Here is a 57671-nt window from a genome sequence, read left to right on the forward strand (position 1 = left end):
GTTTTCTTTTTACATATGTTGCTGTCAGGTAGGACTTCCATTTTTAGTGTGAAAAAATTCACTTTATGTAAGCGGTGTCGTGACTTATGTTACTTATTGGACGCCAAGGCTCAAGTTACAATAACAGGGGAACAGGGGAGTTTACAAACAAGTCCTAAAGGAGAATGAATGATGGCTTACAATAAACCCGATCAAATTGCCAAAGTGACGGTTGAAATGGGTATCAAAAAAGCTCACAATCCATTGTTGACGGTTTTGATTCTTGGATTTCTGGGCGGTGCTTTTATCGCCCTCGGATTCTTGCTTGATATACGCGTTATTGCAGGAGCTCCGAAAGAATGGGGAAGCATCGCGACCTTTATCGGCGCGGCGGTGTTTCCGATCGGACTGATCCTGGTGCTGCTTGCCGGCGGGGAATTGCTGACGGGGAATATGATGGCGGTGCCGTTATCCCGGATGGCCAAAAAAATAACGACAGGCGAAATGTGCAAAAACCTGGTGCTGATTACAATTAGCAATTTTGTAGGTGCTCTGTTCGTCGCTTACTTTTTCGGGCATGTCGTCGGATTGACCTCCAGCGGCGTTTATTTGGAGAAACTCGTGGATATGGCGGGACATAAGCTGGATGACAGCTTCCTTCAGGCATTCGTGTCGGGGATCGGCTGTAACTGGCTCGTCGCGCTTGCCGTATGGCTCTCCTACGGAGCGGATAATATGAGCGGTAAAATTCTCGGGATCTGGTTTCCTACAATGGCGTTCGTCGCGATTGGATTCCAGCACGTTGTAGCCAATATGTTCCTGATTCCGGCGGCAATATTCGAAGGTTATTTCTCTTGGGGAGAATACTTCAAAAATTTCGTGCCGGTATGGCTGGGCAATCTGACGGGCGGCGCCTTGTTTGTAGCTGCGGCTTACTGGATGGCCTATTTGAAAGACAAGGGTGCACCGGCGGCTTCTCCGGGCGAACATGCGGCGGGAAATGTAGCTGCAACCACCAACAAATCGGCTTAACCGGAATATCTGAATAAGATCAATTAGTCTGCCGCCTCTCAATGAGGCGGCTTTTTTATGTTTGTATGCTAGTTGTCGCTGCTGTCTCCACCGTTACCACGCCTCCTCAGCATTTCGTTCGTTGGAAATATCCAGTCAAGTGTTAGATGTAACTGACAAGAGACTGTCCTCGTTGGATATTTCCATGCTGGCTGGCGTAACGCTTTCCCCTGCTCCCGCCGTGCTCCGCAAGCCCCGCCGTATTCCCCAAGCTCCGCCGAGCTCCTCTGTTTTCCAAGGAGTTGCTATGCGCATTTTTCCACCCTCCTTCCAGTAGACAGGGGCGAGGCTTTTTTCTACAATAAATGAATCAGGAGGGGATGGTTGCATGATCCGAGAGGAGAACGGAATATTTCCCGCGGTGTGTCCGCTTGATTGCCCGGATACCTGTGGTTTGCTATTGCATAAAGAGAACGGAAAAATCGTGAAAGTAACGGGGAACCCCGATCATCCGATTACGCAGGGTGCGATCTGCAACAAAGTGCGGAACATGGCCGAGCGGGTTTATCATCCGGAGCGTGTGCTGCATCCGATGAGACGCATTGGCGCAAAAGGTGAGGGGAAATTTGAAGCCATCAGCTGGGATGAAGCGATTGCGGAAATTGCCGGACGGTATCGGGAGCTGATTTCGGAGCACGGACCGGAAAGCATTTTGCCATATAACTTTTACGGCAATATGGGAATTCTTAGCGTGGAAGGGATGGACAAGCGGTTTTTTAACCGGCTGGGGTCTTCCAAGCTGCATCGGGCGATTTGCACGGCGGCGGGAAATACCGGCTGGAACTATACAATGGGGTTTGGCGGAGGCGTTAGTCCGGAGGATACGGTAAAAGCGAAGCTGATCATAGTATGGGGAGGCAATCTCGTAAGTACGAATATGCATCAGATTGCTCTGATCGAGAAGGCCCGGAAGCAGGGCGCGAAGCTGGTGGTGATCGATGTTCACCGCAACCGTACCGGCCAGAGAGCAGACTGGTTCATCCCGCTTTATCCGGGGACGGACAGCGCGCTTGCGCTCGGCATGATGCATGTACTGTTTGCACGGAACCTGGTGAACGAAGGGTTTCTTGAACAATATACCATTGGCCATGATGAGCTTCGCGAACATGTGAAAACCTATACGCCGGAGCGCGTGTCGGCGATTACCGGGGTACCCGCCGGAGATATTGAAGCCCTGGCGGTGATGTATGCGGAGACTTCGCCCGCTTACATTCATATGGGCAACGGGCTTCAGCATCATGACAACGGCGGGATGGCGATTCGCACGATCAGCTGCCTGCCGGCGCTGACCGGCCAGTGGCTTGTTTCGGGCGGCGGTGCGTTCAAGTCGAACGGCGCTTACGCCAATATGAATTCCGATGCGTTGGAACTCCCGGATTTAAGGCGAGATGACAATGTACGGACGATCAACATGAACCGGATCGGCGAAGCGCTGCTTACCCTGGATCCGCCCATCCGGGCCATGTTCGTTTACTGCTCGAATCCGGCCGTGGTGGCGCCGGACACGGGCAAGGTCGAGCGGGGCTTAAGCCGGGAAGACCTGTTTACGGTAGTCCATGATTTATTTCTGACCGATACGGCCAAGTATGCGGACATCGTACTGCCGGCGACGTCGACCTTTGAGAACACGGATCTGTACAGCTCGTACTGGCATCATTATGTTCAGCTTCAGGAGCCGGTCATTCCGGCACAGGGCGAGAGCAAAAGCAATGTGGAGGTGTTCCGCCTGCTGGCCGAGGCCATGGGCTTTGAAGAAGAAGCCTTCCGGGATACGGAAGAAGATATGATCCGGCAGGCGCTGGATTTTTCGGAGAATCCTTATTTGGACGGGATTACGCTGGAAGGCTTAAAGGAACATCGATTTGTGAAGCTGGACATGCGGCATCGGGAGCGCTATCTTGATATGCTCACGACGCCTTCGGGCAAAATCGAATTATATTCGGCAAAAATGGCGGAAGCGGGGCTTCCTCCGTTGCCGACGTACATCCCGCTTCAAGAAGGATACGACGGAGAGAACCGGCCCGGGGATAAGGCGACTTATCCGCTCATGTTCGTTTCGCCGCCGAATCACAGCTTTTTGAACTCGACCTTCGGCAATGTGGAGAAGCTGAAAACGCTGGAGAAAAGTCCGGTGCTGCAAATTCATCCGGAGGATGCGGCGGCGCGCGGCATTGAGGATGGCGACGAGGTCGTTGTCTGGAACGACAGGGGCAGCTACCAAGTCAAGGCAGCTGTCGAAAGCAAAATGCTGCCGGGCACGGTAGTGAGCCAGGGCTTATGGTGGGAGCAGGGCGGCCGGCGCCGACGCGTTAACACCCTTACGCCCGACCGGCTCGCCGATATGGGCGGCGGGGCTGTCTTTTTCTCAACCGTTGTCGATGTAAAGCGTCAATAAATGTACTTGCGAAATTCGGCCCATTTAAGCGATACTATGATAATCTGGGCTGCATATACTTACATTCACTGATAAAAATGGCGGTGACAAGGGAGCCTGAATGAGGCTCCTTTGTCATTTTTTTATAATCTGCAGAAATTACGGGTGTTAAGGGCTTAGCAAGGGGGGAGAGATAGAGAATGAAATGGTTACAGTCTTATCCGCGGGAAGTAAAGATTTTTCTTGTCGCCAGTCTGATCAGCTCGGCCGGAGGATCTTTGATGTGGCCGCTGATCACGATGTTCGTGTTCAAGGTGCTGGGGCGGACGGTCACGGATGCCGGTCTGGTGATCCTGGTCATGTCGCTGGGCGGTATCGCCGGACAAGTTCTCGGGGGCTCGTTATATCATAAACTGGGCGTGAAAAAGCTGATCGTCGGCGGCGTGGGGTTAAACGCTCTATTCCTGCTTCTGCTTCCGCTCGGCAGCGGGAATTGGTCTCTGTTTATGCTGCTCATGGGGCTGATCGGCTTCTTTAACGCTTTGTCCATGCCGGCTATTCAAGCTTTTATCGGCTTCCGCTTTGCGGAGCGGCGGGGAGAATTATTTAATGTCATCTATGTTGCGAACAATATAGGGGTGGCCCTGGGGACCGCGCTTAGCGGCTTTTTGGCCCGTATTTCCTATGATATGAGCTTTATTTTGAATGGGGCGACTTCGGCGGCTTTTGCTCTTTTCTTCTGGATTTATTTGAACAAGGTTCAAAAAAACGAGGGCAAGATGCACCTCGAAAAACGCAAAGCAACCCCCGAGGGACAAAATACCTGGCATTTGTTGAGCAGGTACAATGTTTATTTGTTCATGGGGATCGGTTCCTTCTTTCTTTGGCTCGGTAACTGCGTTTGGAACAACGGGGTATCTCCGTTTACGATCTCGAACGGCATGCCGGAGTGGAATTACAGCATTCTCTGGACGCTGAACGGGGTGCTGATCTTTATCGGACAGCCGTTTATTCTTTGGATTAAACGGACTTTTGCCGGATCGGCCGAAGCGCAATTAACGGCGAGCGCGATATTTTATTTACTGGGTTATGTAACTATCCTCGGTTTTCACACCTATCCCGGTATGGTGTTTGCCATGGTGTTGACTACCTTTGGGGAAATGCTGATTTCTCCGGCGATTCCCTCGTTTATATCGGACCGGACGGGCAAATCGGCGCCGTTCTATCTGGGCGTGGTCGGCGGGATGGGCGCCGCGGGCAAAGTGGTAGGCCCTTACGCCATGGGCGTCTTGTTCGACTGGAACGGGCTCATCCCGGTAGCCTGGCTCGCGGTCGCGATTTCTGTGCTCGCCGTGATAGCGTTTCTGGTCCATGCCTATATGAACCGTGACGCTAAGGGCGAAATCACGCATGCGGCGTAGGCCTGCATTTTTGTGTATAATCTGATTTAACTCACTTAGTTTTGTTGGAAGGAAAGGAAGTGGGAACCTGTGTCTGATTTCATCTGGATTCGTTTGTCGCAAATGGGCGATGCGGGAGCGCTTATGGAGCTTGACTCGCTGGTTTGGGACGAGCACTCGACCCCCGCGCAAATTGAATGGAAGTCCCGGGAGCATTATTTGCAGAAATGCCCGCCAGGGAGCCAGCTCATCGCCGGTATTGGCGAGGAGATTTGCGGGTATTTGGGATTTGATTTCCCGACTCCCCTGGAGAGTAATCGCCACGTATACGACATTAATATCGCCATTCATCCCGCGTACCAGAGACGCGGCGTAGGCCGCAAGCTGATGGAGGCCGTCAAGCAACATGCCGCCAATCAAGGAATCCGCAAGCTCTCTTTGCGCGTTCTCGCGAGTAATTCGGAGGCGTTCGCTTTTTATCAAAGCTGCGGATTTATGGAGCAAGGCCGGCTTGTCGAAGAATTTTACCTGGACGGGCAGTATGTCGATGACATTCTGATGTGGTGTCCCATAGAAGCGGCATTGAACATTTGACGAGATATCGGTATATTTATAAGAAGAAAAATCGGAGAATATAAATCAGAGATTCCATGAACGGAAAGGTTGATCACCGTGGAGAACAACAACTGTACCCCTCCCAATTTCATCAAAAACATTATTACCGAAGATTTGAAAAACGGCAAAGTGGAAACTGTCGTGACCCGCTTTCCGCCGGAGCCGAACGGTTACCTGCATATCGGGCATGCCAAAGCGATTTGGATTAACTTTACGCTGGCCGATGAATTCGGCGGCCGGACGAATTTGAGGTTCGATGACACGAACCCGGTCAAAGAGGACATCGAATACGTCAACTCTATCAAGGAGGACGTGAAATGGCTCGGTTTTGACTGGGAAGATCTTCGCTTCGCATCGGACTATTTTGAAGAAATGTATAATCGTGCGGTTGTGCTGATCAATAAGGGCAAAGCATACGTGGACGATCTCAGCGCCGACCAAATCCGCGAGACGCGCGGAACGCTGACCGAACCGGGGCAAAACAGCCCTTACCGGGACCGTTCGGTCGAAGAAAATCTGGACCTGTTCGCACGGATGCGTGCCGGCGAGTTCAAGGACGGGGAAAAAGTGCTTCGCGCCAAGATCGATATGGCTTCGCCGAACATCAATCTTCGGGACCCGGTTATCTATCGGATCGTACATGCTTCCCATCACAACACCGGTGACAAATGGTGCATTTATCCGATGTATACGTTCGCCCATCCGCTGGAGGACGCGATTGAAGGCGTTACGCACTCCCTCTGCTCCACCGAGTTCGAGGATCAACGCCCGTTTTATGATTGGGTGATCGCCGAGACGGAAATGCCGAGCGTACCGCGCCAATATGAGTTCGGGCGGCTCAATCTCGAGCAAACCGTAACGAGTAAGCGGAAGCTGAAAATGCTCGTCGACGAAGGGGTTGTCGACGGCTGGGACGATCCGCGCATGCCGACGATTTCGGGCCTTCGCCGCCGGGGTTATACGCCGGAAGCAATCAAGTCCTTTGTATTTGAAACAGGGATCTCCAAAGCATACGGCTCCATCGATCTGAAAATGCTGGAACATTTTATCCGGGAGGACCTGAAGCTGAAAGCACCGCGCACGATGGCGGTCGTTGACCCGTTGAAGGTGGTTATCACGAATTATCCGGAGGGACAAACGGAACTGCTTGAAGCCGAGAACAACAGTGAAAACGAAGAGATGGGCAACCGTCAAATTCCGTTTTCCCGCGAAATTTATATCGAACGCGACGACTTTATGGAGAATCCGCCGAGCAAGTACTTCCGGCTGTTCCCCGGCAACGAAGTCCGTTTGAAGCATGCTTACTTCATTAAGTGCAACGACGTGATTAAAGACGAGAACGGCAATGTGGTGGAAATCCACTGCACCTATGATCCCGAAACCAAGAGCGGCAGCGGTTTTACCGGCCGCAAGGTCAAAGGCACGATCCATTGGGTGGAAGCAAGCCAGGCGGTACCGGCCGAATTCCGGCTGTATGAGCCGCTGATTCTCGACGAAGAGGTAGACGAGGAAGGCGGGGAAGAGAAGCCGTTCTTGGAACGGATCAACCCTAACTCGCTGACTATCATGCACGGCTTTGTGGAGCCGGGAATGAAGGACGCGCAGCCGCAGGACAAATTCCAATTTTTCCGTCATGGCTATTTCAACGTTGATTTCAAATACTCGACCCCGGGACATCCGGTGTTTAACCTGATTGTTTCGCTAAAAAGCTCGTTTCAACTGCCGAAATAATCCTGCAGCATGAAACCGCAGATAAGTAAAAAGAACCCTCATATCGCTTTAATAGCGGTATTGAGGGTTCTTTGTTTTGTCGATCTCTTCATACCGTATCCCGCTCAATCAAGCGAAAGCGGAACTCCTCCGTGACGGAAGGCAGGTTCGGATCGAGAATTTGGCTGTGGAGTATCCCGAATGCCCGGGCTCCGATTTCGGCCAGCCGGTTATCGATCGTGGATATCCCGAACACTTCGGAAATCGGCTGATTGTCAAAACCGACGATGGCGATATCGCCAGGCACTTGGATTCCCCGTTCCCTTAGGGAAACAAGCAGACCGGCAGCGATTTCGTCTCCGTTGACCAAGAGCGCCGAGGGACGTTTCTCCATCTGGAGCAGCCAATCCGCGATGACCCGACCGTCCCTGATTTCACTGCAGCCGTCCAGTATCCATTCTTGGCGTGCCCGGCCACCGAGTTCCTTAAGAGTATCGGCATATGCGTTCCTGCGGCGCCTGCTGTTTTGGCTGTCCCTTCGGTTTAGCGTGAATCCGATGTCACGGTGGCCTTTGTCCCACAAATAGCGTATGGCATTCCGGAAGCTGCCGTAATGGTCGAAATAAATCGAAGATAGCTTCCGGTCCCGAACCTCTTCGCAGAGAGCGATCGGTCCGTACGCGGCAAAGGGCTCCACCTGATCCAAAGTTAGCGAGCGTGAACGTGAGCAGATAATGACGCCGTCCATTTGTTTGTTTCTAAGCAGGTTCAGCGCGTTCAGCTCCTCCTTTGGAGAATAATTGGTCTGACAGAGAATGAGCTGATAATTATGCAGCAGCGCTTCACCGGCGATGCCTTCCACCAGCTTGGAGAAATAGGGAATATTAATCTGGGGTAAAATGACGCCGATCGATTGTACGTTTCCTTTAACTAAATGCACGGCATTCATATTTCGGGTGTACTGGAGGCGTTCGATCGCTTCTTCGACCGCCATTCGCTTGATTTCGCTGACATACGGATGATGGTTCAGTACGCGGGAAACCGTAGTCACGGACACGCCGGCAGCTTCGGCGATTTGCTTGATATTGGCCAACGGCGGGGCCTCCTTATCGATGATCAAGTTCTGCTTATGCAATTACTAAATTTATATGAGATTTTTTTTATAATTCTTGATCTGAAATGCATTTCATAGTGTACACTTGAGACGAGAGCTTGACAAATATTTGTCAGGCAGCCTCTCAGCAGGAAAACAGAGCTCTGGCAGCGGCGGCGTAACCACCCGGTTTCGGGGAGGGCGTGACGCCGTCCGGAGCTTGTTTTCTTATTTGTCCGTAAACTCTATAATATGTAACAAATCCGGCTCCTGCAAGGAACCGGACCGTTTTTCATTCGGATATCAAACTTCCTCTTTTTGAGGAATGGCAGGCGAATACCCGTTTTTGCGGATTTGACGCCACATGAGGCCGAATCCCAGCGCTCCGATGAGCGCCAGGGCTACTCCCATTTTGTACATGATGACCGGGCCGAAATTTTGAAAGATCCATCCCCCAAGCAGGCCTGAGATCACTCCCGACATTCCGCTTAGGGCAAAGGCGTAAACGGCTTGTCCGGCAGATCGCAGCGGCCGTGGCAAGAACAAGGCGGTCAGCCTGGTTCCTACATAGAAGAAACCGCCGAAGGTTACGGCGTGCAAGATCTGGATGAGAATAATTTGAATCGGCGCGGTTGCCTCCGCCATCAAATTCCAGCGCAGCGCGAACAATAAGCTGACAAGCGTCAGGCAGCCCATTAGGTAAGTGATTTTACGTTTTAGGAAGCGACTTAGCAGAACGAAAGCGAGCACCTCAAAGATGGTCGACAGAAATACCGCACCGCCAACCTGAAATCGCGACCCGCCTAGATCAGTGATAAACAGCGGCATAAAGATACCGTTGATCGAGTTGGGAATCGAAACCAGCATACCGAAAATAACGAAGGCAAGAAAATATTTATTTTGTAATGTGTGCCGGATTTCCGCGGATGAAATCCAAGGCGTATTTGTCGATTGGTTCATTGACGGTAACAGCAAAGCGGATCCGATCCCCAGCATTAAGGTGATGCTGAAGAGCAATGAAATTCCGTTTTGACCTACGCTATCGATAATCGGTCCGGCCGTCAGTGCCACGAAGGTCCAGCCTAAAGAGCCCCAAAGCCGATAAGCGCCGAATTTGCGTCCATTGTTTCCGAGATAGCCCAGGGTCAGGCTGTTGGTTTGCGCCAGCAGCGGACTTTGGAAAAAGAAGAGCAAGATCATGGATAGATATAGCAGATGGTAAGTATTCGCCTTGAAAACAAGATGGCCCATAACCAATAGTCCTGTCATCATCAGCAACAGAACCACGCGGATATTTTGGCCACGGTCGCTTAAATGCCGCCAAAATGGATGGGCCAGCAGCGAGATAAACGGGCCGATGGCCATCAGGCTGCCGATCTCCATCTTGTCCATGCCGATGTCTTGCAAATATAATTGAAAGAAGGCGGCAAAAATAACCATGGTTCCGTAAATGAAAAAGTTGAGCAGCCCCAAGGGCAATTTAGATGAAGACGAGAATTGGGTATTGTCCCGCAAGCGCGCCATTCCTTTCTGTCCGACTCCAGTTCGTTCTTTGCATCTATTCATTTCGAAAAGTGACTATGTTCTCAATGTAACACACAGATGAAAGGGGATACAAACCATCTTCTTTTTGTTTTTCCAGTATTTGTTTCAGAAAGGGGAAGATTCTGATCGAGATTACGGCTATTATTCTCGCCGGTGGGAAATCGAGCCGGATGGGTCAAAATAAAGCGCTCCTTCCGGTGGGTGGTATTCCGGTCATTGAAAGACTTATTCGCGAGCTGGAGGGAGTTGCCGCAGAGATCCTTATCGCGGGAGGATCTCAGCCGGAAGCCTACCGTCACCTGGGAAAAGATGTCATTTCAGACGTCTTTCCTGGCTTGGGCCCATTAGCCGGTTTGCACGCCGGACTACAGGCTGCCTCTACTTCCTGGAGCCTCGCGGTGGCATGCGACATGCCTTTTGCCAACAGGGACGTGTTCCAATGGTTGGCGGAACAGGCTCTGCTGGCAGAAAAGAATCAGAAGGATCAGAAAGAAGGCGCTATAAGCAGTGCAGCAGGCAGCGTCATCAGCAGCAAGCATGGGGAAGGTACGGCAAACAGTGGACTAGAGGCTATTATCCCGGTGGTGCAAGGGCAGGTTCAGCCCCTGCTAGCATTATACCGCCGTAGCGTGCTGCCGGGTCTGGAGCGGGAGCTGCAAGCAGGGAACTTAAAGCTGACCCGGTGGACGGAAACGTTGCGGGCCGAATATGTGAATGGCTCGGCGTTGGCCGCGGCTGCTGGAATGCCGCAGGAGCGGATTCCCTTCAATATGAACCATCCCAGGGACTATCGGCAGGCGCTGGATTGGTTGGATGCTTCGACTGACAAAGGCATGAGTTGAGAGAACGCTGAACGGCTTCAAATTATTAAAATTACTTGTTAATATTTTGTCAAAAATATCACATAAAGCGCTTTCATTATGCAGTATAATATGAAGCGAAGATACATGACCCCCTTAATCATGTGTCGGTATATGTACCTTGGATGATTTCCGGTGAGATAAGGAAGTCATCTTTTTTTAAATGAAGAATACATTTGTTGTGTCAGGCTCAATGCATGTCAACAAAGCGCATGAAGAAGCATTGAATCAGCAATGAATGACTTAAATCAGGGAGATGACCGATATGACCACGCTGTATAAGGAGCTTGTGCAAATCCCGGAGGAGCAAGCCCGTTGGATGGGGATGAGAGGCTGGGTGTACCAGTTGCTTATGGATTTTCTAAGCCGTCCGCCGCGGATGTCGCTAATTGCCCAGTGGCGCAGAAGGGTCGAACTGAAAAATACAATTCCCATGTGCCAGGGCGGAAAGAGACTAAAGAGCTACCTGGAAAGCATTCCTGAAGAGAATTTCCGGCGTGTCTGTTATGAGGAGGCGGAAGAATTCGACCGTCTGTTTACGGGTCACAGCGCCAAAATCGCCGCTTGCGAAAGTCTGTTCCTTGCAAAAGAAAAAGGTGCCGATGCTTTTGCCTGTCTCTCGGAAATCCGGGATACTTACATGGAAAGCGGCGTGGTCTTTAATAAAATCTCCGGCGAACATGACGATCATATTTCGCTGGAACTGGAGTTTATGGCGGTATTAAGCGAAGAGATGCTGGGTAAAGTGGGCCTCCGCGAGAGCTGCCTTGAGCTGACGGATGTGCAGATTCAGTTTCTTAAATCCCATCTTCTGTACTGGGCGCCCGCCTTTTCCGCCGAACTGGCCGCTACAACCACAAGCACGCTCTATACCGGTCTGGCGGAGCTGCTCGTTGAGTTTCTTGAGATGGATTTGCAGAACCTCTGCGCATGGAGAGAACTGCAAGGATAGCGTTTGAAGATTATAACACCTGAAGATAGATAAAGTTCGATGACAATAACTTTCAAGATAAGAAGAAATAAGCTGTGAGCCACCGGGGACTTAGGTCTTTGGTGGTTTTTTGCATGCGGGAGGGAGTACGAAGATGCCGGTTATTCCGGTAGTTACACGGGTCGAAAGGATATCTGAGAAAATTAGCTGTAAAACCTACAGTTTATTATTGCGATATGCCGGATTTAGTGAAGATAACTGGAAAACCTACAGTTAAATTTCGGCTAGAGCGAGAATTCGGCGATTTTTGCTTCAAATAGCTGGAGGAATTCCAGTTAATTGAATGAGTTAGGAAAAATACGAGAAGTTAACTGGAGAAAATCCAGTTAATTTTGTTCTGCTTAATCGAAAGCGGGTACGAAGGGTCGGGTGCGGGGAACGGAGAACGGAAGAGCGGAAGAGCGGAAGAGCGGAAGAGCGGAAGAGCGGAAGATCGGAAGAACGGAAGCGCGGAGAACGGGGAACGGAGAACAGAGGACGAGGATGGAGGACAGGTCTGAAACACAGTCGGAAGCATCTTACAGGTATCTGGAAATACAAAAAAACAGGGCGGGAGATGTCCCCGCCCTGCTTTTTAGTTATAAAGATTAATTCAAATCATCTACCGCAGAATTGCGGCGGCGGAATTTCATAAGGAATTCGTATACGACCGGTACGATGACGAGAGTCAGCAATGTGGAGCTGATCAAGCCGCCGATAACGGTGATGCCGAGTCCGCGCGAGATGATTCCTGCGCTGTGTTCCCAGCCCAACACGAGCGGCAGCAATGCGCCGATGGTGGCGAGCGCCGTCATGAGGATCGGACGAAGCCGTGTAGCGCCTGCTTCGAGCAAGGCCTCACGTGTAGACAGCCCCTCGCGTTCCTTGTGAATGACGCGGTCGATGAGCACGATCGCGTTGGTGACGACGATCCCGATGAGCATCAGAACGCCCATGAGAGCCGATACGTTCAGGGTTTCGCCGCCGATCAGCAGACCGACCATGGCGCCGATAACGATGAACGGCAGCGAGAACAGGATCGTGAACGGTGCCAGACCGCCCCCGAACGTAACGACAAGGACAAAGTAAACGATCGCGACCGCGGCGGCCATAGCAAGACCTAGCTGGCCGAACGTATCGTTGATTTGTTCGGTTACCCCGCCGAAGCTGACCGTAACCCCTTCGGGTTTGTCCATGTCATCGATTTTGTCTTGCAGCGCGCTGGATGCTTTTTGGACGTCGGTAGCGACGATTTTGGCGCTGACTTCAACGACCATTTTACCGTCGATCCGCATAATGGAGTCCGGAGAGCTTCCTTTTTCAACCTTGGCGACTTCCTTGATCGGTACTTCCATGCCGAGCGGAGAAGTCAGCGTTTCGTTCTCCATGTCCTGAATGCTGGTATAAGCATTCTTTTCGGTTTCGATATAAACTTTATAATCTTTTCCGTCAAGCTTCACTTCGGTAAGTACCGGACGCTCGCGCACCGGGCTTAGCTTCATGGCGATTTGCCCCGGGGTAAGGCCCAGCGAACTCAACTTTTGCTGATCCGCTACGAGCGTATATTGGTCGTAAGCCGTGGAAAGCGAAGTTTCGCCTTTTTCAAAGTTCTCTGTATCTTCTTGGACCCATTTCAGAATCTGGTCGGAGACCGGTTTAATCTGTTCCAGATTGTCGCCGAACACGTTAACGTTGAGCGAGCTGCCGCCCATGCCGCCCATCATCAGTTCGGACATGTCGCCCCACTCGCCGTCGGAAACTTCCTTCTTCAATCCGAGCAGCAGGTTTTCCTTCACTTCGCTGAAGTTCTTCGTATCCGCATTGTACTCTATATAGAAGAGGGCGGAGTTGGACGAGCCCATGCCAAGCGGATTGGTTCCGCCGACGGAGTACTGCATTTTATCCATATCTTCTTGGGCCAGAATGTATTTTTCGGCCTTCTCCATTTTCTCCCGGACATCTTCAAGACGATCGCCAGGGGCCGGAGAATAGGTAACCATCACATATTTGTCTTCTTGCTCAGGCAGGAAGCTCACGCCGACGAGCGGATACAGGAACAAACTGCCTACCAGCAGGACGACGGCAACGCCGAAAGTGATAAGTTTATGGGACAGCGACCATTTGAGCACGCGTTGATAACCGAGCGCCATGCCCTTCGGATTGCTGTCATGGTCATGCTTCTTGTTCAGCCCTTTGCGGAACAAGGTATGAGCCAGGGCCGGCACCAGCGTAATGGCAACCAACAACGAGGCCAAAAGCGAGAACACCATAGTCAGCGCGAACGGTTTGAACAGTTCGCCGACCATTCCGCTTACGAAGGCAAGCGGCAGGAATACGGCGATCGTTACGATTGTGGAGGACATGATCGGAACGAACATCTCGCGGGTCGCTTCGATAACGAGCTTGCCGCCCTTCAGCTTCTCGCCGGTCAGGGACAAGCGGCGGTAAATGTTCTCGATGACGACGATGGAGTCGTCGACCACCCGGCCGATGGCGACCGTCATGGCGCCCAGCGTCATCATGTTCAGCGTAATATCCATTTGCTTCAGCGCGAGCACCGCGATTAGAAGCGATAACGGAATGGAGATAATGGAAATGATCGTCGAGCGGATGTTCCGCAAGAACAACAGAATGATCAGGACGGCGAACAGGGCGCCGAATAGTGCTTTGGACAGCATCGTGTTGACGGAGTCCGTGATCGGCTTGCCTTGGTCAAGCAATACGGTGAAGTCGATATGACCGTACTGTTTTCCCAACTCGTCCGCCTTGTCTTTGACGAGGTTCGCTACATCGACGGTGTTGGCATCGTTGTCTTTCACGATTTGAATCCCGATCGATTCGGCACCGTTGGTGCGAGAAATCGATTCGGCTTCGCCGATGACTTCGATCTTGGCGATGTCGCCGAGCTTCACTGTCGGGATACCGGCCGGAATGGCGGTCATGCCGCCTTGAGCCGCTGCGGAACCTGCGGCATCCGGGCTGCCTGCGCCTGCCGGTGCACCTGCACCCGCTGCAGAACCTGCACCGGCCGCGCCAGCGCCAGCAGCGCCAGCTCCCGGCATGGCCGGAATGGCGAGGTTCTTAAGATCGTCGACGGTCGTGATGTTGCCGTCAACGACAACCGCTTTTTGCGACTGTTCCAAATCGAACAGGCCGAGCGGAGCGCGCAGCGCGGAAGCTTGAACGATACCTTTGACGGTATCTTCACTAAGCCCGAGTTGCTGCATTTTCGCTTCATCGAAATTGAGGCGTACTTCTTTGACGTATTGTCCGGCAATTTGCACTGAGGCTACGCCATCCAAATCTTCAAGAGCAGGCTGGATGTCGTTTTGGATCGTCCGGGTCAGTGCTTCCAGATCGCCGGATTCGTTATCGGACAAGCTGAGCGAGATAACCGGCATCGAATTCAAGCTGAACCGGGTAATTTGCGGCTTTTGCGCATCGTCCGGCAGGGTTACGTCGTTCAGTGCTTCCCGAACCGCCGCCGTGGCATTGTCCAGATTGGTGTTGTATTCAAATTCGATAAACAGGGAAGCCGCATTCTCCATCGAAGTCGAAGTAATCGTCTTTACTCCGTCGACATTGTGGAGTTTAGTCTCTAACGGCTTGGTAATATCCTGGACGACGCCTTCCGGCGCCGCGCCCGGATAAATTGCGGTCACGCTAAGATAAGGGACGTTGATATTCGGAATGGTCTCCTGCTTCATCGTAAGGCCGCTGTACAAGCCGACAACCGTGACGATGATCGTCAGAAGCCAGACCGCAAATTTGTTGCGCAGGGAAAATTGAATAATGCTTTTCATCAGTTAGGTCTTCCGCTCCTCTCTTTATTTACGAATGATTCAAATAAGGCCGCAAAAGTCGTTCCAGTTCCTCCATCCGGTCTTCCAGTTCGGGAATAGCTTTTACATTGGCCATCATTCCCGCGAAAATGGCCCGGCGCGGCCGGAGTTCAAGGATTTCCTCCTCCATCAGCTGCAAGGATTCAAGTCCTTGCTGGCGCAACTCCGAAGACGGCACCCGTTTTTCCAACAGTTCCTTCAGTTCTCGGATAGCCAGGAGGGGGTGACGTTCCGGTTTCTTCAGGCAGGTACTATCTGCACCCCAGTGCTTCAACACTTCCTCATTGATCAGCGGCTCAGGTTGCCGGTTGATCATTCGCTCGGCAGCCCCGTCAAGGAGGTCGACCATATAAACGGCCATCCTGTGAGTCCCGATCAAAATGGCCGGATCGAACAGCAGCCTTATGTAGGCTCCGAGTATGCCGTTAACCAGCATGATCAAATCCGCGGTATAAGGCGCGATGTTCTCTCCGTAAGTCGCCTCAATCGCTTTTTTGCAGTAATGATGCAGCTTGGCGTTGTTTTCCCGGATGACTTCGGGCTCCCGGTACAGGCTGCCGTTTTTGATCCAATCCCGGAACTGCATCATCAGAAACTCGCGCAGCTCCAGCACCAGGTCAAGCAGTACCTCGAATTGCCTGATCAATCTTTCCCGGGGGTTGAGATCCGGCTGATTCTCCGCATGCAGCAGATGCTCCTGCAACAATTGGTAACAGTAGTCGAAAAGACTGAACTCCAGTTCTTCCTTGGACTTAAAGTGAAGATACAGGCTGCCTTTGGACATGCCGCAGGTTTCGGCGATTTCCTGCATTGAAGTGGCGGATGAGCCTTTGGCGGCAAAAAGCTGCATAGCGGTTCGAAGAATTAGCGTTCTTTTATCGCCTGATTTAACGGACAATACCTATTCACCTCCATTCCTGACCAGCAAGTTCTCAAATTGACTGTCGGGTCATTCTGATTATATTACATCCCTGAGCCACATTACAAATTTGGCGAATATCACGATACGCAAGGAATGTTCCGTCGGTTTCTTCTATTCATGGTAGGAAGAAACGCCAGCTTCATGTAAAATGGAAGTTAGAGCATTGGTACATGCAACGTAGGAAAAAGGAGTACGATATGAGACGCGGACTACAAATCATTTTAATCGCAGCTATCCTGTTTGCTTTTTACTTCTTCGGTTTCGGCATCTTCGGCAAATTCGGCGGGACGCTGGTCAGTATATTTCAAACCCTTACCGTTATTACGATCGGGTTGGCAATTTTTATGGAGAACCGGAATCCTTCCAGCACCATGGCCTGGATTCTGGTACTCGCGCTGCTCCCCGTCGTAGGCTTGGTGCTGTATTTCCTGTTGGGCCAAAATTATTTCAAGCGGCGGAAATTCGATAAAAAAGCGGAGTCGGACCGCAAAAGCTATGAGCGGATCGACCATAACGGCAACATGCTTCCCCGCGATCTGTCGCAGTTTACTCCCGGACAGCAGCGGTTGCTGCAGATGTCCCAGCGGATCGCCCGCACTCCGTTTTCCATGGCGAGCCGGACCCGGGTGCTGACTAATGGGGAGGAGACGTTCTCGACCCTTCTGAAGGAACTGAAAAAGGCCCAGCACCACATTCATATGGAATACTATATTTATCGGGCCGACGACATTGGCCGGGAGATTCAAAAAACGCTGATCGAACGGGCTCGGGCCGGTGTCGAGGTCCGGTTCATGTTTGACGCGGTTGGAAGCATCGGGCTTCCCAAATCGTTTATCAAAGAACTCAGGGATGCCGGAGTGAAGGTGGGAGTATACGGCGAGGTTCGCTTTTTGGCGCTGTCGAGCCGGGTGAATTACCGGAACCACCGGAAGATCGTCGTAATCGACGGGAATACCGGGTTTATCGGCGGGCTGAATGTAGGCGACGAGTATTTAAGCCGCAGCAAAACCTACGGTTTCTGGCGGGATACGCACATGTTGGTCAAAGGGGAGGCCGTACGGTCGATGCAGATTATTTTTCTGCAGGACTGGCAATATGTCACCGGCGAAAAAATCATGGATCTGGAGTACTTGTCCCCCGAGCTGGAACAGGGTTGCAGCGGCGCGGTTCAGATCGTTCCGAGCGGACCGGACAACGAGAGCAGCGCGTTGAAAAATATCTTTTTCGCCATGATTACGTCAGCTAAAAAATCGGTTTGGCTGGCGACACCCTACTTCATCCCGGATGAAGATATTTTAACCGCCTTGCGCGTCGCGGCCATGTCGGGAATCGATGTGCGGATTTTGTTCCCGGCCAAACCGGACAAGCGCCTGCCGTTTTTGGCTTCTCACTCGTATTTTCCATCCCTGCTTGAAGTGGGCGTGAAAATTTACGAGTACGAGAAGGGATTTCTGCACTCCAAATTGCTAATCGTCGACGGCGAGGTTGCGACCGTGGGTACGGCAAACATGGACATGCGCAGCTTTCACCTTAACTTCGAGGTTAACGTGCTGCTCGTCCAGAATGACAGCATTGCCAAAATCGTCAAGGACTTCGAGCGGGATCTGCTTTCCACGAAACGGATCAAAAGAAAAGCATTCATGAAGAAAAAGATCGTCATTCGGTTTATGGAGTCGGCGGCAAGATTGATGTCACCGCTACTGTAACGGAAAAAAGATTTGTGGCCTTTTATTTAAAGGAAGGCGGTCGTTGTTCAGATGAGCAGGAAAGCGTTAATTATCGGGGCGGGCTTTGGAGGTCTGTCCTGCGCCATTGAACTCTCTATCCGGGGATTCCAGGTAACCGTGCTGGAGCGCCAGCCCCATGCAGGCGGCAAACTGCAGCGGGTGGTTATCGACGGATACCGTTTCGACAGAGGGCCTACCACGATTGAGATGGCGCATATTTTTCAAAATTTGTTCCGGCGGGCCGGCCGGGATCTGAACGATTATGTGCGGCTGATTCCGCTTGAACCCAGGTCAAGAAGCGTGTTTGCCGACGGCAGCGTCGTCGATCTGACCGGGGATGTGGAGTTCATGCAGCATCAAATCGGCACCTATAGCCCGGTCGATGCCCTGCATTATCCGGCTTTTATCCGGGAATCGCGCCAAATGCTGCGTTATGCCAGTGAACACATCCTTAATCGGCTGCCGCTGAGCCATCTGGAGAAATGGTGGCCCAAGATCTACAGTTGCCTGCTGGTACCGGAGCTTCATCACTCCCTGAACCGCCAGCTTCGCCGGCATTTCAGTCATCCGAATACGCTTGCAATGTTCGGCAGATATGCCGCCCGCGTCGGTTCTTCCCCGTTCAAGGTTTCTTCCTTGTGCGGGATGTTGGTAAGCTGCGAGGCCGATCAAGGGGTTTACACCGTCCGGGGAGGCACTTATGAGCTGATCGAGGCGATGAAGAGGCTGGCCGAGGAGCTTGGCGTCAAGATCGAGACGGGGGTGGAAGTCAACCGGATCCGGGTCGCCGACCGCAAGATTCATAGCATTGAAACGACGCGAGGGGACTATGAATCACCGCTCGTTATCGTCAATGGAGATGCGCTTTCCGTTAGTAAAAAACTGCTGGAAGAAAAGGACCGTCCCTCCCTGCCCGACCGGTTGATATCCTCATTCGAACCTTCCCTGTCCGCCTTTGTCCAGCTTGCCGGCGTTCCGGTGCGGCTGGACAGGCTACATCATCATACGGTGTTTTTTTCGGAGAATTATGAGGAAGAATTCCATGATATCTTCGTCAAAAGACGACCGCCATCCCGCCCGTCCGTTTACATATGCAATTCTTCTTACTCGGAAGAAGAGGCGGCGCCTCCGGGCTGCAGCAATTTGTTTATCATGACCCATACGCCGTATTTATCGGGTGACTGGGATTGGGAGCGGGAAGGAGAAGCCTATGCCCAAACCGTGTTTTCAACCCTGCGGCAACATGGGCTGGGCGACATGATTCGAGGGCATGAATTGGCGCGGTATACGCCTGCGGATCTGGCCCGCGATACCTTCTCATACCGGGGAGGCATGTTCGGCATTTCCTCTCATAGCTTTATGCAGGAACTGCGCAGACCCGGTAACCGCAGCAGGGATGTGCGAGGTCTCTGGTATGCCGGAGGCACGACGCATCCCGGTGGAGGCGTTCCGTTTGTAACGCTGTCCGGTCAACTCGTGGCCGGTTATATTGCGAAAAGTATCGTTTGATCATGGGATATTGATGGATATAGAGCGAGTTTTAATTGAGGCTGTTGCTTGAAGGAGGCATGAACATGGGAAACACATCACGGCGCAAGTCCGAGCATATCCGGCTTTGCCTGGAAGAACAGGTAGGCGGAGAAGGGATTAGTACAGGGTTTGAAAAATACAGGTTTCGCCATAATGCTTTGCCGGAGCTTAACTTTGACGAGATCAGCCTGAAGACGACGTTCCTCGGCGCGGCTGTAAGGACGCCGTTGCTGATCAGTTCGATGACCGGCGGCAGCGAGCTCGCCGGTCAGATCAACGACCGCCTGGCGGAAGCGGCGGAACGCCGGGGCTGGGCGATGGGAGTCGGCTCGGTCCGCGCTGCCGTCGAACGGGGGGAGCTTGCTCCCACGTTTGATATCCGGCGCAAGGCGCCAAGCATTCCGGTCATCGCCAACCTGGGCGCGGTCCAGCTTAGTTACGGCTTCGGCGCGGCGGAATGCCAGCGCGCCGTAGACATCGCCGGCGCAGACATGCTGGTGCTGCATTTGAACAGCTTGCAGGAGGTGTTCCAGCCGGAGGGGAACACTGGGTTTGGCGGCCTGCTCGCCAGGATCGAGGACGTGTGCCGGTCGCTGCCGGTTCCCGTCGGCGTCAAGGAAGTCGGCTGGGGCATCGACGGAGCGACGGCCAAACGGCTGCGGGAGGCCGGAGTGGCGTTCGTCGATGTGGCCGGCGCGGGCGGAACGTCCTGGAGCCAGGTCGAGAAGTTCCGCAGCGCCGATCCGGTGCGCCGCGCGGCCGCGGAAGCATTCGCGGATTGGGGCATCCCGACCGCGGAATGCATCCGCGAAGTGCGGGCGGCGCTGCCGGACGCCGCCCTGATCGGCAGCGGGGGCCTGAACACCGGCGTGGACGCCGCCAAAGCGCTTGCGCTTGGCGCGGACCTGGCCGGGTTCGGCCGGGCGCTGCTGGAACCGGCGGTGCATTCGGAGGAGCGGCTCGATGCGCTCCTGGAGCGCGTCGAGCTGGAGCTTCGCACCGCCATGTTCGGAATCGGCGCCGGAACGTTGTCGGCGCTGCGGAACACGCCGCGTCTGGTACGGCGCGAAGGGTAATTTGATTAATCTGATAAATCCGGGAAGATTACATTGAATATTTTCATTGCGTTTCTGAAACATTCCCATTATATTGAAGTTAGGAGCCTGGCCGCCGGCACGGCAACAGGAGCAACTTCCAGCGGCGGCGCGGCAGAAACTGAGAAGCTTGGAGCATTTCAAGATGACTCTGATGACTTCTGACGAAGGGGGAAATGCAATGAAAACATCGATTTGGAAATGGAACACCCGAACGGTGGTGACGATCGGGATCGGGGCGGCGCTGTACGGGGCGACGAGCTGGATCGGCATTCCGATCGCGCCGGATACCCAGCTTCGCCCGGCCGTCGCGTTGCTTGCGATTTTTGGCGCGCTGTTCGGGCCTGTAGTTGGATTTGTCGCCGGGTTGATCGGTCATATCATCAACGATTTTCTTACCAGCGGTACCGTCTGGTGGGGCTGGGCGCTCGGATCCGGGATTACGGCGGCATTTATGGGACTGGTTTATCTGTCCAAAGATTTTAACCCGCAGGACGGAGCGATCCGGAAGAGCCATGTGATCCAGTTGTTGATTTACGGTCTGATCGGGATTTTCGTTTCCCTCGCTTTTTCGGGGTTGTTCGATATTTATGTCATGGGCGAACCGAACGATAAAATCGTCATTCAAACGGTTTCCGCCGGATTGGCGAACGCAGCGGTATTCGTGATTCTCGGCATTCCTGCGGTATGGGCGTACGCCAAGCGCAACCGGAACAATACGAATTTGACGGTGGAGAGATAGGAGCAACCAGCGATTATGCAGCCGGTGATTTCATTCCGAAATTTTAGTTTCCGCTACAAAAGTCAAACCCAGCCGACGCTGAAAAATATTGATCTGGACATTGCGCCCGGAGAAAAAATCTGGATTGCCGGACCGAGCGGGTCCGGTAAATCGACACTAGCCCATTGTATCAATGGGCTTATTCCCTTTTCCTACGGAGGCGAGGTATCCGGCGGTCTATTCATAGACGGCGAGGAAGTGTCCGAGCAAGGGATTTTTGAGCGCAGCCGCAGCGTGGGCACCATTTTGCAAAATCCCGACGCCCAGTTTGTCGGACAGACGGTCGGGGAAGATGTGGCGTTTCAAATGGAAAATGAGCAGGTTCCGCAGCCGGAGATGAAGACGCGGGTGGTCACGGCTCTTGAACTGGTCGGCATGTTGGACTACGAAGGGCAAGGCCCCCATGATTTGTCCGGGGGACAGAAGCAGAGCGTTTCCTTGGCCGGCGTGTTGTCAACCCAAGCTGATATTTTGTTGTTCGACGAGCCGCTGGCGAATCTGGATCCGGTAAGCGGCGTCCGGGCGATGCAATTAATCGAAGATATCCACCGGCGCGGGGGAAAGACGGTTATTATCATCGAGCACCGGGTGGAGGATGTGCTTGCGCAGCCGATCGACCGGATCGTCGTTATGAACGAAGGGGAAATCGCCGCAGTCGGTTCCCCGGAGACCTTGCTGAAGGAAGGGCTGCTGCCCCGTTTCGGATTACGGCAGCCGCTTTACTTGAACGCGCTGGAATACGCCGGCGTTGCGATCGGAGGGCTGACGGCTCTCGGCACGCCGGAAGGTGTGCGAATCTCTACGGAGGATGCTGCAAGTGCAGGGATCCGCGAACTTGCGGGAAACGGCGATCATCGGGTAAAAGAAGGGATCCGTAATCGGCTGGAGGCTTGGACGTCGGGCCATGAGGATCCGGGGCCGTCAGCGAGGGGGAGCGCTGCAGCGCCACTGCTAGAACTTCGGGAAGTCTCTTTCGCCTACGGCCTCGGCCGCGACGCCGTCAGCGAGGTCACGCTCTCCGTTAGCGCAGGGGAACGAGTCGCTCTCCTCGGCAGCAACGGAGCGGGCAAGTCGACGCTTTCCGGCCTGATTACCGGTATCTTGAAACCCCGGTCGGGGAAAATCATCTTCCGGGGCGAGGATTTGAGCGGGTGGTCCATTCGCCAAAGAGGCGTGGAAATCGGCTATGTCATGCAAAATCCAAATCATATGATCACCCAGCATATGATTCGCGACGAAATCGGTCTCGGTCTCATGGCAAGGGGCGTCCCGTCCCCGGAACGGGAGCGAAGGACCGATGAAGCTCTGCGAATTTGCGGGCTATACCCTTACCGCAACTGGCCGGTATCCGGCTTGAGCTTCGGCCAGAAAAAAAGGCTGACCATCGCTTCGATTTTGGCGCTGGAGCCGAAGTTGATGATTCTCGACGAACCCACGGCAGGCCAGGATTACCGTCATTATACCGAGTTCATGGATTTTATCGACGGGCTTGCCGGTCTTGGGATGGCATTTTTGTTTATCACCCACGACATGCATCTGGCGTTGGAATATGCGGACCGTGCCTTCGTCATGGCAGAGGGTCGGGTTATCGCCGCAGATCGGGTAGCGCCGATTCTCTCGGATAGCGGAGTGACGGGCAGAGCCCGCCTCCGGGAGACGAGCCTGTCGCGCTTTGCGAAAAGCTGGGGGTTGTCGTCGCCGGCTGCGTTCGTGCAAGCTTTTATCGACGCGGAAAAGAAGGTGAAACGAGCCGATGAGTAAAACCGGAAGTCTGTTCGTTGAGGGGGATTCCTTTTTCCACCGGCTGGACGGCGCCGTCAAACTGATCCTTCTCCTGGTATGGACCGTGGTCACCTTTCTGTTCCTCGACCTGCGGGTATTCGCGGTAATGCTCGCTGCGGGCATTTGCATGCTGCTTCTGGCCCGGATTCCGGTCAGGCGAATGGCGTTGTTGTTTTGGGTGTTGATGGTATTTACGCTAATCAACAGCATCTTCATTTTGATCATCACCCCCCGCTTCGGTTCAAGTCTTACCGGCAGCAATACTCCGCTGATTCCGGTCGGGTACGATACGATCAACGGGGAGACGCTCTTTTACGTCCTGACTTTATCCGCGAAGTATTTAACCCTGCTGCCGATCACGATGCTGTTCATTTTTACGACCCATCCGAGCCGGTTCGCGGCCAGCCTCAACAAATTGGGAGTTCCCTACAAAATGGCCTGTGCGGTCAGCATTGCGTTCCGGTATATTCCGGACCTGACCCAGGAGTTCAAAAACATCCTGAACGCCATGCAGATGCGGGGGCTGGGCATTTCACGCGGGGACGGCAATTTGTGGCGCCGGATGAAAAACCTTTCGCTGGTCGTCGTGCCGCTCTTGCAGTCGTCGCTCCTGCATATCGAGTCGGTATCGAACGCGATGGATCTGCGCGGTTTCGGTACCGGCGCGAAGCGCACCTGGTACATGGGCACGCGGATGTCGCGCAGCGACAAGCTTGTGCTATTGATCTGCGTGCTGCTGTTGGGGGGAGCTATCTTGATGAAGGGACTTTGGGTGAAAAAGTTCTGGTATCCATTTTTATAGGTATATTTTATAGGTATATAATGAACCGGAGAGGTGGAATTTTTCATGGTTGAACTTAGAGCGATGGATGACAGCGAGTTTAAGGAGTACCGGGCTCGCACGGTACATGATTATGCCGTCGAGAAAACTGTCGCCGGGACATGGAGCGAAGAAGAAGCGAACGCCCTGTCCGAGCAAGCGATCAGTCAGTTGCTGCCGGAAGGCCTGGCGACAAAGGACGCCTTTTTGTACACCGTGCTTGATGCTGCGGAAGGAGTCCCGATCGGCAACCTATGGGTCCAGTACAGCGAAAGCAAGAAGGGCCGGGAAGCTTTCATTTTCGATATCGTCATTCATGAGCCTTACCAGGGAAAAGGATTCGGCAAACAGACGTTGCAGGCTTTGGATGAAGAAGCCAGGAAACAAGGGACGGTCAGCATCGGCTTGCACGTGTTCGGACACAATCGGAGGGCTTACGGCCTGTACCAAAAGATGGGCTACGAAACGACCGACATGGTGATGAGAAAAAAACTGTAATTCGAAAAGGAGCGCTTTGCTTGAAAAGCCCTCCTTTTTTTGACGAATCCTTCAACTTATTTGGAGATGTCCTTGAAATCTGGGCGGGGGATAGGTACTATGGTTGAAGAAGATGAGCAATTTACAAGAATGAGGAGTTGTCATAGATATGGCTTTAAAGGCAGGAATTGTGGGCCTTCCGAATGTCGGAAAATCCACGCTGTTTAACGCGATTACCCAGGCGGGAGCGGAATCCGCCAACTATCCCTTCTGTACGATCGATCCGAACGTCGGGGTCGTTGAGGTTCCGGACGAACGCCTTGATAAACTGACAGAGCTTGTCGTACCTAACCGTACGGTCCCTACCGCATTTGAATTTGTCGATATTGCCGGGCTGGTCCGCGGGGCGAGCAAGGGCGAGGGACTGGGCAACAAGTTTTTGGCCCATATCCGTGAAGTGGACGCGATCGTGCACGTCGTCCGCTGTTTTGAAGACGAGAACATCACGCATGTCGACGGCAAAATCAATCCGATCAGCGATATTCAAACGATTAATCTGGAGTTGATTTTGGCGGATCTGGACAGCGTGGAAAAGCGGATCGAGCGTTCCCGCAAAAATATGAAGGGCGGCAACAAGCAATATGCGCAGGAAGTGGAAGTGCTGGAGCGCGTCAAAGAGGCGCTCTACAATGACCAGCCCGCGCGCAGCGTGGAGTTGTCGGACGATGAGAAGCTGATCGTTCGCGATCTGCATCTTTTGACGCTCAAGCCGGTGCTGTATGCGGCCAATGTCAGCGAAGACGGCGTTACGGAAGCGGACAGCAATCCGTTTGTGCAGCAAGTACGTGAATTTGCGGCGGCTGAAAATGCCGAAGTCGTGCCGATCAGCGCGAAGGTGGAAGCGGAAATCGCCGAGCTCGAAGGAGAAGACAAAGCGATGTTCCTGGAAGAACTCGGTTTGCAGGCTTCCGGCTTGGACCGCTTGATCCAGGCGGCTTACCGCTTGTTGGGATTGTATACTTACTTTACGGCCGGGGTGCAGGAAGTGCGTGCCTGGACGATCCGCAAAGGAACGAAAGCGCCGGGTGCGGCGGGCGTTATCCACTCCGATTTCGAACGCGGCTTTATCCGCGCGGAAGTCGTTTCCTACAATGATTTGATGGCGGCCGGCTCGATGAACGCGGCGAAAGAACGCGGACAGCTGCGCCTGGAAGGCAAGGAGTACGTCGTGCAGGACGGCGACGTGATGCATTTCCGCTTTAATGTTTAAATAATATTTAAAGATATGGGCTTGCCTTGACCGGCAAGCCCTTTTTTATTTGGGAATATTTTGTATTGCTGTAGTTCGTAGCGGTTTGTATACTTAAGTCATTGATATTCAGATTACGGAGGGAATTTTGTATGAGCATGAATTATAACATGGGCAGAAAGAGCCAGCTGGACGCGCGGGAGCTGATGCTTCTTGAATCCGAGGTCAAAAGCAGAGGGAAGAATATGGTTATAGCCTATGTCCTCTGGTACTTCCTCGGCCTTTTCGGCGGCCACCGGTTTTATATGGGCAAGACGGGCAGCGCGATTGCCCAGCTTATTTTATCCATTACGGTTATCGGAATGATCGTTACATCTATCTGGTGGATTGTTGATGCATTTCTGACCCACACTTGGGTGAAGGAAGAGAATGCGAAGCTTGAGAACCAGCTCATCGATCAAATTATGTACAACAGAGGCATTTCGCCGACTTATCCGATCTAATTCTTGAAATGCAAACAAGCCTCCGGTTCATTAGCGAACCGGGGGCTTATTTTGCTTGCGGCCCGGAATTCACTAAAAACCGCCGATAAAAGTATCTCTGTTCAAAATGATATTATCATGGTATAATAAAAAGTCGTTTACCTTATAATTTTAATAATTATGGATGGACGTTTTTTTCAGAGGAAATTGTCATAAGAGAGGTGACTTCCCTTGTTGGACCGACTACAATCCCTAGCCGACCGTTACGAGAAGCTGAGCGAGCTGCTCTGCGATCCCGACGTGGCGAACGATACCAAAAAGCTGCGGGATTATTCTAAAGAACAATCGGATTTACAGCCGGCTTTTGAGGCGTACACCGAATACAAGCAGGTCATGGAAGAGCTTGAAGCCGCCAAGGCGATGCAAGCGGAGAAGCTGGACGATGAAATGCGCGAAATGGTTAAGCTGGAAATCGAGGAGCTTTCCGGACGCCAGCAGGAACTGGAGGAGAAAATCCGAATTCTGCTGCTGCCGAAGGACCCGAATGACGATAAAAACGTGATCGTTGAAATCCGCGGCGCGGCCGGCGGTGACGAAGCGGCACTGTTTGCGGCCGACCTGTACCGGATGTACACCCGTTTTGCGGATACTCAAGGATGGAAAGTGGACGTGATGGATGTAAATGAAAGTGATCTCGGCGGCTTTAAAGAGGTTATTTTCATGATCAACGGACGCGGCGCGTACAGCAAAATGAAGTACGAAAGCGGTGCGCACCGCGTACAGCGGATTCCGTCGACGGAGTCCGGCGGACGGATTCATACGTCGACTTCGACGGTGGCGGTCATGCCGGAAGCCGAAGAAGTCGATATCGAAATTCTCGACAAGGATATCCGCGTCGATACATTCTGCTCCAGCGGTGCCGGCGGGCAGTCCGTCAACACGACGAAATCGGCGGTGCGGGTAACGCATATCCCGACGGGCATCGTGGCGACCTGTCAGGATGGCAAATCGCAAAACTCCAATAAGGAGAAAGCGCTGCAGGTGCTTCGCGCCCGGATCTCGGATATGAAGCGGCAGGAGGAAGAAGCGAAGTACGCCGGCGAGCGGAAAAGCAAAGTGGGCACAGGGGACCGCAGCGAGCGGATCCGTACCTATAACTTCCCGCAAAGCCGGGTGACCGATCATCGGATCGGACTTACTTTGCACAAGCTGGATCAGGTGATGAACGGAGAGATCGCGGAAATCGTTTCGGCGCTGACGATTGCGGAACAGGCCGATCTGATGGATAAAGGAGAATAATACTTTGAACGATAACGGATATGTATTATCTGGAGCGCTCAATATTTCGGAAGCCCGTAAAGAGGCTTCTTCTTTTTTAGCGGCTCGCGGCGTCCAAGAGCCGGACTCGAATGCGGAGCTGCTGCTCCGCCATGTTTTGGGCTTGGAAGGTGCGGCGTATTTGGCCGCGCTGCGCGATCCGTTCCCGGGCGAGCGGCAAGCCGCCTGGGAGGAAGTGATCCGCCGCAAAGCGGCGGGCGAGCCGGCGCAGTATATCATCGGGGAACAGGACTTTTACGGCCTGACCTTTAAGGTCACGCCGGATGTGCTGATTCCCCGCCCGGAAACGGAGCTGCTCGTGGAGGCGATCGTCCAGGCGGGCGATCGCCTGTGGCCCGGCGGCGTGCCTGCGGCCGCCGACATCGGTACCGGCAGCGGCGCGATCGCTGCCGCCCTGGCCCACCTGCGCCCCTTCTGGCGCATCTCGGCGAGTGACATCTCGCCGGGAGCGCTAAACGTGGCGCAGGAAAATGTCCGGCGGCTCGGCCTGGACGTGGCGTTCAAGCAGGGGAACCTGCTTGAACCGTTCGCGGGGGAGCCGCTGGACATCGTGGTCAGCAATCCGCCGTACATACCGGCGGATACCATCGCGCACCTCCAGCCCGAGGTACGCGACTACGAGCCGCGCGGCGCGCTCGACGGCGGGCCGGACGGGCTGGCGCCCTACCGCGTCATGATGGCGCAGCTGCCGCTGCTGCCCCGGCCGCCCCGCCTGATCGGCTTCGAGCTCGGCATGGGGCAGGCCGGCGACGTCGCCGAATTGCTCCGCCGTGCCGGCTGCTGGAGCGAGATCATTACGATCAAGGATCTCGCCGGCATCGATCGGCACGTGCTTGGCATCGCCTGATTCGGGCGATGCCTGTTTTTATGGACCAACGATGCATTGAAGAAAATTCTCTAAACGGAGGGTATAAAGGACTGGTGTCAACGTCCAATAGACTTAGACGGGAGAATTCCTATACAATGGAGGGGAAGGTTTTTTGCCTCAAGCATGTGGAAACGAACTTCCCTGGGCAAACAGGAAAATGAGGATGGGCGGAGGACAGGGTTATGCTGAACAAATTTAAAAAAATCGACTACACGATCGTGTTCATCCTGCTGCTCCTAATGGGTATCAGCATCGCGGTGCTTTACAGCGCCACTTCGAATACACCATATCACGGTTACCATCTACGGATGGCAGTCTATTATCTTTTAGGCTTTGTAGCGTTTTTTGCAGTCTCGCTGATTGATTTCAAACTGTTCGTCAAGTATTCCCTTTATATTTATTTATTCGGAGTCGGGTTGCTCATCGTAGTATTGTTTGTCGGGAACACGTATTACAGCGCAACAGGCTGGATAACTCTTCCGGGAGGAGTCAGCTTTCAGCCGGCGGAGTTTTTCAAACTGCTGCTTATTTTGTTCTTAGCCTTTATGCTGCTCCGCAAGCGGAAACCGCGGTTGTCGTTCTGGAGGGACGTCGTGCCGATTCTGCTGCTTACGTTTATCCCATTCCTCATCGTCATGGCGCAAAATGACCTTGGCAACGCCCTCAGTTATCTGGTCATTTTGGCGGGCATGCTGTGGATTGGCAATATTAAATATACCCACGCCCTGATCGCGCTTGCGATTTTCGCCGGGTCCGTCTTTGGCGGAATTACCGCTTACAAGGTTTATCATGATGAAGTGTACGCCTTCTTCCAGGACATTGGACGCGAACACTGGATTGAACGGATCGACCCTTGGCTGGTCCCGGAAAAAGCAACGGAAAAGGCCATCTATCATACGCGCAACGCCAAGCTCGCCATCGCCTCCGGCGGAATGACCGGGGAAGGCTACCTCAAAGGCGAGACCGTCCAGTCGGAACGCGTTCCGCTGACCTATTCCGACTCCATTTTCGTGGTGATCGCCGAAGAATTCGGCTTTCTCGGAAGCTCGGTGCTGCTCTTGCTCTATTTTGTGCTGATTCACAGACTCATTCTGATCTCGCTGGAATGTCGGGACCGAAGCGGACCGTTCTTGATCGTAGGGATCGTAGCGATGTTCCTTTATCAGATATTTGAAAATATCGGCATGTTTATCGGCCTCATGCCCCTCACGGGCATCACGCTACCGTTCATCAGTTATGGCGGCACCTCGCTCCTCATCAACATGGCCTGTGTCGGACTGGCGATGAGTATCCGGATCCACGGACACGAAACCGAGGAAGAACACCCTCAGGTGTCCGCTTCCCGTTACACCAAACTGAAGTCGCAAAACCGGTAACCTATAACAGAATCGGATAACAGAACCAGCTAAGAGAACCGGCTAACAGAAACGGCAATTCCATTCGGAATGGCCGTTTTTTGCTGGCGCTATTCGTTGCACCGTGGATTTTTTTGTCCCAATTTTTTGTCTGCGTTTTGCCGTGTTTATCATGCCATGGGATCTCAACTAGAAATGTCCTTCGGGTGTGCACAAATAGACGAAATGTCTTTCAAAAGGTGGACACTATTCTGTGAAAGAGATATATTGCTCATCAAGGAGATGTCGCTATATATAGTGGTTTAAGTTGATTTTATATACTATATATTGAATTTAATTTAAACTAGAGGAATTACCCTATGTGTCCACTTTTGAGTGGACATTTTTTAATGTTTTGTCCATTTGGAGAGTACAGATGTTGACCTTTCGTCATTTCTTTCTTGATCTTTACTCTTTTTTGATGTCCGCAATAAAATGGCGCAAGTAGGGGACAGTTATCGTTCACCATATACACCATACATATAGCCGACTACATGTGCCTTTCCACCATGTACAACGCATATATAGCCAACTACATGCCTTTTTTCACCAAGTACACCGCACATATAGCCACTACTACATACATCGTTTTCATTAGATTTACGGCGTGCATCGCATGACCACACGCATTCCTTTCACCACATTCACTGAACTTTTGTCTTTCACACATTCACTAAACTTCCGTCATTTGCCATATTTAGCACATTAACTGCATCTATCGCATTAATCGCATATTTCACGCATTTCCATGTATCGTGTATATAGTATTTTTTACTAGAATGATAGGTTTAGGACTCTCTTAACCGGACATACTGATAGACATCAGAGGATAGGAAGGGAGTAGCGATGATGCAGGGAAGCGGGAATGGAAGAGAAAAGGGAAAGGGTAGAACGTTAGCACTTATTTTTTTTAGTTTGATGATACTGTTGATGTCCTGGGAGGGGCAAAAAATAGATTCGGCAGCAGCGGAAGGCTTGATTCCGCAGGAATCGATCCGGCTGCGGATTTTGGCCAATTCGGATGGGGCGGGGGATCAGATTGTTAAGCGCCGTGTTCGTGATGCGGTGGTGGAGCAAATGAACGGTTGGGTAGCGGATTTGGAGGACCCTCAAAGTTTGGAGGCTGCCCGGCGCGTGATTCGGGATCATCTCGGGGAAATTGAGGATAAGGTAGGCGAGACGCTGGCAAGCGGCGGTAAGGAGTATAGCTACAAGGTGGAACTCGCGGTGGTGCCTTTTCCGACAAAAATGTACGGGGGCGCGGTTTATCCGGCGGGCGATTATGAAGCGCTGCGCGTCACGTTGGGGGAAGGGAAGGGGAAGAATTGGTGGTGCGTATTGTTCCCTCCCTTGTGCTTTGTGGATGCAGGCAGCGGTGATGCGTTGCAAAAGAAGGGAACCAAGGGAAAGGCGGCAGAAGAAGCGGGAGGTTCGGAAGGTTCGGGGAGTTCAGGAAGTTCAGGAAGTTCAGGAAGTTCAGGGAGTTTAAGCGGTTCTGCGGTGAAGCAAGCAGCAGATTCGAAGGCTTCCGGTGAGGGTTCGGTGAAACCGGCGGCTACCGGTCAGCAAGGGGCCGGAACGGCTGTTGCATCCGATGCGGTTCAGGTAGAGCCGGAAGAAACGGAGGTCCGCTTCTTTTTATGGGATATGTTGGTGAATTTATGGGGATGGATCGTTGGATTGTTCTCTTGAGTTTCATATTTCGTTCATGGTGATAGTTCAAAAGCGATCGTGCGGGATGGAGTTCCTGTACGGTCGCTTTAGTTTTGGGCACGCTGGACCGAAGGGGCCCAGAAATTGATCGGGTTTGCGGGAGAGGCAGTTAGAGCGGTAGGCTACTTAAGTTTGCTGCAGGTGGCTAACCTTTAGTCAGGATTGTTATAATAGAGAGTATCTTAATTGGAAAGTTTGGGATGATGAGCTGCTATGGGAGATAAGAGGATGAGTGAAGCTGGAGAGGAAAATTCGCGGGATACCCGTTTGTGGGATGTAACCGCGTTGATGGATAGCATGGAAAGTATTACCCTTGCTGCGGATGAAACGGACAAGTCGCAGGGGCGGCAGACTATGCAGGATGCCGAGCGGTCGCTGGTTGAGGCGGGAGTCTTGCTGGCGGCAGGCGGCACGGTGGCGTTTCCGACGGAGACGGTATACGGTCTCGGAGCGGATGCCCGTAACACGGCAGCGGTGGAGGCGATTTTTGCCGCTAAGGGGCGGCCGTCCGACAATCCGCTGATCGTGCATATTGCCGACGTTAGCGCGCTGGAGGGTCTCGTTACGGAAGTGAACGAGACCGCACGGCGGCTGATGGAGGCTTTTTGGCCCGGGCCGCTGACATTGGTGCTGCCCGTGGCCCCAGGCGCCGTCTCGCCTCGCGTGACGGCGGGGCTGGACACCGTGGCCGTGCGGATGCCGGCCCACGATATCGCGCTGCGGCTCATCGCCGCAGCAGGCTGCCCGGTGGCGGCGCCCAGCGCCAACCGGTCGGGGCGGCCGAGCCCGACGCTGGCGAGCCACGTCGGCGATGATCTGGCCGGCCGCATCGATGGCATCGTCGACGGCGGGCCCACCGGGGTGGGCGTGGAGTCGACGGTGGTGGAGGCCGGCGCCGACGGAATCGTGACCGTGCTCCGCCCCGGCGGGATCACGGCTGAAGCGCTCGCCCGCTATGCGGCGGGCGTGCGGCTGGACGCCGCCCTGCAAAGCGCGGGCGACGGCAGCGAAGCTAACGACATGCCGGCGCCGCGCTCGCCGGGCATGAAGTACACGCACTATGCGCCCCGCGGGGCGCTGCGTGTCGTGGCCGGGCCCGCCCCCGAGGCGGTGGCGGCCGCCATCCAGGCCGAGCTCGACGCGGCCAAGGCGCGCGGGGAGATCACGGGCGTGCTCGCCTTTGACGAGCACCTCCCGTTCTACCGCGCCGACTGCGTGCTTTCGCTCGGCAGCCTAACGGCGCTGGAGACGGCTGCGCATCGTCTCTACGCGGCGCTCCGCCGCTTTGACGACAGCGGCGTCACCTTTATCTTGGCCGAGTCCTGCCCGCAGGAGGGACTCGGCGCCGCCGTGATGAACCGCCTGCTTAAGGCGGCGGGCCAGCAGGTAATTAACGTATAAGGTTCCGCCGAACCGGCGGGGCCATTTCCAGGAAAGGCGGGGGTGGCATGATCTCGATCGGTTTAACCGGATGGGGAGATCACGAGGAACTGTATCCGGCCGGTACGCCGGCTAAAGCGAAGCTTGCGCTTTACGCCAGACATTTTCCGGTCGTTGAGGTCGATAGTTCTTTTTACGCCGTGCTTGAAGAACGCACTTACCGGCGATGGCTGGAGGAGACGCCTCCGCATTTTACGTTTATCTTGAAAGCGTACCGGGGGATGACCGGGCATAACCGGGGCAAAAATCCGTACGGCGGCCCGGGAGAGATGTTTCAGGCCTATCTGGATTCCATACGCCCAGTCGTGGAATCGGGACGGTTAAAGGCCGTGATGTTTCAATTTCCACCCTGGTTCGATTGCACGCCGGACAATATCCGCCGGCTCCGTGCCGTTAGACAGTGGATGGGTTCGCTGCCGCTGGCTCTGGAGTTTCGGAATCAGAGCTGGTATGCCCCGGACGTGCGGGAAGACACGTTCTCTTTTATGCAACATGAAGGATGGATTCATATTGTTTGCGATGAACCGCAAGTCGGAGAAGGCTCGGTTCCCGCAGTGCTGGAGCCGACGGATTCCGGGCTCACGATCGTCCGGCTTCACGGGCGAAACGCCGGGGGCTGGCTGCAAGGTAGTGCGCCCAATTGGCGGGAGGTTCGCAACCTCTACCGGTATAACCGGGAGGAGTTGCTGGACTGGCGGGAAAAGCTGGCCGTCCTCGAAAGCAAAGGCACGGAAGAAATCTGCATGATTTTTAATAACAATTCCGGCGGAGACGCCGCTCCGAACGCCGTGGAGATGATGAAGCTTCTAGGCCAGAAAACGGCGGGACTGCCGCCGAAACAGATGGATCTGTTTGGAGAGGAAGAGTTGGGCGAATAGACGCTGGAGGTTCTGACGTCCCGCTCCGGTTTTCGCTTTGCCTATCGCCAGTTTGGCTGGTACTGGCATACTTCTTGTAGGGGGCTTGAGTTTTGGAAATATTTGAAATCGTGCTCATCATGCTTGTTCTGATTGGAGCATCCAACGTACTGAACCGGTTCATTCCGTTCGTTCCGGTTCCGCTCTTGCAAATTATCCTCGGCACTTTGGTGGCTTTGCTGCCGATCGGCATTCATTTGCCGCTGAATTCCGAGCTGTTCCTGCTGCTCTTTATTGCACCGCTGCTCTATAATGATGGCAAACGAACGCCCCGTGAGGAGCTGTGGGATTTACGGGCCCCGATCCTGCTGCTCGCCCTAGGCTTGGTGTTCGTCACCGTTTTTGCGGGTGGTTATCTGATCCATTGGCTGATCCCGAGCATTCCGCTACCCGCGGCTTTTGCGCTCGCCGCCATTTTGTCCCCGACGGATGCGGTCGCCGTGAGCGCCTTGGCAGGCAGAATTCATCTGCCTAAAGGCATTATGCGGCTGCTCGAAGGAGAGTCGCTGATGAACGACGCTTCGGGGCTGGTCGCGTTTAAGTTCGCGGTGGCGGCCACGGTGACCGGGGTGTTTTCCATCACCGAAGCAACGCTAAGCTTTTTGTGGATCGCGATCGGCGGATTGGTCGTGGGCGCAATCGCTGCTTTTCTTATTGTTTGGCTTCGGATGTTTATCCGCCGGCTCGGCATGGAAGACGTCACGATACATATGTTGATCCAGATTTTGACTCCTTTCGTGATTTATCTGTTGACGGAAGAGCTTGGCTTCTCAGGGATCTTGGCCGTTGTGGCGGGCGGGATTGTGCATGCCATTGAGCGGGACCGCAATGAATCGATGCAGGCCGAGCTTCGGATGGTGTCGCAAAATACATGGTCCGTTATTCTTTATATTTTGAACGGTCTCGTGTTCGTCATTTTGGGGCTGCAAATTCCCGGTGCGACGGAAACGATATTCCAAAGCCCAGCCTATAGCAATGTGCAGGTGCTGGGATTTATCGGCCTGATTTCTTTAGGCCTGATCGTTCTAAGGTTTATATGGGTATATTTGTTCTGGGAAGGCTCCTGGCTGCTTGGCAGCGGAGAAAATATGGGCAAGCCGAAGCTGATGTCTTCCGTACTTATTTCTTTATCCGGCGTTCGGGGCGCGGTAACATTGGCTGCGGCTTTCTCGATTCCCTATGTTCTTCAAGACGGAAGCCCGTTTCCGGAGCGGGATCTGATCATTTTCCTGGCGGCCGGGGTAATTCTATGTTCGCTAATTATCGCGAGCGTTGTGCTGCCGCTGCTCTCGAAACGACCCGAAGACAGTGCGGATCATGTGGCCGAACGGGAACGCGAAGCCCGTATCTCCATGCTGCAGGCGGGAATCAAGGCGATAAAAGAGGCGACCGTCGAGGAAAATGAAGCAGCGGCGCGATCGGTTCTGGGGAGCTACCATCGTCAATTGATCCGGCTGCAAAACGAGCGGGGGCAAGAGTGGTCCGACCGGCGAAGAAACAATGCCGTGATGAAATTGCGGCTTGCCGGACTTCAAGCGGAGCGGCGAGAGATTCAAAGCATGTTGGACCGCGGCGAAATTACCGGAGAGTTGGCATCTAAAATCCAGGAAGTTATGAATCAAATGGAGATGGTCATGTCAGGCCGCTTCAAGATGCAGGTTCTTGTGTCGGTCCTCCGGATACGCCGCTTGTTCTCGAAGCAGTTCTTTAAACGCAAAACCGGCGGTCTCCCGGCGGAAGCCATGGAACAGCTCAAAGCCGCAAGGCTTCGTACCTCCGTGGCTGCGCTTGAAGCCGTAAAAGCGCAAGCCAACGAAGAGAACCGTCAGGAGTCCATCCTGGTTATAGCGCAATACAAGGAAATGATCAAACGTCTTCAGGGACGTTCCGGGACTATCGGTAATATTGAAGACGAGGATATGTTCAACCAGCATAAAAACGAGCTTCGCATTAAAGGAATGCAGGCGCAACGCAACGAGGTGCAGTCGTTATTTGAGCAGGGCGATATCAACTGGACGTCGGCCAACAAGTTAAGGCAATATGTCAACTATTTGGAGGCCGGCATTTTGGAACCCGGCGAGGAAGAATAGGGGACTGTGATACCGGGCCGCGCTTGGTCCGTCATGTCATGAATAACTTCTTGTCCGCATATGGTGGTACAAGAAGTATTCGGACATGGAGGAGTGGCGGTATGACAGAGGCATTTGCACGGTTAGGGGAAGTGATGACCATTCTACTGATGGCGATTGCCCTTGGAATGGACGCTTTTTCGCTCGGGGTCGGTATCGGCATGAAAGGGGTACGGCGCAGCGATGCTTTCCGCATCGGGACGGCCGTAGCTCTTTTTCATGTGCTGATGCCGCTGGTCGGGATTTTTGCGGGCCAATATGTAGGAGTTCTGCTCGGGCACCTGGCGAGGTATGTCTCTGGCGGGCTGCTCTTGCTGCTGGGAGCGCACATGATCTTCAGCTCCTTTAAAGGCAGCGGGTTTCAATCGATTAATCATCGTACGTTTTGGGGGGTTCTCCTGTTTTCGCTGAGCGTCAGCATCGACTCCTTTTCGGTCGGGGTATCCCTGGGGATGTTCCATAGCGATCTGCTGATGACCGTGCTGGCCTTCGGCTTTTTTGGCGGCCTGATGTCGATGATGGGACTCGCCCTGGGACGCAGCGTCGGCCGGAGTCTCGGCGATTACGGAGAGGCGGCAGGAGGAGCGATCCTGCTGGCGTTTGGCCTCCTGTTTATCTTCTGATACAATAACACTGATTAGAAATACAGGATCCGGCATCCTGGCGGAGGTGATTAAGAATGCGAATTTTGTTTGTCTGTACGGGCAATACTTGCCGTAGTCCGATGGCGGAAGGGATGATGCGCAAGCTGGCCCGGGAGCGGGGCCTTGATGTGGAAGTGCGCTCTGCCGGAGTGGCTGCGGCAAAAGGAATGTCCATCTCGCATCATGCCGAGGCGGTACTTAGGGAGCAGGGAATCGGGGATCGTATTCTTTCGACGCCGCTGCATGCGGAATTGGTGGAATGGGCGGACTTGATTCTCGGATTGACGGAAGGACACAAGCGGCAAATAATCCATACCTTTCCGGAGGCAGCCGATAAAATATATACACTGAAAGAATACGCCCAAAATGATCCCGCAGTTTTAGCCGAAAGAGAAGAGTTGCAGCGGCTGGCTGCCGATCTTGAACTGGACCGGGCGCTGGGAAAGAAACCGGATGAGGCGGCGCGGCGTCGATTGAACGAGCTGTTGCAGCGGATGCCGGTTCACGATATTTCCGACCCGTTCGGAGGCTCCCGCGGAGATTATGACCGGGCGGCGGCAGAAATTCGTGCTGCGCTTGTAAGTTTGCTGGACAAGCTCGAGCAGGAACATTTTGGCGAATAAGGCTTTCGGGGGAATACCCGGTTGCATTTGTCTCACTTATGTTTTATTCTTAAGCTAGTAATGAAGATCCGATGTGACTGGCGACGAAAGTGGATGAAACCACGGTGGAGCATCGGAATATACGGCCGGTCGCCTGGGCAAAGAGCAAGACGCTTTCTCGCGTCATGCTCTTTTTTCGTCATTTGTCAGTTTGTTTCTGTTGTCTGTAGCGTTGTTTGGGTGTTCCGTTAATGGAATCTTTCCCGGGGTGTCATCTTGCTCGAAGTTTGTCGTTAATATGCCTGCAGTTTTAGGTATAATAAAGATAGTTTTTGACGAGAAAGAGCCATTCTCTGGAGAGAAAGGGGCATACGAACATGGACATGTCAGAGCCCGGAGATATCCGGGGACAGGTCGCGGAAATTTTGGAAGAGTTAGCGGAAGCCGCAGGACTGGGGCCGGGGAGGTTGGTGGTCTTCGGCGTCAGCACTAGCGAAGTGGCGGGAGCGCGAATCGGCACGGGAGGCGCGGAGCATATCGCCGCCGAGCTGTTCGACGGCATCGACGAGGTTCGGCAGAGACGCGGGTTCGATGTGGCTTTTCAATGCTGCGAGCATTTGAACCGGGCGCTTGTCGTGGAGCGGCAGGTATTGGAGCGGATGGGGCTTACGGAAGTGGCTGCCGTTCCCGTGCCTAAAGCCGGTGGTTCCATGGCGGCAACCGCTTATAAGCGGTTGACCGAGCCCTGCCTGGCCGAGAGTTTGGAGGCCCATGCCGGGATCGACATCGGCGAGACGCTGATCGGCATGCATTTGCGCCGAGTGGCGGTGCCGTTCCGGCCGACCCTACGATACGTTGGCAAGGCCCGGGTGAACGCAGCATGGACCCGCCCGAAGCTGATCGGCGGGGAGCGTGCCGTGTACGTACTGCCGCAAAGTCAGGATTCGGGGTTATGTGACTAAGTGATTAATTATTTTAGCATAGGAGGACTAAGAAACATGGATCAATTGAGAAAGCAAGACCCGGCGGTACTGGAAGCGATGAATCTGGAGCTCAAGCGTCAACGGAACAACATTGAACTGATCGCATCCGAAAATATTGTCAGCGAAGCCGTTATGGAAGCGATGGGCTCCGTGTTGACGAATAAATATGCGGAAGGATATCCGGGCAAACGCTACTATGGCGGCTGCGAGCATGTCGATATCGTGGAAAATATCGCCCGCGACCGTGCGAAAGAACTGTTTGGCGCCGAACATGCCAACGTACAGCCGCACTCCGGCGCACAAGCCAATCTGGCGGTTTACCTTACGGCTTTGAAGCCTGGCGATACCGTTCTCGGGATGAACCTGGCCCATGGCGGCCATCTTACGCACGGCAGCCCGGTTAATGCTTCCGGCTTGTTCTATAACTTCGTGGCTTACGGAGTTCAAGAGGACTCTTTCCTCATCGATTACGATGAAGTGCGCAAAGCTGCCTTTAAACACCGCCCTAAGATGATCGTAGCGGGCGCCAGCGCTTATCCGCGCATCATCGATTTCGAAAAGCTCGCTTCCATCGCTAACGATGTAGGTGCCCTGTTCATGGTCGATATGGCTCATATCGCCGGACTCGTTGCCGCTGGCTTGCATCCAAATCCAGTGCCGCATGCGCACTTCGTAACGACGACGACGCACAAAACGCTGCGCGGACCGCGCGGCGGCATGATCCTGTGCCGTCAGCCATGGGCTGCAGCTATCGACAAGGCCGTGTTCCCTGGAACGCAAGGCGGACCGTTGATGCATGTCATTGCTTCCAAAGCCGTTGCTCTGGGTGAAGCATTGGATCCTTCCTTCAAAACGTATGCGGAAAATGTCGTGAAAAACGCCAAGGTGCTGGCGGAAACACTGGTTTCCGAAGGCTTGAACCTGGTATCCGGCGGTACGGATAACCACTTGATGCTCATCGACACCCGCAATCTGAACATCACGGGCAAGGACGCCGAGCATGTGCTTGATTCCATCGGCATCACCGTGAACAAGAATGCGATTCCGTTCGATCCGACCAGCCCGTTCGTAACCAGCGGTATCCGCATCGGTACGCCGGCCGTAACGTCCCGCGGAATGGATCAGGAAGCCATGAAGACGATCGGCCAAGTCATCGCGCTGGTTCTGAAGAACTCCAAGGATGAAGCGACCCTGGCGAAAGCCCGTCAACAAGTGGTCGAATTGACCGATAAGTTCCCTATCTATCCTGAACTCAGCTACGAGTAATCGAAAGCCGAAGTTTTACCGCCCACAGCGATTTGTGGGCGGTTTTTTGCGTTTCTGAATCCTACTTAAAGACGGAAACCGAAGAATACGCGAATCTCCCTGTCCTGTCCTTCATTTTTTACATACGATATCATGTACCGGATTTGATATATTCCTCATGTGAAAAAGGATATGCCTGCTGCCGGAAGAGGCATGAGCGGAGGAGGTGTTGGAATGGGTTACCATTACACGGCTATAGGGGATTCATTAACGACGGGCGCGGGGGCCTGGTTGAGCGGCGGGTTTGCGCCTACTTACCGGCGAATGGCGGAAAACCGCCTCCGTACCCCGGTAGAATATGAAAATTTGGGGGTCAACGGGCTGACCTCTCAAAAGCTGCTGTCGATGGTGCAGAGTGATTCGCGAATACGGGCGGCGCTTCGGCGGGCCGACATCATCACCGTGTCCATCGGCGCAAATGATCTTAGGCCCTATACCAGGGGCATTGCCGATGGATCCGGATCGCGCGTTTCCCAAATTCCTCAAGCGCTAAACCGTACGAAAGGGAATGTGCGCCAAATCGTATATAACCTGTATCAGATCAAATCACCGCAGCGAAAGCCATTCCTCATTCGGATGGTTGGCGTGTATAATCCGTTTCCGAGCATAAGGGAGGCAGGGATGTATGCGCGCCAATATAACGCGTTTCTCACCACACTAGGCGGGCCGAATTACCGTGTGGCGAACATTTATCCGGCGTTCGAGGGAAACGAAAGGGAACTTCTTTTTCTGGACAGGGTTCACCCGAACAGCCGCGGTTACCGCGTCATTGCACAGGAGCTGGATCGGCTCGGCTACATGCCGCTGCGTTGAATGCGGGGAGACGGCGACAAGCGATTTGGAAGGCTGGCCAGCCTTGCTGGTTGGCCTATTTTAATGCGGAGTCAACGGTTTGTTTTGGGATTTGTGTAATTGCTTCAAAAAAAAGTAATTGACACCAATAGTCAGGAGGTTATAATGATAGACAAATGGTAGTTTATAACATCTAAGGATCATATAACCTCTAAATACATATTAAATGAGATCATTTCGCTATTTTGAGCAAACGCTTGCATTCGAATTGGATGAGGCCGGATCACACTCTATTGACCGCCTCGACATCGCTGCATCTTAGTTAAATCGCCAATCGGATCTATGGATTCCATGAATTGAATAGACAACGTATTTTTTAGTGTCAAAAATGCAAACGATTGCGCAAATTGCGGCTATTTAGGAGAAATATAAAAACTAGATTAGGAGATGGGATTAAAAATGGAATGGTTTGTTTTTATTCAAGTGTTTGTAAGCGTTTTATTTGCAGTGTCCTCTGCGGCTAAACTTAGCAAAATGTCATCCTTTAGAGACACATTAAGGCAGCTGAGAATTACGCCTTTATGGACAAAAAATGCCGTTGTAGCCATTCCTTTGCTTGAATTGGCCGTTTGCGTGCTGTTGCTGTTCCCCATTACGTCGCGGTACGGCGCAATACTTGCTCTGCTTCTGCTCGTCTCTTTTGCTTGGGCATCCTGGAGAGCCAAAGGCAGAATGGTGACCTACCAGTGGTTCGGTGGACTTTTATCGGAAAGGTTTGGTATGGGGCTGCATACACGGCATCTTATCCTGTTCCTCTTGAACATTTATCTCCTTGTCGCACCGTTCTCTTCTAAACTGGCATCGGCTTCTTTTATAGAAGTAACTGCGTTGGTTTTCTCCTCCCTGGGGATTGTGGCCGTTTACGCCTTGGGTTTAACGCTGAGACAGTACCATAAGCTTTATCAGGAATAGCAAAAATATCTGACTATAAGGAAGTGAAACGGCATGCCGGACATGTTTGATATCTCTTATTTGCTTTTATGGGTCATCGTTATATTAATTTCTTACGGTGTAATTGTCATTTTAAAGAGTGCCATCACAGCCAGAAGTATGCTGTATGAACAGCAGGAGGGTTTGCCTGAGGGGGTAGAGTTCCCTCTTAACGACCGTATCCCCATGGATGGAAAGGCTCTCAGCCTTACGGATCATGGCAAGCTGGGTACGCTTATATTTTTAACCTCTTCCCAATGCCTGGCTTGCAAGAAGCTATATTCGGTTATTAATGAGGTACAGAAAAAAATGCCAGTGTATCAGTATTTATTTATGATGTCCGGTCCGGAGGACGAGGTAAACGCAGCCATTAAGCAATATGAGCTTCGGGTTCCGATTATTCACGTGGAGAATTTTAAGGATCTGCAAACGCCCTTCGTTCCGTTTGGATACTATGTCTCCCCGGATGGATTGATAAAAGCGAAGGGGATAATAAACAACGAAGAACATCTACAAGCGTTGGTAAAACATGGAGAAGAGCGGGTCTCGGCATAGTGGAGGACTGGTTGAACCTCTGTACCTCAATATGCGGAATCTTCAAAAGCTTTTTACTTTGGTTAGCTAGGGCAATCTTGCCTTAACTATATAAATGAATATCTTGAAAGGAGGTGAAAAAATATGTGTTCCGGATCTTATTTGTATCAGTATTGTCAGACGGTAGTCCTTGGTTGCCCTAGTACTAATAACAAGCAACTGTGTAACTATTATTCAAGCGGTTGTTCTACTTGCAGTTGTTCAGCATGTTAATTTCATGTTGAAAACAGTCTGCCGTCAGCTTTATTGATGGCAGACTGTTTTATAATTATTTCAACGAAGTAGAGAGGGGATAATTTTGAAGTTTAAAATAATTTTTGTAGTAGTTTTTTTCCTGTCTGTCCTTTCAAGCGGCTGTTCTTCAAGTAAAGAAACGATTCAATACGAAGGCGATCCAGAAATGAAGGCCACCTTAAAGGTGATGACCATTGGAAATGAAAAGAATTTAATGAAAGACTTTGGGGATTTATTTAATGCTAAGTACCCTAATATTGAGATTAAGGCAATTACCTATTCACCTAAAAATTTAATTGATGTTCTAGAAAAAGAGAAGCCGGACGTTCTTTTCCTTTCGCTTCAACAATATGAACAATTGATTCGGGAAGGTAAATTGTATGACATAGATACGCTGATATCGAATGATGCCTTTGCTCTTAAAGGAGTGCACCCTGAAATTGTCAGTTATCTCCGGGGACTTGGCAGCGGTAAGTTGTATGGTTCAGCGGCAAACTTCGTGAACAAAGCTCTCTATTATAACAAGGATTTATTTGATAAATACAATATTTCATATCCGCAAGATCAGATGACATGGGAGGAAATCATTCAACTAGCTAAACGCTTTCCGGCAGAAGATGGAGTGAGCGGCTTATATATGCTTAATTTTTCAACGGTAGTAGATGATATGGCTTGGACAAAACATCTCACGGAAGTTAGCGCCAAAAATATGGAAGTTTCACTCAACTCGGAATCTTATCGGAGAATATTTGAAATGGTTATGGATGCTTACGAGTCCAAGGCCTTAGTTGCCCCCGACATGGATCTGTTTGAGGTCTACGATCCTTTTATTACAGGAACAAGCGCTATGACTGTGGATTACTACTATTACATTAATAATAAGATTAACTGGGCTGCTGAAGACAAAGGAAATAATTTAAATTGGGATGTAGCTACTGCGCCAGTAAGCGAGGCTAGTCGTGATATCGCACCTTATTTCTATGTTGATGGAATAGTTTCCGTGAATAAGGAATCGGAGCAAAAGCAGGCGGCATGGGAATTCGTCAAGTTTGTTAACAGTGAGGAATTGGCTAAGGCAAAGTCGCGAACAATTGGAGTTGCCCCGTCTACGCGAACGGATTACATTTATAATCCCGAAGGAAAAAGAATGGAGGCCTTTTATAACTTGGAGCCTGATGTTAACCGCACGTTTATTGATTTTGATAAATTTCCTAAAGGTTTCTTCGGGAATATGGACGGAATTATTAACTCCGAACTAAAGGCCGTAACCGTAGGTGCCAAAACCCTTGATGAAGCCGTTGCTTCCATGCAAGAGCGAGGGCAGCGGTTACTGGATCAAAAGTAGATGTTATGAATAGTGTGGCCATTTGCCCAGATGCAAAATATAGCGGAAAGAGAGTAGGTAGGCAGGCGAAGTGAACCATAAGGGAGTTCTTCGAGGATTGTTGTTTGAGATCGTTCCGTTCATATGGAAATCGGCTCCTGTACGATTGGCCGTAATGATGGTCATTCGGATCGTGGAGGCCTTGCAGCCGGCGGTTCAGATCTATCTGACCAAGCGGCTGGTGGAGCAAGCCGCCTTATTGTTCCAAGGAAATAAGGAAATGCTGCTGCCGGCGTTGACGACGATCGGCTGGCAAGCTCTATTTTTTCTGGCTGCCCTAGGTTTAAGGTCGCTGGCTCATATGCTTCTTGTGGTGATCAAGCAAAAGGCGCAGTTTCGAATGGACCGGGAGATCGCCGATAAATGTGCCAGACTGGACTATATCTATTTCGAGCAATCCGAATACTATGACCGCCTGCAGAGAGTCACTCAAGGGCTCGCCTATCGCGGGCTTTCCGTGTTGGATCATTTTTTCCTGGTGCTGCAAAGTATCATTACGTTAACTTCGCTGCTTTTTGTTCTGGCAGGGTTTCATTGGATGTTATCCGTCGGGGTGCTGTGTTTAATCATTCCTTCCTTTCTGATCAATATGAAACTGGGTCAGAAAAGATATAATCAAATGATTTCCCAAACTCCTTCAAGCCGTAAAGTTCAATATCTCATGAGATTGATGACCAGTAGGGAGTCCGCCAAAGAAATGAAGCTGTTCAAGCTGTATCCTTACATCATCAGCCAATGGGGCGGGTTGTACTGGAAAAATGCGAAAGAAAAAGCCGCGCTGGAAAAGTCGGGCCAATGGCTGGGTGGTTTCTCCGAGATTTTTTCTTATGCGTTTACGGCACTTGCGACCGTAGTTGTCCTTTTGATTAGTTATACGGGCAGCCTTACGATCGGGGTTTTTGTGGCGATGATCCAGACCGTGACGACGGCCAAAGACAGCGTGATGCTGATTGCCGCGAATTTGTCAGGCATTTATGAGAATGCGCTGTTTACAAGCGAACTGATCCAGTTTCTGCAACTTCCGGATAAAAAACCGGATGAGCGCATGGAATTCCGGAAGCTGCCGCCTGAATCCCATGAAGCGACAATAGGCGGTCTTGAGGTAATGGGGCTAAGCTTCACCTATCCCAATCAGAGTGTGCCGGCATTGAAGGATGTCGAGTTTCGCATTAAGCCGGGACAGCGGGTGGCTATTGTCGGTCATAACGGGGCCGGTAAAAGTACGCTGGCCAAATGCCTGCTCGGTCTTTACAGACCCCAATACGGAAGTGTGCTTTGGAACGGGAAGGATATTTTTGCGGACGAAGACGGCAAGTCGGTTAGTGTCGTTTTTCAGGATTTTGTGCAGTATCAATTAACGTTGAAGGAGAATATCGGGTTCGGACAGATCTTCTCCCTGGATAATAGGGAACAGTTGAATATAGCGGCGGCCAAGACAGGGGTGGACTTTATTTCCCATTCGCTTCCGCATGGATACGACACGCTGTTGGGCCATGAATATGAAGGGGGCAAAGAATTGTCCCAAGGCCAATGGCAGAAGGTAGCGTTAAGCCGTTCCTTCTTTAATGCGGATGCCGAGCTGGTGATTTATGACGAACCCACTTCCGCACTGGACCCTATCGCCGAAGCCGCCTTGTTCGAACGATTTTCCGAATTGGTGGAAGGGAAAACGAGCATCATGATCTCTCACCGGCTGGGAAGTTGCCGTAATGCGGATCTGATTTTGGTGCTGAAAGACGGGCGTCTTGTCGAGCAGGGAACTCATGCCCAGCTGATCCAGCGTCAAGGGGAGTATGCGCGCATGTATGGAGCCCAGTCCCAATGGTATGACATGAACGGAGTGATCGCATGAAAAGAGTGTTTGATTCCATAAGAAAGCTATTTATCTCCTCAAAGCCTAGGACACAAAATAAGGCGCTCGCCGGGGGATATCTCCCCCGGGGCGGGAATGTCGGTGACTTTCTTCCTCTATTTAAAGGGCGAGACCAAACGGGAAGAAAAGTGAAGTCGGAGGAGCTTCCCGGACGCGTCTCGAAATTGATTTTTTTAAGCGATAGCTGTGGATCTTGTATCGAAGTGCTAAAGCAATTGGCGAGCCATTCCCAAAAAAATCATTTTCTGGTCCTGAAAAGTGATCCCGAGCCTTACTCGGATGCCGATCTGGGGGATATATCCTATAAATTCCCTATCTTAAGGTCTTCCAAAATTGTAGAGATGTTCGGAATTCAGCGAGTTCCGACCGTTGTCACCGTAAATGCGGAGGGTAGGATCCAGAGCGTCGACGAGTTGGCCGATCCCGGGCAGTTGGGCTCTTGTTTGGAGCCGTTCTCCCCGACATGGCCTAAACGCGATCAGGGGTTGCCCTTGGGCAGCCTGTTTCCGGAATTTGCGATAAATGCGGGTGATGCTGAAGGGATGGTGGGCAAGGATGGGGCCGTCGTTTTGTTCCTCTCAACGGATTGTTTGTCATGCCTGGATATTATATCCAAGCTTAATTCGCTACTTGAACCATGGTCCGGTAAAAGAACTATTCTTTACATTCAGGGCGAAGAGTTCAAAGTGAAAAACCTTCTGAGACAGTACCGGATAACTCTCCCGTTTTATTTATACGGTTCTGATTTGAGGGAAACGTTTAAAACATCGGTTTTTCCTTATTTTTATCTTCTTTCCGGGGACGGCTACGTCCTGTCGAAGGGAACCGTTAGGGATGCAAAGGGGCTTGAAGCTTTAGTGAACATGCAAAAGAATCCAATGCCGGCTGTCGAGAAAGGAGGGCAAGGTGCATGATTACCGAAAATGGTCCTGATCTCGGGAGTTTTCTCCCGGATAAAGAGTACATAGATCAGAGAGGTAATGCCATACATTTGCATTCCATTCGGGAAACGAAAGTGTTGCTGTTTATTTCAATGCACTGCGTCCGATGCATGGAGTTAGTGCCGGAGCTTCAGCAGATCACTTTGTCTCATGCCCGCTTGATTTTATTTTCTACGGGGAGCGATGAGGATCATAAAGAGCTCGATGAATTTCTTCAGCGGAAATGGCCGATCGTTTCGCTCTCTCCGGAGCAAATGGAACAGGATTTTCTCATCCGTTCCCACCCCTTTGGTTTGGTCGCTGACGAGAATCAGCAGATTTGTGACAAAGGGACGGTCTACACCTCGAACGAGTTGAAGGAATTGGCCGAAACGCGTGGAGGGGGTACTCTCTTAAATGTCTTAAGAAATTATGTCAGGAGGAAATGATGAACTCTCTATATTTCGATTATTGTGCATCTACGCCTCTGCATCCCCGGGCGTTTCGGACGCTGATGGACTCGGCCAAGCATTATTTTGCCAATCCTTCATCCACGCATGAAATGGGGTTCGAGGCCAGCCTTCGGGTGGAGGAATCCAGAGAGCAGATAGCCCGGCTGCTTCAAGTCAAAGCTACGGAGGTTATTTTCACGTCCGGGGCTACGGAGAGCAATAACCTTGCGATTTTAGGCGTGGTTCGGGCCTGGATGAAGCGGACGAGGCGAACTCCCCATATTATTTTGTCCGAAATCGAGCACTCCTCCGTATATCAATGCGGCAAACAACTGGCGGAGGAAGGGGTGGAGGTGTCGTTCCTGCCCGTTAACCGGAGCGGGATCGTAAGTCCGGTATCCGTGAAGGAGTCGCTGCAAGCCAACACCATTCTCGTGAGCGTGATGCATGTGAATAATGAAACGGGAGCCGTGCAGCCGATTGCGGAAATTGCGGAGTTGCTGAAGTCGGAACCGCAAATTCTTTTTCATGTGGATGGGGTACAGGGATTTGGCAAATTACAGGTTGAATTAGACCATATCGACCTTTATACCGTGTCAGGGCATAAAATCGGGGGACCCAAAGGCATCGGACTGCTTGTGGCTAAAGAGCATATTGAAATGGACCCGCTGATGTACGGCGGGGAGCAGGAAAGAGGAATAAGGCCGGGGACTACGAACGTTCCTGCCGTGCTAAGTTTTGCCGAAGCCATCGCGGCCTCAAATGAGGAACAACATGAGAAGTTCAGGTATCTGATGTCTCTGCATGATCTGGTCTATTCCGGATTGGCCGCGATTCCCGGGTTAGTAATGAATAGCCCGGTACCCCCGCTCTCCTCTCCGCATATCATTAATTTTTCCTATCAGGGGAGAGGGATCACCTCAGCGATGATGATTAGCATGCTGGCCAAACAAGGAATCATAGTCTCGTCACAATCCGCTTGTTCGTCAAAGGCCAAACAAAGCCGGGTGCTAATGGCTATGACGCAGGATGAAACGATTTCTTCCAGCAGTATCAGACTCAGCTTGCATGAGACGGTTACACAGGAGGACGCCGGATACTTGGTTGCTTCTATTGAACAAATGGTGAGTCAATTGAAGTCGAAGAATAAATTCGATCTACTGCAGAAGCACCATTTGAGCAGCAAAAGTGAAGGTATAACTCTCTAAGGATAAGAAATCAAGCCTCCTTTTTAACGATAAAGAGATTCAACTTCACGCTTGTCGGTGTGAATTTGGCTCTCTTTTTTTGATAGTATCCGCATTAATCCCGAATCCGGAGTCTTGTCATTCGTATTTGACAAAAGCGCTTTCATCAATATAATAGAACCCAACGTTTATTAATGAACGGGTGCCTGGATGATGACCGGCCTCGTTTCCCCTATATTAATGAAAGTTCTCTTTTCCGCTGCTTCAAACACTCCCGAGCTTTGACACCCAACCAAGCAAATCCTATTCTAAAAGCCTGTATAGTTCCAACAACCGGAAGACGAGCTTGTTCATGTCCAGGAAGACATCACGATCTATTAGAGTAACGGCACAACTCTGCCTGACAAGAACAGGATCTCTAATAAAAAAAGTGAGGAGAACATTGCGAAAATGATAAAAAGGCGATTTACGGGATTGTTTTCGGTGTTTACGATACTGGTAATTTTATTATCCGCTTGTGCATCAGACAAAGATGTACTTCGGTATGAGGCCGATCCGAAAATGAAAGCTTCCATTAAAGTGCTCTACCCGGGGGGCGAAGATTGGTTTATGAGAGCGTATGGGGAGTTGTTCCTCACGAAATATCCGAATATTGAAATTACGGTTATCGATTATCCGCTAAAAGGTGTCGACGAGATTGTGGAGCAAGAAAAGCCGGATGTTCTCGCGCTCCGATTTCCCGACTACGAAAGGTTTATACAAGAGGACAAACTGTACGACTTGAATGCGATGATCACGAATGACTCCTTCGACCTGGAGAAGATGCATCCGGACATCGTTGACTTTCTCAGACAACGGGGAGGGGGCAAGCTGTATGGACTGCCTCCGACATTTTTGAATAAGGCGATCTTCTATAATAAGGATCTCTTCGATAAGTACGAAATTCCTTACCCGGAAGACCGGATGACATGGGACGAACTGATTCAACTCGCTCAGCGTTTTCCGGCCGAGGAAGGGGTAAACGGACTTTATATGCAGGACCTTTCCTTCCTGGTGAGCGAGATGGCATTAAGCCGCGGCGTCAGTCGGCAGAATGCTGCAGCCAAAAAGGTGACGATGGATACGGAATCTTTTAAGGACATTTTTGAGACAGCCATAGATGCCTATCAATCCAAAGCGGTCGTATCTCCCGAATTGGGAGGAGCGGACAATGATCCTTTTATTATGGGCACCAGCGCCATGACAGTTAATTATTTCTACTATATTAATAATGCAATCGGTTGGGCGCAGAGAGATCTTGGCAACAAGTTTCAATTGAATTGGGAGCTGGCTTCGGGTCCGGGCGACGATGGTGACCGGGCGACGACGTCTTCCCTGTTCTTCACGAATATCTTCGCGGTGAATGCGGGGGCCGGACCGGAGCAGCTTCAGGCAGCCTGGGAGCTCGTCAAATTCGTAAACGGTGAAGAAGCGGCAAAGCTGAAATCCAAAACGGCGGGATTCGATCCCCCGACCCGGACGGAGTATATGTACAATCCGGAAGGAAAACGGATGGAGGCCTTCTATGATCAGAAGCCGAATCTGAAGGATATGTCTGTGGATTATAGCATGCTTCCCGAAGGTTATTCAGGCAAATTGGATGCCATTATCAACGCGGAAGGAAAATCGGTTTTGGCCCGGCTCAAAACGTTGGATGAAGCGATCGCCGACATTCAAGAGCGGGGACAGGCCGAGATGGATAAATAGTAATAGGGCAAAGGACCCGTACGCAGATTTCGATTGTTTGCAATTTGTGTCGTCCAGCGGAACATGGGCACCACCGGGACAAGGTTCGTGGTAATTGGAAAAAGACAGTGATATAATAAACGAGATTTGTGGGACAATCGGGAATGAGAATGTCGCCGCAAGTGAAGACTGAGTGCTATAAAACCGGAGGGACAAACAATGGCAAAACTGGTGGTATGCGATCACCCATTGATTCAACACAAACTGACTTTTATACGCGACATGCGGACCAACACGAAGGACTTTCGTGAATTGGTGGATGAAGTAGCCACGCTGATGGCTTATGAGATTACAAGAGAAATTCCTTTGGAATCGATCAAAGTGCAAACACCGGTGGCTGAAGCGGAATCGCGCGTCATCTCGGGGCGTATGTTGGGACTTATTCCGATTCTTCGCGCCGGGCTGGGCATGCTGGATGGAGTGCTGAAATTGCTGCCTGCTGCGAAAGTAGGTCATGTGGGACTTTTCCGTGATCCTCAGACGCTGCAGCCAGTCGAGTATTACATTAAGCTGCCGACGGATGTACAGGAACGCGAATTGATCGTAATCGATCCGATGCTCGCTACGGGAGGATCTGCGATTGCCGCTATTGACGCGCTTAAGAAACGCGGCTGCACCCAAATCAAAATGATGAACCTCATCGCTGCGCCGGAAGGTGTCAAAGCAGTGCAGGATGCTCACCCGGATGTCGATATTTACGTAGCCGCCCTGGACGAGCGTCTCGATGACCACGGCTACATCATTCCAGGTCTTGGCGATGCGGGTGACCGGTTGTACGGTACGAAATAAGAAATGGTTCATAGGGAAGGGAAGCGGCTATGTCAAAAATCAAAGTGATGACGATTTTCGGGGTTAGGCCGGAAGCCATCAAAATGGCTCCGTTGATTTTGGAGCTGCAAAAGCATCCCGAGCATATCGATTCCGTGGTCTGCGTGACGGCGCAGCACCGCGAAATGCTCGATCAGGTGCTGGACGTGTTCCGGATCGTGCCGGACTACGATCTTGATGTAATGAAACCGAATCAAAGCCTGAACGAAATTACAATTCGCGTGTTGCAAGGACTTGAAGAAGTCCTTCGTGAAGCGAAGCCGGATATCGTACTCGTTCACGGCGACACGCTGACGACGTTTCTGGCCAGCTACGCGGCTTTTCTTCAGCAAATCAAGATCGGGCATGTGGAAGCCGGCCTTCGTACATGGAACAAATTATCGCCGTATCCGGAAGAGATGAACCGACAATTAACCGGAGTACTGGCGGATCTGCATTTCGCTCCGACGGACTGGTCCGCAGGGAATTTGCTCACAGAAAACAAGCCAGAGTCAAGCATATATATCACAGGCAATACAGTAACGGATGTGTTTCAATATACTGTACAGCCGAATTACAACAATTCTGTGCTGGAGTGGGCCGCCGGAAAGCGGCTTATTCTTATGACCGCACACCGGCGCGAATCGCAGGGAGAGCCGCATATGAATATTTTCCGCGCCGTCAGACGGATCGCGGACGAATTCGAAGATGTGGCCATCGTTTATCCTGTGCATCTAAGCCCGGCGGTGAGAGAACCGGCGTATGAAACTTTGGGAGACCATCCCCGTATTAAACTAATCGAGCCACTGGATGTGGTGGATTTGCACAATTTCTATCCACATACACATCTAATCCTTACGGATTCCGGCGGTTTACAGGAAGAAGCGCCGTCTTTTGGCGTTCCTGTACTTGTGCTTCGCGATACGACGGAGCGCCCGGAGGGCATCGAAGCGGGAACGCTGGAACTCGTCGGCACGGATGAGGAGATGGTATATGAGCGGACAAAGGCGCTGCTCAGCGACAGCGAGCTTTATAATTCTATGAGTCGGGCCGCTAACCCGTACGGAGATGGAAAGGCATCTGAACGAATTGTCAATGCACTATGTCACCATTTCGGAATTATAAGTGAGCGTCCTGAACAATTTCACAGAAAGTTCACAAAGTAAAAAGATCAATAATTGTGTTTCCGGCCAAGATAGCATACAGTTATACTGTACGGTTTAACGCTTTCTTGCTGTCTGCACACTGAATTATCGCTTTAACGCTTTCGTTGACAAAAAGTCGTCACATTCAGTAAAATAAGTGGGGATTGCGTCGATGAATAATTCTGACAAAGAAGTTAAACCATGGATAATAGCCTCATATATTAGTGGGGCTGGCATTCTGCTAGTGATTTATATTTTGTCGGGTTATTTCTTGTCAAGATGGCTTGTGCATCACTACGGGGGTTCTGCGGTTTGGATCGCCCTCGGGACGATCCTGGGTCTTGTTCTGGGGATCGTCAACATTATTGTTCTAATCTATAAGTTTATGGGGGAGCAGAATGGATGATTTGAACTCCATTGTTACGGCCGTGTCCCGGATAACTCTGTTGATGTTATCTGCCTTGTTTCTTGGATGGGCTTTTCTCCCGGAGCATAGGCCTTTATGCAATGGTTTGATTCTGGGCCTTGCAGCTGGATTGGTTTATGTCCGCTTCTTGTCGGCGAAGGTGCGGGGGCTGGTTAACCTCGTGGTGAGCCAAGAGAAGAAGCGCTACAGTTTCGGGTTCATTACTAGAATTTGTCTGGTGTTCATTACGGTAATGATTGCGGCAAAATTCGAACAGGTGTCCATGATTGGCGCCATCATCGGGGTCTTTGTGCCGCAGATTCTGACCATACCGGCAAGCATAGTAATCAGCTTAAGAAACAAGTCTTGATTAGCTGAACAGTGGAAAGGGGTGAGTACGTACACATGCATGAAGCACCGATTATCGACCTTGGTGGATTCAATCTTGATTTATCCGCCGTTCTGATGCTGTTTGTCAGCTGCTTGATCGTTTTCGTGCTTTGCAGACTGGCTACCAGAAATCTGTCGGTAGAGAATCCGGGGAAACTTCAGAACTTTATGGAATGGGTTGTGGAGTTCGTTCAAGGGATCGTCGGAAGTGCTATGGATCTGAAGAAAGGGAAACCTTACATCACTTTGGGATTGACGCTGATTCTATTTATTTTTGTATCGAACTTGCTCGGCTTGCCGATGGGAATCATCACTGAGGCGCATCAGCCGGAGTCCATTTTCGGACATATTATTGAAGCAACGCGTAATCTCAGCCATGGCGAACATGCCGAAATTCTCTGGTGGAAATCTCCTACAGCCGATATTTCCGTAACTGCGGGTCTGGCTCTCATCGTCTTTTTCCTGATGAATTTTCTGGGCCTGAAGTACAACCGGAAACACTATCTCAAACACTATATCGAACCATTCCCGGTGTTTCTCCCACTGAATATTATTGAGAACCTGGCTAAGCCAATCGCTTTGGCAATCCGGTTATTCGCTAATATTTTTGCGGGTGAGGTCCTGATCACGGTCATTTTGAAGATGGGCTTCCTGGGTATTCCGTTCATGGGAATATGGCAGGGATTCAGTATCTTTGTCGGAGCTCTCCAGGCGTACATCTTTACGATTTTGACCATGGTTTATATCGCACAGACAACGATTCACGAAGAAGAAAGTCATTGATAAACTCATTGGGTTTGCCCCAAGGCTTACTCAAAGAGGTCTATTATATCAAACATAAAATTGACCAAATTTAAGGAGGAAAATTAAATGAATTTTTTGGCAGCAGCTATAGCGGTTGGTTTGGGTGCACTTGGCGCAGGTCTTGGTAACGGTATGATCGTAAGTAGAACAGTAGAATCGATTGCCCGTCAACCTGAAGCTCGCGGTCCGTTGCAAACAACGATGTTTATCGGGGTAGGTATCGTGGAAGTTGTGCCTCTGGCCGCTACCGTTATCGCGTTCCTGATCATGTTCTCTTAATAAATAGCTACGGTTTGGCGGGGAGGGCCGATGCCATCCGCGCCTTCGTTTTATGAGTATCGAAACATCTCAATTCTAGTGCAAGTTGTAGCTAACGGAAAGGAGTGACATCGGTGAACGTCCTGTGGGAGAATATTTTAATTACAATGATTTCATTTGCCATTCTGTATTGGCTACTCAGTAAATATGCTTTCGGTAAACTGTTTGCGATCATGGAACAACGCCGTGAGCTGGTGCGGAACCAATTGGAAGAGGCGAAGCAAACTAGAGAGCAGGCTACCGTTTATGTGGAAGAGCAGAAGGAAGCTCTGAAGCAAGCGCGTCAGGAAGCTTTCGAAATCATCGAGCAATCCAGACAAAGCAGTAGCAAACAGGCTAAAGATATACTTGATCAGGCGAAGAATGATACGAACCGCATGAAGAATGAAGCCATTCGCGATATTGAAAGCGAGAGAACGAAAGCGATTGAAGCCTTGCGCGGCGAAATCGGCGCTTTCTCTGTGAATATCGCCTCCAAGCTGATTGAGCGGGAAGTTGAAAGCAACCCTGCAGAGCAGGAGAAGCTCGTGGGCCAATACCTGAATGAAGTAGGTAATAAATCATGAGCCGGGAAACAGTGGTAGCGAGCAGATATGCGAGAGCTCTTTTTGAAATTGCCGGGCAGGAAGGCCGTACCTTGGAGCTTGAGCAGGAGCTGCAGGCTCTCGTTAAGGTGATGTGCGAGGATCATGAGATCCAAAGCTTCATTCTAAGTCCTAATATTTCGGCGGAAGTAAAATGGAATGCCATCGGTTCCGGTTTGGAAGGACAGCTGTCGCAAACGGTTGTCTCTTTGGCGAAACTGCTGATCGAACGCGGGAGAACCGGGATATTGCCTGAGGTTTTGGACAGTTATACCAAAATTACCGGCGAAGCTTTAGGTCTGGCCGATGCGCTGGTATACAGCACCTATTCTCTGAGCGAAAAAGAGAAGCAAGAGGTTGCCGAGGAATTCGGTGCTCTCGTGGGCAAGAAAATCCGCGTCATTAATGAAGTGGACAAAGAATTACTGGGCGGTATCAAAGTGAAAATCGGCGATACCGTGTACGATGGAAGTTTGTCCGGCAAGCTTGAACGGCTTGAAAAGTCTTTTCGAAGACAAGCACTGTAGATAGGGGTGAAACACTTGAGTATCAGACCTGAAGAGATCAGTTCACTGATTAAAAGTCAGATCGAACAATATAAATCGGAAATTGAAGTGGCCGAAGTCGGCACCGTTATTCAAGTTGGTGACGGTATCGCCCGTGTCCACGGACTTGAGAACGCCATGGCAAACGAACTGCTTGAGTTTGAGAATGGCGTATTTGGGCTTGCGCTGAACCTGGAAGAAAGCAACGTCGGCGTTGTTATTCTGGGCCCGTACAGCGAAATTCGTGAAGGCGATCAAGTGAAACGCACGGGACAAATCATGCAAGTTCCGGTTGGCGAAGCTTTGCTGGGCCGCGTTGTCAATCCTCTGGGCCAGCCGGTGGACGGCAAAGGTCCGATCGAGACTACGGAATTCCGTCCTGTCGAAAACAACGCACCGGGCGTAATCGACCGGAAATCGGTTCATGAACCGATGCAAACCGGGATCAAAGCGATCGATTCGATGGTTCCGATCGGCCGTGGCCAACGGGAACTCATCATCGGTGACCGCCAAACCGGTAAAACGGCAATCGCCATCGATACCATCATTAACCAAAAAGGCAATGGCGTAAAATGTATTTATGTCGCCATCGGCCAAAAGCAATCCACGGTAGTTAACGTAGTTGAAACGCTGCGTCGTCATGGAGCGCTCGATTACACGATCGTCGTAACGGCATCCGCTTCGGAACCGTCCCCGCTCTTGTACATTGCGCCATATGCGGGCGTAACTATGGGCGAGTACTTTATGTACAAAGGTGAGCATGTCCTCATTATTTATGATGACTTGTCCAAACAAGCGGCTGCTTACCGCGAATTGTCCTTGCTGCTCCGTCGTCCTCCGGGTCGCGAAGCCTATCCGGGTGACGTTTTCTATCTGCACTCCCGTCTGTTGGAACGTGCGGCGAAACTGAGCGATGAACTCGGCGGCGGTTCGATTACGGCGCTTCCGTTTATCGAAACCCAAGCATCGGATGTATCCGCGTATATCCCGACCAACGTAATCTCGATTACAGACGGTCAGATCTTCCTGGAATCCGATCTGTTCTACTCGGGCCAACGTCCGGCGATCAATGTCGGTATTTCCGTATCCCGTGTAGGGGGATCCGCTCAAATCAAGGCGATGAAGAAAGTTGCCGGTACGCTCCGTCTGGATCTGGCTCAATACCGCGAGCTTCAAGCGTTCTCCCAATTCGGCTCCGACCTCGATAAGTCGACGCAAGCGCGTTTGACCCGCGGTTCCCGGATGATGGAGATCCTGAAGCAAGGCGTTAACCAGCCACTGGCGGTTGAAGAGCAGGTTATCAGCCTTTATACGGCTGTTAAAGGCTATCTTGATGACATCGCGCTTGGCGATGTGCGCCGTTTTGAAGCCGAATTCCTGTCTTATGTGAAGAGCCAGCATGATGACGTGCTGCAATCCATCCGCGATACGAAGGATCTCACAGCCGATAATGAAGCAAAACTTAAAGAAGTCATTGAAAAGTTCAAAAAGGGCTTTGCGGCTTCCGTATAAAAATAATGCATAAACCGGCCCTGGCTCGTTGCCGGATCGCCGGTTTGTGACTATGTTTAATCCTGCTTTGGCTTTGCCAAAGTTCAGCTAATGCTTACGAAGTAGTTTTGGCTTCGCCAAAACTAAGAATATGCTTACGAAGTAACTTTGGCTTCGCCAAAGTTTAAGGTGGTGAAATCATGGCAAAAGGGATGCGCGAAATAAAACGCCAGATCAAGAGCGTTCAGAATACCCGCCAAATCACGAAAGCGATGGAAATGGTGGCTTCGGCCAAGCTGAGAAAGGCGCAGGAGAAAGCTCAGGCTTCTCGTCCTTATGTTGAAAAACTGAAGGAAGTGGTGTCCAGCATCGCAACCGGTTCGGACGGCGTCTCTCATCCAATGCTGGTTTCGCGTTCAGTGAAGCGTACGGCTTATATCGTAATCACTTCCGACGGCGGTCTCGTTGGCGGATATAATGCGAACCTGCTCCGTAACGTGATGGATACGCTCAAGAGCAAACATGCGTCAAAGGAAGAGTATGGTTTGTTTGTTATCGGCCGCAAAGGCCGTGATTATTTTACGCGTCGGGAACTTCCTGTGGTTCAGTCGGTAACGGAATTGTCGGATACGCCTAAATTCGCCGACATCAAATCGCTGGCCTATGCAGCTGTGCAAGGATTTGAACTGGAGCAGTATGATGAAGTTTTCATTTGCTACAGCCAGTTTATTAATGCGATTACCCAAAGACCGACCATCGACCGCCTGCTTCCATTCGAAAATGTGGAGCACCACGGAGGAACGGCTATGTATGAATACGAGCCGTCTCCCGAAGCGGTATTGGAAGTGTTATTGCCGAAATATGCCGAAACCTTGATTTTTAGCGCGCTTTTGGAAGGCAAGGCAAGTGAACTCGGCGCAAAAATGACGGCAATGGGCAGTGCGACGAAAAATGCGACGAAGATGATCAATGAACTGACTCTCACTTACAACCGTGCGCGCCAAGCGGCTATTACCCAGGAAATTACGGAAATTGTCGCAGGAGCGAACGCACAAGGCTGAAAAAGCTCGTAATTTGGGTAGCAGACACGAGCCGGGTGAATCTTCTGAAGAAAGTCAGCGCCTGGTGGCTCTTTGACTCTATTCGGAGGATCCCGTACGGCTTCATAAACGGTTACGATGACAGTTTGCGGAGAAGCAAAGCTCATGGAATCAACTTCCGAGTAGTTTTGTTGTGAATTTATGATGTGCCCCGCAAAACTTATAGGAGGGAACTAAGATGAACAAAGGACGCGTTGTTAGCGTAATGGGTCCG

At 51.7% G+C, this 57671-nt stretch carries 54 protein-coding genes and 1 riboswitch (1 of these 55 cut by a window edge); of the genes, 49 read left to right on the top strand and 5 right to left on the bottom strand.

Annotation, left to right across the window (positions count from 1 at the left end):
• Positions 1–171: 171 nt before the first annotated feature.
• Positions 172–1011: a formate/nitrite transporter family protein gene (locus ACLB09_RS14675; RefSeq protein WP_410770575.1), complete on the top strand. Its 840-nt coding sequence runs from the start codon at positions 172–174 to the stop codon at positions 1009–1011.
• 135 nt (positions 1012–1146) lie between these two features.
• Here ACLB09_RS14675 and ACLB09_RS14680 read toward each other — a convergent pair whose 3' ends face one another.
• Entirely contained in the window at positions 1147–1305 is a 159-nt protein-coding gene (locus tag ACLB09_RS14680) for a hypothetical protein (RefSeq protein WP_410770576.1), read from the bottom strand.
• Between the two features lie 73 nt (positions 1306–1378).
• Between ACLB09_RS14680 and ACLB09_RS14685 the strand changes: the two genes are divergently transcribed.
• The 4 genes from ACLB09_RS14685 (at position 1379) to ACLB09_RS14700 (ending at position 7170) form a co-directional block, all read left to right on the top strand.
• The gene (locus ACLB09_RS14685) at positions 1379–3445 is read left to right on the top strand and encodes a molybdopterin-containing oxidoreductase family protein (protein WP_410770577.1); all 2067 of its coding nucleotides are present in this window, start codon (positions 1379–1381) and stop codon (positions 3443–3445) included.
• A 179-nt stretch (positions 3446–3624) separates the two neighbouring features.
• Entirely contained in the window at positions 3625–4845 is a 1221-nt protein-coding gene (locus ACLB09_RS14690; RefSeq protein ID WP_410770578.1) for an MFS transporter, read from the top strand.
• Between the two features lie 102 nt (positions 4846–4947).
• Positions 4948–5418, top strand: a complete 471-nt coding sequence (locus tag ACLB09_RS14695) for a GNAT family N-acetyltransferase (RefSeq protein ID WP_410770782.1) — start codon at positions 4948–4950, stop codon at positions 5416–5418.
• 69 nt (positions 5419–5487) lie between these two features.
• Positions 5488–7170, top strand: coding sequence for a glutamine--tRNA ligase/YqeY domain fusion protein (locus ACLB09_RS14700; RefSeq protein ID WP_410770579.1), 1683 nt, complete (start codon positions 5488–5490; stop codon positions 7168–7170).
• Between the two features lie 88 nt (positions 7171–7258).
• Here the strand turns inward: ACLB09_RS14700 and ACLB09_RS14705 are convergent, their stop codons facing one another.
• Both ACLB09_RS14705 and ACLB09_RS14710 read right to left on the bottom strand, forming a co-directional pair.
• Positions 7259–8242 (bottom strand): LacI family DNA-binding transcriptional regulator, encoded by a 984-nt coding sequence (locus ACLB09_RS14705; RefSeq protein WP_410770580.1) that lies wholly within the window; start codon positions 8240–8242, stop codon positions 7259–7261.
• 303 nt (positions 8243–8545) lie between these two features.
• Entirely contained in the window at positions 8546–9766 is a 1221-nt protein-coding gene (locus tag ACLB09_RS14710; RefSeq protein ID WP_410770581.1) for an MFS transporter, read from the bottom strand.
• Between the two features lie 164 nt (positions 9767–9930).
• Between ACLB09_RS14710 and mobA the strand changes: the two genes are divergently transcribed.
• The 3 genes from mobA to ACLB09_RS14725 all read left to right on the top strand — a co-directional run bounded on the left by mobA (position 9931) and on the right by ACLB09_RS14725 (position 12138).
• The gene (gene mobA, locus ACLB09_RS14715; protein ID WP_410770783.1) at positions 9931–10629 is read left to right on the top strand and encodes a molybdenum cofactor guanylyltransferase; all 699 of its coding nucleotides are present in this window, start codon (positions 9931–9933) and stop codon (positions 10627–10629) included.
• Between the two features lie 283 nt (positions 10630–10912).
• Positions 10913–11599 (top strand): TorD/DmsD family molecular chaperone, encoded by a 687-nt coding sequence (locus tag ACLB09_RS14720; protein ID WP_410770582.1) that lies wholly within the window; start codon positions 10913–10915, stop codon positions 11597–11599.
• A 371-nt stretch (positions 11600–11970) separates the two neighbouring features.
• On the top strand, positions 11971–12138 hold the full coding sequence (locus ACLB09_RS14725) for a hypothetical protein (RefSeq protein WP_410770583.1): 168 nt from the start codon (positions 11971–11973) through the stop codon (positions 12136–12138).
• An 87-nt stretch (positions 12139–12225) separates the two neighbouring features.
• Here ACLB09_RS14725 and ACLB09_RS14730 read toward each other — a convergent pair whose 3' ends face one another.
• Positions 12226–15420 (bottom strand): efflux RND transporter permease subunit, encoded by a 3195-nt coding sequence (locus ACLB09_RS14730; RefSeq protein WP_410770584.1) that lies wholly within the window; start codon positions 15418–15420, stop codon positions 12226–12228.
• A 28-nt stretch (positions 15421–15448) separates the two neighbouring features.
• Positions 15449–16357, bottom strand: coding sequence for a TetR/AcrR family transcriptional regulator (locus ACLB09_RS14735; protein ID WP_410770585.1), 909 nt, complete (start codon positions 16355–16357; stop codon positions 15449–15451).
• 221 nt (positions 16358–16578) lie between these two features.
• Here ACLB09_RS14735 and cls point away from each other — a divergent pair, with 221 nt between their 5' ends.
• The 41 genes from cls to atpD all read left to right on the top strand — a co-directional run.
• On the top strand, positions 16579–18087 hold the full coding sequence (cls, locus tag ACLB09_RS14740; RefSeq protein ID WP_410770586.1) for a cardiolipin synthase: 1509 nt from the start codon (positions 16579–16581) through the stop codon (positions 18085–18087).
• A 51-nt stretch (positions 18088–18138) separates the two neighbouring features.
• A complete protein-coding gene (locus ACLB09_RS14745) occupies positions 18139–19617 on the top strand; it encodes a phytoene desaturase family protein (RefSeq protein ID WP_410770587.1) in 1479 nt (492 codons plus the stop codon).
• Positions 19618–19682: 65 nt separating this feature from the next.
• The gene (gene fni / locus ACLB09_RS14750) at positions 19683–20714 is read left to right on the top strand and encodes a type 2 isopentenyl-diphosphate Delta-isomerase (RefSeq protein WP_410770588.1); all 1032 of its coding nucleotides are present in this window, start codon (positions 19683–19685) and stop codon (positions 20712–20714) included.
• 33 nt (positions 20715–20747) lie between these two features.
• A complete protein-coding gene (locus ACLB09_RS14755) occupies positions 20748–20897 on the top strand; it encodes a hypothetical protein (RefSeq protein ID WP_410770589.1) in 150 nt (49 codons plus the stop codon).
• Between the two features lie 16 nt (positions 20898–20913).
• The gene (locus ACLB09_RS14760; protein WP_410770590.1) at positions 20914–21474 is read left to right on the top strand and encodes an ECF-type riboflavin transporter substrate-binding protein; all 561 of its coding nucleotides are present in this window, start codon (positions 20914–20916) and stop codon (positions 21472–21474) included.
• Between the two features lie 15 nt (positions 21475–21489).
• Positions 21490–23274 (top strand): energy-coupling factor transporter ATPase, encoded by a 1785-nt coding sequence (locus tag ACLB09_RS14765; protein WP_410770591.1) that lies wholly within the window; start codon positions 21490–21492, stop codon positions 23272–23274.
• Positions 23267–24097 carry an energy-coupling factor transporter transmembrane component T family protein gene (locus tag ACLB09_RS14770; protein WP_410770592.1) on the top strand — a complete coding sequence of 277 codons (831 nt, stop codon included), beginning with the start codon at positions 23267–23269 and terminating at the stop codon, positions 24095–24097. Before ACLB09_RS14765 ends, ACLB09_RS14770 begins: the two co-directional genes overlap by 8 nt.
• A 45-nt stretch (positions 24098–24142) precedes the next feature.
• On the top strand, positions 24143–24613 hold the full coding sequence (locus ACLB09_RS14775; protein ID WP_410770593.1) for a GNAT family N-acetyltransferase: 471 nt from the start codon (positions 24143–24145) through the stop codon (positions 24611–24613).
• A gap of 148 nt (positions 24614–24761) precedes the next feature.
• On the top strand, positions 24762–25862 hold the full coding sequence (gene ychF, locus ACLB09_RS14780) for a redox-regulated ATPase YchF (RefSeq protein ID WP_410770594.1): 1101 nt from the start codon (positions 24762–24764) through the stop codon (positions 25860–25862).
• Between the two features lie 137 nt (positions 25863–25999).
• Positions 26000–26344, top strand: a complete 345-nt coding sequence (locus ACLB09_RS14785; RefSeq protein WP_410770784.1) for a TM2 domain-containing protein — start codon at positions 26000–26002, stop codon at positions 26342–26344.
• Between the two features lie 210 nt (positions 26345–26554).
• A complete protein-coding gene (gene prfA / locus ACLB09_RS14790; RefSeq protein WP_410770595.1) occupies positions 26555–27622 on the top strand; it encodes a peptide chain release factor 1 in 1068 nt (355 codons plus the stop codon).
• 4 nt (positions 27623–27626) lie between these two features.
• The gene (prmC, locus tag ACLB09_RS14795) at positions 27627–28508 is read left to right on the top strand and encodes a peptide chain release factor N(5)-glutamine methyltransferase (protein ID WP_410770596.1); all 882 of its coding nucleotides are present in this window, start codon (positions 27627–27629) and stop codon (positions 28506–28508) included.
• Between the two features lie 203 nt (positions 28509–28711).
• Complete coding sequence (locus ACLB09_RS14800) at positions 28712–29905, top strand: FtsW/RodA/SpoVE family cell cycle protein (RefSeq protein ID WP_410770597.1); 1194 nt, start codon at positions 28712–28714, stop codon at positions 29903–29905.
• 864 nt (positions 29906–30769) lie between these two features.
• Complete coding sequence (gene spoIIR / locus ACLB09_RS14805) at positions 30770–31615, top strand: stage II sporulation protein R (protein ID WP_410770598.1); 846 nt, start codon at positions 30770–30772, stop codon at positions 31613–31615.
• Positions 31616–31864: 249 nt separating this feature from the next.
• Positions 31865–33037: an L-threonylcarbamoyladenylate synthase gene (locus tag ACLB09_RS14810; RefSeq protein ID WP_410770599.1), complete on the top strand. Its 1173-nt coding sequence runs from the start codon at positions 31865–31867 to the stop codon at positions 33035–33037.
• A gap of 47 nt (positions 33038–33084) precedes the next feature.
• Complete coding sequence (locus ACLB09_RS14815) at positions 33085–33954, top strand: DUF72 domain-containing protein (RefSeq protein ID WP_410770600.1); 870 nt, start codon at positions 33085–33087, stop codon at positions 33952–33954.
• Between the two features lie 92 nt (positions 33955–34046).
• Positions 34047–36083 carry a Na+/H+ antiporter gene (locus ACLB09_RS14820; RefSeq protein ID WP_410770601.1) on the top strand — a complete coding sequence of 679 codons (2037 nt, stop codon included), beginning with the start codon at positions 34047–34049 and terminating at the stop codon, positions 36081–36083.
• A gap of 101 nt (positions 36084–36184) precedes the next feature.
• Positions 36185–36745 carry a manganese efflux pump MntP gene (locus ACLB09_RS14825; RefSeq protein ID WP_410770602.1) on the top strand — a complete coding sequence of 187 codons (561 nt, stop codon included), beginning with the start codon at positions 36185–36187 and terminating at the stop codon, positions 36743–36745.
• 56 nt (positions 36746–36801) lie between these two features.
• Entirely contained in the window at positions 36802–37389 is a 588-nt protein-coding gene (locus ACLB09_RS14830) for a low molecular weight protein arginine phosphatase (protein WP_410770603.1), read from the top strand.
• Between the two features lie 63 nt (positions 37390–37452).
• Positions 37453–37535: riboswitch (ZMP/ZTP riboswitch) on the top strand.
• Positions 37536–37745: 210 nt separating this feature from the next.
• The gene (locus tag ACLB09_RS14835; protein WP_410770604.1) at positions 37746–38330 is read left to right on the top strand and encodes a TIGR01440 family protein; all 585 of its coding nucleotides are present in this window, start codon (positions 37746–37748) and stop codon (positions 38328–38330) included.
• A 36-nt stretch (positions 38331–38366) separates the two neighbouring features.
• Positions 38367–39617 (top strand): serine hydroxymethyltransferase, encoded by a 1251-nt coding sequence (locus ACLB09_RS14840; protein ID WP_410770605.1) that lies wholly within the window; start codon positions 38367–38369, stop codon positions 39615–39617.
• 213 nt (positions 39618–39830) lie between these two features.
• Positions 39831–40469 (top strand): GDSL-type esterase/lipase family protein, encoded by a 639-nt coding sequence (locus tag ACLB09_RS14845; RefSeq protein ID WP_410770606.1) that lies wholly within the window; start codon positions 39831–39833, stop codon positions 40467–40469.
• A 438-nt stretch (positions 40470–40907) separates the two neighbouring features.
• Entirely contained in the window at positions 40908–41420 is a 513-nt protein-coding gene (locus tag ACLB09_RS14850) for a MauE/DoxX family redox-associated membrane protein (protein WP_410770607.1), read from the top strand.
• A 33-nt stretch (positions 41421–41453) separates the two neighbouring features.
• On the top strand, positions 41454–41993 hold the full coding sequence (locus ACLB09_RS14855) for a thioredoxin domain-containing protein (protein ID WP_410770608.1): 540 nt from the start codon (positions 41454–41456) through the stop codon (positions 41991–41993).
• A 337-nt stretch (positions 41994–42330) separates the two neighbouring features.
• The gene (locus ACLB09_RS14860) at positions 42331–43611 is read left to right on the top strand and encodes an ABC transporter substrate-binding protein (RefSeq protein ID WP_410770609.1); all 1281 of its coding nucleotides are present in this window, start codon (positions 42331–42333) and stop codon (positions 43609–43611) included.
• Positions 43612–43708: 97 nt separating this feature from the next.
• On the top strand, positions 43709–45502 hold the full coding sequence (locus ACLB09_RS14865; protein WP_410770610.1) for an ABC transporter ATP-binding protein: 1794 nt from the start codon (positions 43709–43711) through the stop codon (positions 45500–45502).
• Entirely contained in the window at positions 45499–46437 is a 939-nt protein-coding gene (locus ACLB09_RS14870) for a TlpA family protein disulfide reductase (protein ID WP_410770611.1), read from the top strand. The genes ACLB09_RS14865 and ACLB09_RS14870 overlap by 4 nt, the downstream gene beginning before the upstream one ends.
• Positions 46434–46892, top strand: coding sequence for a hypothetical protein (locus ACLB09_RS14875; RefSeq protein WP_410770612.1), 459 nt, complete (start codon positions 46434–46436; stop codon positions 46890–46892). Before ACLB09_RS14870 ends, ACLB09_RS14875 begins: the two co-directional genes overlap by 4 nt.
• A complete protein-coding gene (locus ACLB09_RS14880) occupies positions 46889–48103 on the top strand; it encodes a cysteine desulfurase family protein (protein WP_410770613.1) in 1215 nt (404 codons plus the stop codon). Before ACLB09_RS14875 ends, ACLB09_RS14880 begins: the two co-directional genes overlap by 4 nt.
• Positions 48104–48532: 429 nt before the next feature.
• The gene (locus tag ACLB09_RS14885) at positions 48533–49828 is read left to right on the top strand and encodes an ABC transporter substrate-binding protein (protein ID WP_410770614.1); all 1296 of its coding nucleotides are present in this window, start codon (positions 48533–48535) and stop codon (positions 49826–49828) included.
• A 198-nt stretch (positions 49829–50026) separates the two neighbouring features.
• A complete protein-coding gene (gene upp, locus ACLB09_RS14890; protein WP_410770615.1) occupies positions 50027–50656 on the top strand; it encodes a uracil phosphoribosyltransferase in 630 nt (209 codons plus the stop codon).
• A 29-nt stretch (positions 50657–50685) separates the two neighbouring features.
• Complete coding sequence (wecB, locus tag ACLB09_RS14895) at positions 50686–51840, top strand: non-hydrolyzing UDP-N-acetylglucosamine 2-epimerase (RefSeq protein WP_410770616.1); 1155 nt, start codon at positions 50686–50688, stop codon at positions 51838–51840.
• A 151-nt stretch (positions 51841–51991) separates the two neighbouring features.
• Complete coding sequence (locus ACLB09_RS14900; protein WP_410770617.1) at positions 51992–52225, top strand: AtpZ/AtpI family protein; 234 nt, start codon at positions 51992–51994, stop codon at positions 52223–52225.
• Entirely contained in the window at positions 52218–52595 is a 378-nt protein-coding gene (locus ACLB09_RS14905; protein WP_410770618.1) for an ATP synthase subunit I, read from the top strand. Before ACLB09_RS14900 ends, ACLB09_RS14905 begins: the two co-directional genes overlap by 8 nt.
• 35 nt (positions 52596–52630) lie before the next feature.
• Complete coding sequence (gene atpB / locus ACLB09_RS14910) at positions 52631–53398, top strand: F0F1 ATP synthase subunit A (RefSeq protein ID WP_410770619.1); 768 nt, start codon at positions 52631–52633, stop codon at positions 53396–53398.
• A gap of 87 nt (positions 53399–53485) precedes the next feature.
• Positions 53486–53698, top strand: coding sequence for a F0F1 ATP synthase subunit C (gene atpE, locus ACLB09_RS14915; protein WP_068778920.1), 213 nt, complete (start codon positions 53486–53488; stop codon positions 53696–53698).
• A gap of 113 nt (positions 53699–53811) precedes the next feature.
• Positions 53812–54303 carry a F0F1 ATP synthase subunit B gene (atpF, locus tag ACLB09_RS14920; RefSeq protein WP_410770620.1) on the top strand — a complete coding sequence of 164 codons (492 nt, stop codon included), beginning with the start codon at positions 53812–53814 and terminating at the stop codon, positions 54301–54303.
• Entirely contained in the window at positions 54300–54848 is a 549-nt protein-coding gene (locus tag ACLB09_RS14925; RefSeq protein ID WP_410770621.1) for a F0F1 ATP synthase subunit delta, read from the top strand. Before atpF ends, ACLB09_RS14925 begins: the two co-directional genes overlap by 4 nt.
• Positions 54849–54863: 15 nt before the next feature.
• Positions 54864–56378 (top strand): F0F1 ATP synthase subunit alpha, encoded by a 1515-nt coding sequence (gene atpA, locus ACLB09_RS14930; RefSeq protein WP_410770622.1) that lies wholly within the window; start codon positions 54864–54866, stop codon positions 56376–56378.
• Between the two features lie 179 nt (positions 56379–56557).
• Entirely contained in the window at positions 56558–57418 is an 861-nt protein-coding gene (atpG, locus tag ACLB09_RS14935) for an ATP synthase F1 subunit gamma (protein ID WP_410770623.1), read from the top strand.
• A 217-nt stretch (positions 57419–57635) separates the two neighbouring features.
• Positions 57636–57671: the 5' end (the start) of a F0F1 ATP synthase subunit beta gene (atpD, locus tag ACLB09_RS14940; RefSeq protein WP_410770624.1), read on the top strand. Its footprint extends 1365 nt past the window's final position; the window shows 36 of its 1401 coding nt (coding positions 1–36); it begins with the start codon at positions 57636–57638; its stop codon lies off the right edge, out of view.

The sequence above is a fragment of the Fontibacillus forbon genome (genome assembly GCF_046559655.1).
Classification (GTDB): Bacteria; Bacillota; Bacilli; order Paenibacillales; family Paenibacillaceae; genus Fontibacillus.

Excerpts from the sequence above, each read along its gene's own strand:
- ACLB09_RS14825 (WP_410770602.1), top strand. The coding sequence starts at position 36,185 with ATGACAGAGGCATTTGCACGGTTAGGGGAAGTGATGACCATTCTACTG.
- ACLB09_RS14685 (WP_410770577.1), top strand. The coding sequence starts at position 1,379 with ATGATCCGAGAGGAGAACGGAATATTTCCCGCGGTGTGTCCGCTTGAT.
- ACLB09_RS14775 (WP_410770593.1), top strand. The coding sequence starts at position 24,143 with ATGGTTGAACTTAGAGCGATGGATGACAGCGAGTTTAAGGAGTACCGG.
- ychF (WP_410770594.1), top strand. The coding sequence starts at position 24,762 with ATGGCTTTAAAGGCAGGAATTGTGGGCCTTCCGAATGTCGGAAAATCC.
- ACLB09_RS14845 (WP_410770606.1), top strand. The coding sequence starts at position 39,831 with ATGGGTTACCATTACACGGCTATAGGGGATTCATTAACGACGGGCGCG.
- ACLB09_RS14800 (WP_410770597.1), top strand. The coding sequence starts at position 28,712 with ATGCTGAACAAATTTAAAAAAATCGACTACACGATCGTGTTCATCCTG.
- ACLB09_RS14870 (WP_410770611.1), top strand. The coding sequence starts at position 45,499 with ATGAAAAGAGTGTTTGATTCCATAAGAAAGCTATTTATCTCCTCAAAG.
- ACLB09_RS14855 (WP_410770608.1), top strand. The coding sequence starts at position 41,454 with ATGCCGGACATGTTTGATATCTCTTATTTGCTTTTATGGGTCATCGTT.
- atpG (WP_410770623.1), top strand. The coding sequence starts at position 56,558 with ATGGCAAAAGGGATGCGCGAAATAAAACGCCAGATCAAGAGCGTTCAG.
- atpE (WP_068778920.1), top strand. The coding sequence starts at position 53,486 with ATGAATTTTTTGGCAGCAGCTATAGCGGTTGGTTTGGGTGCACTTGGC.
- ACLB09_RS14850 (WP_410770607.1), top strand. The coding sequence starts at position 40,908 with ATGGAATGGTTTGTTTTTATTCAAGTGTTTGTAAGCGTTTTATTTGCA.
- ACLB09_RS14905 (WP_410770618.1), top strand. The coding sequence starts at position 52,218 with ATGGATGATTTGAACTCCATTGTTACGGCCGTGTCCCGGATAACTCTG.
- ACLB09_RS14875 (WP_410770612.1), top strand. The coding sequence starts at position 46,434 with ATGATTACCGAAAATGGTCCTGATCTCGGGAGTTTTCTCCCGGATAAA.
- ACLB09_RS14810 (WP_410770599.1), top strand. The coding sequence starts at position 31,865 with ATGAGTGAAGCTGGAGAGGAAAATTCGCGGGATACCCGTTTGTGGGAT.
- ACLB09_RS14840 (WP_410770605.1), top strand. The coding sequence starts at position 38,367 with ATGGATCAATTGAGAAAGCAAGACCCGGCGGTACTGGAAGCGATGAAT.
- ACLB09_RS14720 (WP_410770582.1), top strand. The coding sequence starts at position 10,913 with ATGACCACGCTGTATAAGGAGCTTGTGCAAATCCCGGAGGAGCAAGCC.
- atpB (WP_410770619.1), top strand. The coding sequence starts at position 52,631 with ATGCATGAAGCACCGATTATCGACCTTGGTGGATTCAATCTTGATTTA.
- fni (WP_410770588.1), top strand. The coding sequence starts at position 19,683 with ATGGGAAACACATCACGGCGCAAGTCCGAGCATATCCGGCTTTGCCTG.
- spoIIR (WP_410770598.1), top strand. The coding sequence starts at position 30,770 with ATGATGCAGGGAAGCGGGAATGGAAGAGAAAAGGGAAAGGGTAGAACG.
- ACLB09_RS14695 (WP_410770782.1), top strand. The coding sequence starts at position 4,948 with ATGGGCGATGCGGGAGCGCTTATGGAGCTTGACTCGCTGGTTTGGGAC.
- ACLB09_RS14770 (WP_410770592.1), top strand. The coding sequence starts at position 23,267 with ATGAGTAAAACCGGAAGTCTGTTCGTTGAGGGGGATTCCTTTTTCCAC.
- cls (WP_410770586.1), top strand. The coding sequence starts at position 16,579 with ATGAGACGCGGACTACAAATCATTTTAATCGCAGCTATCCTGTTTGCT.
- ACLB09_RS14675 (WP_410770575.1), top strand. The coding sequence starts at position 172 with ATGGCTTACAATAAACCCGATCAAATTGCCAAAGTGACGGTTGAAATG.
- ACLB09_RS14690 (WP_410770578.1), top strand. The coding sequence starts at position 3,625 with ATGAAATGGTTACAGTCTTATCCGCGGGAAGTAAAGATTTTTCTTGTC.
- ACLB09_RS14925 (WP_410770621.1), top strand. The coding sequence starts at position 54,300 with ATGAGCCGGGAAACAGTGGTAGCGAGCAGATATGCGAGAGCTCTTTTT.
- ACLB09_RS14765 (WP_410770591.1), top strand. The coding sequence starts at position 21,490 with ATGCAGCCGGTGATTTCATTCCGAAATTTTAGTTTCCGCTACAAAAGT.
- ACLB09_RS14730 (WP_410770584.1), bottom strand. The coding sequence starts at position 15,420 with ATGAAAAGCATTATTCAATTTTCCCTGCGCAACAAATTTGCGGTCTGG.
- ACLB09_RS14785 (WP_410770784.1), top strand. The coding sequence starts at position 26,000 with ATGAATTATAACATGGGCAGAAAGAGCCAGCTGGACGCGCGGGAGCTG.
- ACLB09_RS14815 (WP_410770600.1), top strand. The coding sequence starts at position 33,085 with ATGATCTCGATCGGTTTAACCGGATGGGGAGATCACGAGGAACTGTAT.
- ACLB09_RS14830 (WP_410770603.1), top strand. The coding sequence starts at position 36,802 with ATGCGAATTTTGTTTGTCTGTACGGGCAATACTTGCCGTAGTCCGATG.
- ACLB09_RS14880 (WP_410770613.1), top strand. The coding sequence starts at position 46,889 with ATGATGAACTCTCTATATTTCGATTATTGTGCATCTACGCCTCTGCAT.
- ACLB09_RS14885 (WP_410770614.1), top strand. The coding sequence starts at position 48,533 with ATGATAAAAAGGCGATTTACGGGATTGTTTTCGGTGTTTACGATACTG.
- ACLB09_RS14835 (WP_410770604.1), top strand. The coding sequence starts at position 37,746 with ATGGACATGTCAGAGCCCGGAGATATCCGGGGACAGGTCGCGGAAATT.
- upp (WP_410770615.1), top strand. The coding sequence starts at position 50,027 with ATGGCAAAACTGGTGGTATGCGATCACCCATTGATTCAACACAAACTG.
- ACLB09_RS14745 (WP_410770587.1), top strand. The coding sequence starts at position 18,139 with ATGAGCAGGAAAGCGTTAATTATCGGGGCGGGCTTTGGAGGTCTGTCC.
- ACLB09_RS14710 (WP_410770581.1), bottom strand. The coding sequence starts at position 9,766 with ATGGCGCGCTTGCGGGACAATACCCAATTCTCGTCTTCATCTAAATTG.
- ACLB09_RS14900 (WP_410770617.1), top strand. The coding sequence starts at position 51,992 with ATGAATAATTCTGACAAAGAAGTTAAACCATGGATAATAGCCTCATAT.
- ACLB09_RS14680 (WP_410770576.1), bottom strand. The coding sequence starts at position 1,305 with ATGCGCATAGCAACTCCTTGGAAAACAGAGGAGCTCGGCGGAGCTTGG.
- wecB (WP_410770616.1), top strand. The coding sequence starts at position 50,686 with ATGTCAAAAATCAAAGTGATGACGATTTTCGGGGTTAGGCCGGAAGCC.
- ACLB09_RS14760 (WP_410770590.1), top strand. The coding sequence starts at position 20,914 with ATGAAAACATCGATTTGGAAATGGAACACCCGAACGGTGGTGACGATC.